Origin of the sequence: Leucobacter iarius (assembly GCF_039530105.1) — a bacterium.
Classification (GTDB): domain Bacteria; phylum Actinomycetota; class Actinomycetes; order Actinomycetales; family Microbacteriaceae; genus Leucobacter; species Leucobacter iarius.
The window spans coordinates 57,059-113,564 of record NZ_BAAAOB010000002.1 but is presented as its reverse complement, the minus strand read 5'-3'; the positions used below and the strand labels follow the sequence as shown (position 1 = coordinate 113,564).

The 56,506-nt window shown below is 70.8% G+C and carries 55 protein-coding genes (2 of these 55 cut by a window edge); 7 read left to right on the top strand and 48 right to left on the bottom strand.

Going from position 1 to position 56,506, the window contains the following annotated elements; all coding sequences use genetic code 11:
* From carB to efp, 8 genes are all read right to left on the bottom strand, one after another.
* Nucleotides 1-473, bottom strand: the beginning of a protein-coding gene (gene carB, locus ABD169_RS09745) for a carbamoyl-phosphate synthase large subunit (protein WP_344031842.1). The gene continues 2,824 nt to the left of window position 1, outside the view; 473 of the gene's 3,297 nt are visible here — the first part of the coding sequence; it begins with the start codon at nt 471-473; the stop codon falls past the left edge of the window.
* A 4-nt stretch (nt 474-477) separates the two neighbouring features.
* Nucleotides 478-1,674: a glutamine-hydrolyzing carbamoyl-phosphate synthase small subunit gene (gene carA, locus ABD169_RS09740; protein WP_344031841.1), complete on the bottom strand. Its 1,197-nt coding sequence runs from the start codon at nt 1,672-1,674 to the stop codon at nt 478-480.
* On the bottom strand, nt 1,671-2,213 hold the full coding sequence (locus tag ABD169_RS09735) for a PH-like domain-containing protein (protein ID WP_344031839.1): 543 nt from the start codon (nt 2,211-2,213) through the stop codon (nt 1,671-1,673). Before ABD169_RS09735 ends, carA begins: the two co-directional genes overlap by 4 nt.
* Entirely contained in the window at nt 2,210-3,589 is a 1,380-nt protein-coding gene (locus tag ABD169_RS09730; RefSeq protein WP_344031837.1) for a dihydroorotase, read from the bottom strand. The genes ABD169_RS09735 and ABD169_RS09730 overlap by 4 nt, the downstream gene beginning before the upstream one ends.
* Nucleotides 3,586-4,551, bottom strand: coding sequence for an aspartate carbamoyltransferase catalytic subunit (locus tag ABD169_RS09725; RefSeq protein ID WP_046456634.1), 966 nt, complete (start codon nt 4,549-4,551; stop codon nt 3,586-3,588). Before ABD169_RS09725 ends, ABD169_RS09730 begins: the two co-directional genes overlap by 4 nt.
* The gene (pyrR, locus tag ABD169_RS09720; protein ID WP_344031835.1) at nt 4,548-5,075 is read right to left on the bottom strand and encodes a bifunctional pyr operon transcriptional regulator/uracil phosphoribosyltransferase PyrR; all 528 of its coding nucleotides are present in this window, start codon (nt 5,073-5,075) and stop codon (nt 4,548-4,550) included. The genes ABD169_RS09725 and pyrR overlap by 4 nt, the downstream gene beginning before the upstream one ends.
* A gap of 179 nt (nt 5,076-5,254) precedes the next feature.
* Nucleotides 5,255-5,674, bottom strand: a complete 420-nt coding sequence (gene nusB, locus ABD169_RS09715) for a transcription antitermination factor NusB (RefSeq protein WP_046456632.1) — start codon at nt 5,672-5,674, stop codon at nt 5,255-5,257.
* A gap of 14 nt (nt 5,675-5,688) precedes the next feature.
* Entirely contained in the window at nt 5,689-6,252 is a 564-nt protein-coding gene (efp, locus tag ABD169_RS09710) for an elongation factor P (protein WP_046456631.1), read from the bottom strand.
* Nucleotides 6,253-6,362: 110 nt separating this feature from the next.
* On the opposite strand from efp, the gene ABD169_RS09705 reads away from it, so the two are divergent.
* Complete coding sequence (locus ABD169_RS09705; protein WP_344031833.1) at nt 6,363-6,923, top strand: thioesterase family protein; 561 nt, start codon at nt 6,363-6,365, stop codon at nt 6,921-6,923.
* Between the two features lie 39 nt (nt 6,924-6,962).
* On the opposite strand, the gene ABD169_RS09700 is transcribed toward ABD169_RS09705, so the two are convergent.
* Genes ABD169_RS09700 through ABD169_RS09690 form a run of 3 tightly spaced genes read right to left on the bottom strand, consistent with a single transcriptional unit; the run spans nt 6,963 to nt 10,539 of the window.
* Entirely contained in the window at nt 6,963-7,742 is a 780-nt protein-coding gene (locus tag ABD169_RS09700) for a glycerophosphodiester phosphodiesterase family protein (protein ID WP_344031831.1), read from the bottom strand.
* Between the two features lie 9 nt (nt 7,743-7,751).
* Nucleotides 7,752-8,588 carry a hypothetical protein gene (locus ABD169_RS09695; RefSeq protein WP_344031829.1) on the bottom strand — a complete coding sequence of 279 codons (837 nt, stop codon included), beginning with the start codon at nt 8,586-8,588 and terminating at the stop codon, nt 7,752-7,754.
* Between the two features lie 49 nt (nt 8,589-8,637).
* Nucleotides 8,638-10,539 (bottom strand): VWA domain-containing protein, encoded by a 1,902-nt coding sequence (locus tag ABD169_RS09690; protein ID WP_344031827.1) that lies wholly within the window; start codon nt 10,537-10,539, stop codon nt 8,638-8,640.
* A gap of 60 nt (nt 10,540-10,599) precedes the next feature.
* Here ABD169_RS09690 and ABD169_RS09685 point away from each other — a divergent pair, with 60 nt between their 5' ends.
* Both ABD169_RS09685 and ABD169_RS09680 read left to right on the top strand, forming a co-directional pair.
* The gene (locus tag ABD169_RS09685; protein ID WP_046456627.1) at nt 10,600-12,072 is read left to right on the top strand and encodes an AAA family ATPase; all 1,473 of its coding nucleotides are present in this window, start codon (nt 10,600-10,602) and stop codon (nt 12,070-12,072) included.
* A 25-nt stretch (nt 12,073-12,097) separates the two neighbouring features.
* Nucleotides 12,098-13,465 (top strand): MFS transporter, encoded by a 1,368-nt coding sequence (locus ABD169_RS09680; protein WP_344031825.1) that lies wholly within the window; start codon nt 12,098-12,100, stop codon nt 13,463-13,465.
* Here ABD169_RS09680 and ABD169_RS09675 read toward each other — a convergent pair.
* The 18 genes from ABD169_RS09675 to ABD169_RS09590 all read right to left on the bottom strand — a co-directional run bounded on the left by ABD169_RS09675 (nt 13,444) and on the right by ABD169_RS09590 (nt 32,155).
* Nucleotides 13,444-14,325 (bottom strand): DUF1684 domain-containing protein, encoded by an 882-nt coding sequence (locus ABD169_RS09675; RefSeq protein ID WP_046456625.1) that lies wholly within the window; start codon nt 14,323-14,325, stop codon nt 13,444-13,446. The two genes, ABD169_RS09680 and ABD169_RS09675, sit on opposite strands and share 22 nt — an antisense overlap.
* Before the next feature lie 20 nt (nt 14,326-14,345).
* Nucleotides 14,346-15,722, bottom strand: a complete 1,377-nt coding sequence (locus tag ABD169_RS09670) for an acyl-CoA thioester hydrolase/BAAT C-terminal domain-containing protein (RefSeq protein WP_046456624.1) — start codon at nt 15,720-15,722, stop codon at nt 14,346-14,348.
* Nucleotides 15,719-16,747, bottom strand: a complete 1,029-nt coding sequence (locus ABD169_RS09665) for an Ldh family oxidoreductase (RefSeq protein ID WP_344031822.1) — start codon at nt 16,745-16,747, stop codon at nt 15,719-15,721. Before ABD169_RS09665 ends, ABD169_RS09670 begins: the two co-directional genes overlap by 4 nt.
* Before the next feature lie 2 nt (nt 16,748-16,749).
* Complete coding sequence (locus ABD169_RS09660; protein WP_052961196.1) at nt 16,750-17,577, bottom strand: ABC transporter permease; 828 nt, start codon at nt 17,575-17,577, stop codon at nt 16,750-16,752.
* Entirely contained in the window at nt 17,574-18,341 is a 768-nt protein-coding gene (locus ABD169_RS09655; protein WP_046453766.1) for an ABC transporter ATP-binding protein, read from the bottom strand. The genes ABD169_RS09660 and ABD169_RS09655 overlap by 4 nt, the downstream gene beginning before the upstream one ends.
* Nucleotides 18,338-19,393, bottom strand: a complete 1,056-nt coding sequence (locus tag ABD169_RS09650; RefSeq protein ID WP_344031819.1) for an ABC transporter substrate-binding protein — start codon at nt 19,391-19,393, stop codon at nt 18,338-18,340. Before ABD169_RS09650 ends, ABD169_RS09655 begins: the two co-directional genes overlap by 4 nt.
* Before the next feature lie 118 nt (nt 19,394-19,511).
* Entirely contained in the window at nt 19,512-19,892 is a 381-nt protein-coding gene (locus tag ABD169_RS09645) for a hypothetical protein (protein WP_046453767.1), read from the bottom strand.
* Nucleotides 19,893-19,937: 45 nt separating this feature from the next.
* Nucleotides 19,938-21,035 (bottom strand): 3-dehydroquinate synthase, encoded by a 1,098-nt coding sequence (gene aroB / locus ABD169_RS09640; protein WP_046453768.1) that lies wholly within the window; start codon nt 21,033-21,035, stop codon nt 19,938-19,940.
* Nucleotides 21,032-21,814 carry a shikimate kinase gene (locus tag ABD169_RS09635; protein ID WP_344031816.1) on the bottom strand — a complete coding sequence of 261 codons (783 nt, stop codon included), beginning with the start codon at nt 21,812-21,814 and terminating at the stop codon, nt 21,032-21,034. Before ABD169_RS09635 ends, aroB begins: the two co-directional genes overlap by 4 nt.
* On the bottom strand, nt 21,811-23,007 hold the full coding sequence (gene aroC / locus ABD169_RS09630) for a chorismate synthase (RefSeq protein WP_046455936.1): 1,197 nt from the start codon (nt 23,005-23,007) through the stop codon (nt 21,811-21,813). The genes ABD169_RS09635 and aroC overlap by 4 nt, the downstream gene beginning before the upstream one ends.
* Nucleotides 23,008-23,011: 4 nt before the next feature.
* Complete coding sequence (locus ABD169_RS09625) at nt 23,012-23,953, bottom strand: shikimate dehydrogenase family protein (protein ID WP_344031813.1); 942 nt, start codon at nt 23,951-23,953, stop codon at nt 23,012-23,014.
* The gene (mltG, locus tag ABD169_RS09620; protein ID WP_046455937.1) at nt 23,946-25,070 is read right to left on the bottom strand and encodes an endolytic transglycosylase MltG; all 1,125 of its coding nucleotides are present in this window, start codon (nt 25,068-25,070) and stop codon (nt 23,946-23,948) included. The genes ABD169_RS09625 and mltG overlap by 8 nt, the downstream gene beginning before the upstream one ends.
* A complete protein-coding gene (gene ruvX / locus ABD169_RS09615) occupies nt 25,067-25,564 on the bottom strand; it encodes a Holliday junction resolvase RuvX (RefSeq protein ID WP_046455938.1) in 498 nt (165 codons plus the stop codon). The genes mltG and ruvX overlap by 4 nt, the downstream gene beginning before the upstream one ends.
* Before the next feature lies 1 nt (nt 25,565).
* A complete protein-coding gene (gene alaS, locus ABD169_RS09610; RefSeq protein ID WP_046455939.1) occupies nt 25,566-28,220 on the bottom strand; it encodes an alanine--tRNA ligase in 2,655 nt (884 codons plus the stop codon).
* 52 nt (nt 28,221-28,272) lie between these two features.
* Nucleotides 28,273-28,509, bottom strand: coding sequence for a YtxH domain-containing protein (locus tag ABD169_RS09605; protein ID WP_046455940.1), 237 nt, complete (start codon nt 28,507-28,509; stop codon nt 28,273-28,275).
* A gap of 162 nt (nt 28,510-28,671) precedes the next feature.
* Nucleotides 28,672-29,301, bottom strand: coding sequence for a 30S ribosomal protein S4 (rpsD, locus tag ABD169_RS09600; protein ID WP_046455941.1), 630 nt, complete (start codon nt 29,299-29,301; stop codon nt 28,672-28,674).
* Nucleotides 29,302-29,517: 216 nt separating this feature from the next.
* Nucleotides 29,518-30,681 (bottom strand): acyltransferase family protein, encoded by a 1,164-nt coding sequence (locus tag ABD169_RS09595; RefSeq protein ID WP_344031809.1) that lies wholly within the window; start codon nt 30,679-30,681, stop codon nt 29,518-29,520.
* Nucleotides 30,682-30,745: 64 nt separating this feature from the next.
* A complete protein-coding gene (locus ABD169_RS09590; protein WP_344032377.1) occupies nt 30,746-32,155 on the bottom strand; it encodes a replication-associated recombination protein A in 1,410 nt (469 codons plus the stop codon).
* A 181-nt stretch (nt 32,156-32,336) separates the two neighbouring features.
* On the opposite strand from ABD169_RS09590, the gene ABD169_RS09585 reads away from it, so the two are divergent.
* Entirely contained in the window at nt 32,337-33,572 is a 1,236-nt protein-coding gene (locus tag ABD169_RS09585) for a DUF349 domain-containing protein (RefSeq protein ID WP_344031807.1), read from the top strand.
* A gap of 82 nt (nt 33,573-33,654) precedes the next feature.
* A complete protein-coding gene (locus ABD169_RS09580; RefSeq protein WP_344031805.1) occupies nt 33,655-34,218 on the top strand; it encodes a hypothetical protein in 564 nt (187 codons plus the stop codon).
* Here the strand turns inward: ABD169_RS09580 and ABD169_RS09575 are convergent.
* The 7 genes from ABD169_RS09575 to leuA form a co-directional block, all read right to left on the bottom strand.
* The gene (locus tag ABD169_RS09575; protein ID WP_046455943.1) at nt 34,197-36,449 is read right to left on the bottom strand and encodes a RelA/SpoT family protein; all 2,253 of its coding nucleotides are present in this window, start codon (nt 36,447-36,449) and stop codon (nt 34,197-34,199) included. The two genes, ABD169_RS09580 and ABD169_RS09575, sit on opposite strands and share 22 nt — an antisense overlap.
* Before the next feature lie 32 nt (nt 36,450-36,481).
* Nucleotides 36,482-37,492: a protein translocase subunit SecF gene (gene secF, locus ABD169_RS09570; protein WP_344031803.1), complete on the bottom strand. Its 1,011-nt coding sequence runs from the start codon at nt 37,490-37,492 to the stop codon at nt 36,482-36,484.
* A 2-nt stretch (nt 37,493-37,494) separates the two neighbouring features.
* Nucleotides 37,495-39,267, bottom strand: a complete 1,773-nt coding sequence (gene secD / locus ABD169_RS09565; protein ID WP_344031801.1) for a protein translocase subunit SecD — start codon at nt 39,265-39,267, stop codon at nt 37,495-37,497.
* Between the two features lie 75 nt (nt 39,268-39,342).
* Nucleotides 39,343-39,774 carry a preprotein translocase subunit YajC gene (gene yajC, locus ABD169_RS09560; protein WP_344031799.1) on the bottom strand — a complete coding sequence of 144 codons (432 nt, stop codon included), beginning with the start codon at nt 39,772-39,774 and terminating at the stop codon, nt 39,343-39,345.
* Between the two features lie 78 nt (nt 39,775-39,852).
* A complete protein-coding gene (gene ruvB / locus ABD169_RS09555; protein ID WP_046455947.1) occupies nt 39,853-40,851 on the bottom strand; it encodes a Holliday junction branch migration DNA helicase RuvB in 999 nt (332 codons plus the stop codon).
* Nucleotides 40,848-41,477, bottom strand: a complete 630-nt coding sequence (gene ruvA, locus ABD169_RS09550; protein WP_344031797.1) for a Holliday junction branch migration protein RuvA — start codon at nt 41,475-41,477, stop codon at nt 40,848-40,850. The genes ruvB and ruvA overlap by 4 nt, the downstream gene beginning before the upstream one ends.
* A gap of 70 nt (nt 41,478-41,547) precedes the next feature.
* Nucleotides 41,548-43,311 (bottom strand): 2-isopropylmalate synthase, encoded by a 1,764-nt coding sequence (gene leuA, locus ABD169_RS09545; protein ID WP_344031795.1) that lies wholly within the window; start codon nt 43,309-43,311, stop codon nt 41,548-41,550.
* 172 nt (nt 43,312-43,483) lie between these two features.
* Here leuA and ABD169_RS09540 point away from each other — a divergent pair, with 172 nt between their 5' ends.
* Nucleotides 43,484-45,307, top strand: a complete 1,824-nt coding sequence (locus ABD169_RS09540; protein WP_344031793.1) for a DUF2207 domain-containing protein — start codon at nt 43,484-43,486, stop codon at nt 45,305-45,307.
* 69 nt (nt 45,308-45,376) lie between these two features.
* Here ABD169_RS09540 and ABD169_RS09535 read toward each other — a convergent pair whose 3' ends face one another.
* Genes ABD169_RS09535 through ABD169_RS09525 form a run of 3 tightly spaced genes read right to left on the bottom strand, consistent with a single transcriptional unit; the run spans nt 45,377 to nt 48,266 of the window.
* Entirely contained in the window at nt 45,377-46,504 is a 1,128-nt protein-coding gene (locus ABD169_RS09535; protein ID WP_344031791.1) for a class II histone deacetylase, read from the bottom strand.
* Complete coding sequence (locus tag ABD169_RS09530; RefSeq protein ID WP_344031789.1) at nt 46,501-48,015, bottom strand: sodium:solute symporter family protein; 1,515 nt, start codon at nt 48,013-48,015, stop codon at nt 46,501-46,503. Before ABD169_RS09530 ends, ABD169_RS09535 begins: the two co-directional genes overlap by 4 nt.
* Entirely contained in the window at nt 48,012-48,266 is a 255-nt protein-coding gene (locus tag ABD169_RS09525; RefSeq protein WP_344031787.1) for a hypothetical protein, read from the bottom strand. The genes ABD169_RS09530 and ABD169_RS09525 overlap by 4 nt, the downstream gene beginning before the upstream one ends.
* 152 nt (nt 48,267-48,418) lie before the next feature.
* Here ABD169_RS09525 and ABD169_RS09520 point away from each other — a divergent pair, with 152 nt between their 5' ends.
* Nucleotides 48,419-49,405, top strand: coding sequence for a LacI family DNA-binding transcriptional regulator (locus tag ABD169_RS09520; RefSeq protein ID WP_344031785.1), 987 nt, complete (start codon nt 48,419-48,421; stop codon nt 49,403-49,405).
* Nucleotides 49,406-49,450: 45 nt separating this feature from the next.
* Here the strand turns inward: ABD169_RS09520 and ABD169_RS09515 are convergent, their stop codons facing one another.
* The 9 genes from ABD169_RS09515 to hrcA form a co-directional block, all read right to left on the bottom strand.
* Nucleotides 49,451-49,825 carry a DUF5684 domain-containing protein gene (locus tag ABD169_RS09515; RefSeq protein WP_344031783.1) on the bottom strand — a complete coding sequence of 125 codons (375 nt, stop codon included), beginning with the start codon at nt 49,823-49,825 and terminating at the stop codon, nt 49,451-49,453.
* Between the two features lie 81 nt (nt 49,826-49,906).
* Nucleotides 49,907-50,833: a GTPase Era gene (gene era, locus ABD169_RS09510; RefSeq protein ID WP_344031782.1), complete on the bottom strand. Its 927-nt coding sequence runs from the start codon at nt 50,831-50,833 to the stop codon at nt 49,907-49,909.
* Nucleotides 50,830-52,140: a hemolysin family protein gene (locus ABD169_RS09505; protein ID WP_344031781.1), complete on the bottom strand. Its 1,311-nt coding sequence runs from the start codon at nt 52,138-52,140 to the stop codon at nt 50,830-50,832. The genes era and ABD169_RS09505 overlap by 4 nt, the downstream gene beginning before the upstream one ends.
* Nucleotides 52,137-52,598, bottom strand: coding sequence for an rRNA maturation RNase YbeY (gene ybeY, locus ABD169_RS09500; protein WP_046455956.1), 462 nt, complete (start codon nt 52,596-52,598; stop codon nt 52,137-52,139). The genes ABD169_RS09505 and ybeY overlap by 4 nt, the downstream gene beginning before the upstream one ends.
* On the bottom strand, nt 52,595-53,617 hold the full coding sequence (locus ABD169_RS09495) for a PhoH family protein (protein WP_425560966.1): 1,023 nt from the start codon (nt 53,615-53,617) through the stop codon (nt 52,595-52,597). Before ABD169_RS09495 ends, ybeY begins: the two co-directional genes overlap by 4 nt.
* The gene (locus tag ABD169_RS09490; protein ID WP_344031779.1) at nt 53,607-53,957 is read right to left on the bottom strand and encodes a histidine triad nucleotide-binding protein; all 351 of its coding nucleotides are present in this window, start codon (nt 53,955-53,957) and stop codon (nt 53,607-53,609) included. The genes ABD169_RS09495 and ABD169_RS09490 overlap by 11 nt, the downstream gene beginning before the upstream one ends.
* Before the next feature lie 22 nt (nt 53,958-53,979).
* Nucleotides 53,980-54,783, bottom strand: a complete 804-nt coding sequence (locus ABD169_RS09485) for a 16S rRNA (uracil(1498)-N(3))-methyltransferase (protein WP_344031777.1) — start codon at nt 54,781-54,783, stop codon at nt 53,980-53,982.
* 19 nt (nt 54,784-54,802) lie between these two features.
* Nucleotides 54,803-55,909, bottom strand: a complete 1,107-nt coding sequence (gene dnaJ / locus ABD169_RS09480) for a molecular chaperone DnaJ (protein ID WP_344031775.1) — start codon at nt 55,907-55,909, stop codon at nt 54,803-54,805.
* A gap of 84 nt (nt 55,910-55,993) precedes the next feature.
* Nucleotides 55,994-56,506 carry the 3' portion of a heat-inducible transcriptional repressor HrcA gene (gene hrcA / locus ABD169_RS09475; protein ID WP_344031773.1) on the bottom strand. 522 nt of this gene lie beyond the right edge of the window, so 513 of the gene's 1,035 nt are visible here — the last part of the coding sequence; its start codon lies beyond the right edge, outside the window; its stop codon occupies nt 55,994-55,996.

Genomic DNA, 56,506 nt, shown 5'->3' with positions numbered 1-56,506 from the left:
AACTCCTTCGCCTCCTCGATCGTGTGCGCGACGTGCGAGCGCGCGACGTCGGCACCCGACTCGATCACGAGGTCCTTGAAGATCTGGCGGTCCTCGCCGCGCTGGATCGCGTCGACCTTCGCACCGATGAGCTCGACGCCGTGCTTCTCGAGGATCCCGAGCTCGTGCAGCGACATGGCCGCGTTGAGCGCGGTCTGGCCGCCGAGGGTCGGCAGGATCGCGTCGGGGCGCTCCTTGATGATGATCGACTCGATGACCTCGGGGGTGATCGGCTCGACGTAGGTCGCGTCGGCGAAGTCCGGGTCGGTCATGATCGTGGCCGGGTTCGAGTTCACGAGGATGACGCGCACGCCCTCCTCGCGGAGCACGCGGCAGGCCTGGGTGCCCGAGTAGTCGAACTCGCAGGCCTGACCGATGACGATCGGGCCGGAGCCGATGACGAGGACGGAGTTGATGTCTGAACGCTTGGGCATGTGCTTAGGCCTCCGAGGCGGTGGTCTTGCGCTCCTTGACCAAAGCGCGGAATCGATCGAAGAGGTAGAAGGCGTCGTGCGGACCGGCCGCGGCCTCGGGGTGGTACTGCACCGAGAACGCCGGGAGGTCGAGGCATTCGAGCCCCTCGACGACCTGGTCGTTCAGGCTGTAGTGGCTGACCTGGACCCGGCCGAGGCCCTCGGGCGAATCGAGCTCGCCCTCGATGGGCGCGTCCACCGCGAAGCCGTGGTTCTGCGCGGTGATCTCGACCCGACCGGTGCGCTTGTCGAGAACGGGCTGGTTGATGCCGCGGTGGCCGAAGGGCAGCTTGTAGGTGCCGAAGCCGAGCGCGCGGCCGAGCAGCTGGTTGCCGAAGCAGATGCCGAAGTACGGCAGTCCGTCGCGCAGCAGCTCGCGCAGCACGAGCACCTGCGCGTCGGAGGCGGCGGGATCGCCGGGGCCGTTCGAGTAGAACAGCGCGTCGGGCGCGATCTCGCGGATCTGCTCGATGGTGGTGGAGGCGGGCAGCACGATCACGTCGAAGCCGTGCTCCGAGAGGTACTGCACGGTGGCGCGCTTGATGCCGAGGTCGAGCACCGCGATCGATCCGACGCGCTCGACGCCCTCGGCCGCGGGCACGTCGTAGCGCTCGGGCGTGGTGACGGCCTCCGAGAGGTTCTTGCCGGCCATCGACGCCTGCTCGCGCACGCGGGCGAGCTGCTCGTCGTCGGACAGTTCGAGGGCTGCGCCCGAGAACACGCCGGCGCGCATGGCGCCCGCCGAGCGGATGTGGCGGGTCACGGCGCGGGTGTCGATCCCCGAGATGCCGACGACGCCGTCGTTCACGAGGTCCTCGTCGAGCGAGCGCTCGGCGCGGAAGTTCGAGACGCGGCGTGCGGGATCGCGCACGATGAAACCGGCGACCCAGATCTTGCGCGACTCCATGTCGGTGTCGTTGGCGCCGGTGTTGCCGATGTGCGGGGCAGTCATCAGCACGATCTGACCGGCGTACGACGGGTCGGTCAGGGTCTCCTGGTACCCGGTCATGCCGGTCGAGAAGACGACCTCGCCGAGGGTCTCGCCCGTCGCGCCGTAGGCGCGGCCGGTGTATCGCGATCCGTCCTCGAGCACGAGCACTGCGGCTCCGCCGGGCACGGCGCTCGCCGGCGGTGCCGTCACTTCTGGGCTGTTGGTGGTCACGCGTCCTCCTGGGTGGTGCTGGTCTGTTCGTCGGCCGGAGCCGGTGAATCCTTCGGTGCCGCGGCGATCCGGTCGATCGCGGCGGTGAATCGGTGATGGTCGTCGGCCTCGACGAAGCGGAAGCCGGACTCGAGCTGGCGGCCCTCGGAGAGCCAGCGCAGCAGGGTGATGCCGTCGCGCTCCACGAACTTGCCGACGCGGGGGCCGGAGGCGCCCGAGCCGAGCACGCGGGCGGCCGGCAGATGGACGGGCTGCTCGCCCGCCACCGTGATCGTGACGCCGTCGGTGCGGACCTCGACGACGGCGGGCCCCCGGTAGCGCAGGCCGGGCGCGGCCACGCGATCCATGGGGGCGCCGGCCGGGGTGGTCGACACGTACGCGGCGTTCGGGAACTCGGCGACGAGTTCTCCGGTCGGCGCGACGCCGCCGATCACGTCGGCGTCGCGCCGGCTTCGTCGTCGCCAGCCGAGCCACATGGCCAGCAGCACGAGCACGGCGAACGCCGCGACGATGATCGTGAAGGTGGTGCGGTCCATCATGCGGCGGCCCCCGCGGCGGCGACCGTCTCGGTGTCGACCAGGCGGCCGTCGTCGAGCGTCAGGTAACCGCGCCGGATCGTGGTGTGCACGCGGCCGGGCAGCTCCATGCCGAGGAACGGCGAGTTCGTGCTGCGGCCCCGCAGATCGTCGACGCCGAAGGCGCTGCTGCCGGTGGGGTCGACCAGCACGAGGTCGGCGGGCTGCCCCACCGCGAGTTCCGCGGGATGCCCCTCGAGGCGGCCGATCTCGGCGGGCTTCTGCGAGAGCATCCGCTCGAGCTCCGCCCAGCTGGCGTGCCCCTCGCGGATCAGGGTGAGCAGCGCGATGGGCAGGGCCGACTCGAGGCCGACCATGCCGAACGCGGCGACGTCCCACTCGCTCTCCTTCGCCTCGGTCGGGTGCGGTGCGTGGTCGGTCGCGATGATGTCGATGACGCCGTCGGCGACCGCCTGGCGCAGGGCGCGCACGTCGTCCTCACGGCGCAGCGGCGGGTTGACCTTGTAGCGGGGGTCGTAGCTGCGGGCCAGCTCCTCGGTGAGGATCAGGTGGTGCGGCGTGACCTCGGCGGTGATCTGCACTCCGCTCGCCTTGGCCCAGCGCACGACCTCGACGGAGCCGGCGGTCGACAGGTGGCAGACGTGCAGGCGAGCACCGATGTGCCCGGCCAGCAGCGCGTCGCGGGCGATGATCGATTCCTCGGCGACGGCCGGCCAGCCGGCGAGCCCGAGCTCGCTCGAGAGCTGCCCCTCGTTCATCTGCGCACCCTCGGTCAGGCGAGGATCCTGCGCGTGCTGCGCGATGACGCCGTCGAAGGTCTTCACGTACTCGAGGGCGCGCCGCATGAGCAGCGGATCGTGCACGCACTTGCCGTCGTCGGAGAACACGCGCACCCCGGCGCGCGACTGCGCCATGGCGCCGATCTCGCTGAGGCGCTCCCCCGCGAGACCCGCGGTCACCGCGCCGATGGGGCGCACGGTCGCGTAGCCCGCGTCGTCGCCGAGGGCCTGCACCTGCTCGACCACGCCCGCGGTGTCCTGCACCGGGCTGGTGTTGGCCATGGCGAACACCGTGGTGAAGCCGCCGGCGGCCGCGGCGCGCGTGCCCGTGAGCACCGTCTCGGACTGCTCGAATCCGGGCTCGCGCAAGTGGGTGTGCAGGTCGACGAGGCCGGTCAGCGCGACCAGTCCGTCGGCCTCGACGACGCGCTCGCCGTCGCGCGGCTCGAGCCCGCCCGCGGACTGCGCCGCACGCTCGACGATGACGCCGTTGTCGATCCGCAGATCGACGGGCTCGGCGCTCAGGTGGTCGGCGCCGCGCTCGGTGAGCTGGGCCGCGAGGCGGGCGCCTCGGATCAGGATGCCGGGATTGCTGCTCATTCGGAGTCCTTCGGGGTCTGGCGCCGCTCACCGGAGAGCAGCAGGTAGAGGGCGGCCATGCGCACGGAGACGCCGTTGGCGACCTGCTCGAGCACCGTCGAGCGCGGGGAATCGGCCGCGGCCGACGAGATCTCGAGGCCGCGGTTCATGGGACCGGGGTGCATGACGATCGCGCGGTCGCTGAGGCGCGCCAGACGCAGGTCGTCGAGGCCCCAGTTGCGGGCGTACTCGCGCTCGTTCGGGAAGTAGGCCGCGTGCATGCGCTCGCTCTGGATGCGCAGCATCATGACCACGTCGGGCTTCGCGCGCAGTGCGGCGTCGAGGGAGTGCTCGACGGTGACCGGCCAGTCGCGGGCGCCGTAGGGCTGCAGGGTCTCGGGCGCCACGAAGGTGACGTTCGCGCCGAGCGCGTTCAGCAGCCACAGGTTGGAACGCGCGACGCGGGAGTGCGCCAGGTCGCCGACGATCACGACCGAGACGCCGTCGAGATCGCGGCCCCGGCTCGCCTCGCCGAACAGGCGCCGGCGCATGGTGAACGCGTCGAGCAGCGCCTGCGTCGGGTGCTCGTGCGTGCCGTCGCCCGCGTTCAGCACGCCGGCGTCGATCCAGCCGCTCGAGGCGAGCCGCGCGGGGGCGCCGGATGCCGGATGGCGGATCACGACGCCGTCCGCGCCGATCGCCTGGAGCGTCTGCGCCGTGTCCTTGAGCGATTCGCCCTTGGAGACCGATGAGCCCTTCGCGCTGAAGTTGATCACATCGGCGCTCAGGCGCTTCGCAGCGGCCTCGAACGAGATGCGGGTGCGCGTGCTGTCCTCGTAGAAGAGGTTGACGACGGTCTTGCCGCGCAGCGCGGGGAGCTTCTTGACCTCGCGCTGCTGGATCGCGGCCATGTCCTCCGCGGTGTCGAGGATCAGCAGGGCGTCCTCGCGGTTCAGCGTCCGCGTATCGAGCAGGTGCCTCATGCGATGCTCACCGAGTCCTCGCCGTCGTGCTCGACGAGCCGCACCTTGATGCGCTCCTCCTTCGAGCTGGGGAGGTTCTTGCCGATGTAGTCCGCGCGGATCGGGAGCTCGCGGTGGCCGCGGTCGATGAGCGCGGCGAGCCGGACCGCGCGCGGGCGGCCGTAGTCGTTGAGCGCGTCCAGCGCGGCGCGGACGGTGCGGCCCGAGTAGAGCACGTCGTCGACGAGGATGACGGTCGCGCCGTCGATGCCGGACTCGGGGATCTCGGTCGGCTGAGGTGCCCGGGTCGGGTGGTGCGCGAGATCGTCACGGTACATCGTGATGTCGATCTGGCCGACCGGGACGTCGATGCCCTCGATGCGAGAGATGAGCGCGGCGATGCGCTGCGCCAGCACGACACCGCGCGTCGGGATCCCGAGGAGAACCAGGCCCTCTGCGCCCTTGTTCGCTTCGATGATCTCGTGGGAGATTCGGGTCAGCGCCCGCGAGATTTCAGCACTTTCGAGTACCGTTCGCGTGGTCACGCTTCGCCTCCCTTCTCCGCCTCTCTGGACGGGGTTAAAGGACTGCTAACGGGGTCAGCCTAGCCGAAACCGGCGGGCCAAGGTGGTATTCCATGCGAGTGGACGGGCGGCCGGCGCGGGACGGGGAACGCGAACGGGCGAGCCCCGAAGGACCCGTCCGTTCATCGCTGCGCACTCGCCTAGACGTTGCGCGCGTGCTCCGCGATCTTGCCGAGCACGCCGTTCACGAACCGGCTCGAGTCCTCGGTCGAGTACTCCTTGGCCAGTTCGACGGCCTCGTCGATCGCGACGGGCGCGGGGACCTCGTCGTTGAAGAGGATCTCCCACGCTGCGACGCGCAGCAGGGCGCGGTCGACGTTCGGCATGCGGTCGAGCGACCAGCCCTGCGCGTAGCTCGAGATCAGCTCGTCGATCTGCTCGCGGTGATCCTCGACGCCGTCGACGATCTCGCGGGCGTACAGCCAGGACTCCATGCGATCCGGCTCGGCCGAGGCGCGACCGGACTCGGCCAGGACGACCGAGCGCAGCTCCTCACCGCGCACGTCCGCCTGGAACAGCATGTCGAGGGCCCGCTTGCGGGCCTTGCTCCGTGCACTCATGTAGCGGGCGCCGACTAGTCGTTGACGCGGCCGAGGTAGTCGCCCGTGCGGGTGTCGACCTTGACCTTGGTGCCGGTCTCGAGGAACAGCGGGACCTGGATCTCCGCGCCGGTCTCGACGGTGGCGGGCTTGGTGCCGCCGGTGGAGCGGTCGCCCTGCAGGCCGGGCTCGGTGTAGGTGACCTCGAGCACGACCGAAGCGGGGAGCTCGATGTAGAGGGGCTCGCCCTCGTGCAGCGCGATCTGAACCTGGAGGTTCTCGAGCATGAACTTGGCGGAATCGCCCACGACGGCGCCCGAGACGGTCAGCTGGTCGTAGTCGGCCTGATCCATGAAGACGAAGTCGGCGCCGTCCTGGTAGAGGTACTGGAAGTCGCGACGGTCGACGTTGGCGGTCTCGATCTTCGCGCCGGCGTTGTAGGTCTTGTCGATGATCTTGCCCGACACGACGTTCTTCTGCTTGGTGCGGACGAACGCGCCGCCCTTGCCCGGCTTCACGTGCTGGAACTCGACCACGCTCCAGAGCTGACCGTTCTCCTTGATGACGGTGCCGTTCTTGATGTCGTTCGAGGTTGCCATATGCTCGTGTGTCTCCGGTTCGTGAAAGTTCGAGCGCGAGATCGCGCCGATCCAGTATAGAGCCTCCAAGCTTCGCGCTCGGCTGCGGGTTCGCCCCTAGGCTGTCGGCCATGCATATGCTCCCCCGCACCCTCATGCACCTGCGCCGCGCGAAGCGTGCGTCGCGCCTCGGCCTCACCGATGTGGCGCGTGCCGAGTTCCGGGTCTCGCCGACCGACATCGACGTGCTGCGGCACATGAACAACGGCAAGTACCTGTCGATCATGGACGTCGCCCGCTTCGAACTCATGCAGCGCAACGGCGTGCTCGCGGCGTTCGACCGCGAGGGCTGGTACCCGGTCGTCGTGGCCCAGACCATCACCTACCGCAAGTCGCTCAACCCGTGGAAGCGCTTCGCCATCGAGTCGAAGGTGCTCGGCTTCGACGAGCAGGCCGTCTACATGGAGCAGCGGTTCCTGCGCCCCGACCGGTCCGGATCGGACGAGATCTACGCCCGCGCGTTCGTGCGCTCCCGGATCCTGCGCCGCTCGGGCGGCGTGGTGCCCGTCGACGAGATCGTCGAGCGGCTCGGCGCGGACCCGGCCGAGTTCCACGTCTCCGACGACCTGCTCGCCTGGGGCCGGCTGAGCCGGCTGCAGTCGACGCGGGAGCCCGCGCCGAACGTTTGGTGAGCGGCTTCGGCCCCCAAACCGAGGGACCGCTCCCCCGGCTCAGCGCCCCCGATCGAACGCCGCCGCCGCGAGGTCGCTGCGGTCGGTGACGATCCCGTCGACGCCCCGCGCGACGAGCGCGCGCATGCGCTCGGGGTCGTCGACGGTCCAGACGTGCACCTCGGTGCCGTGCGCGTGGGCGGCGTCGAGGAGTCGCCGGGTCAGCACCGGCACCGGGCCGCTGCGCTCGGGGATCTGCAGCGCGTCCACGTCGGAGAGGTGCCGGGCGGCCCTGCCGCGCGCGCCGGTCGCCAGCGCGAGGAGCAGCGCGGCGAGCACCGACCGCCCGGGCGAGGTCGCGGGAACGGATCCCCCGTGGGCGAGCGCGGACGCCAGCGCCGCACGGCGCGTGGGATCCGAGAAGCCGGTGATCAGGACGCGATGCGCCTGCCCGGCGACGATCCGGCCGACCCGCTCCGCCGCGGCGGGATCCTTCACGTCGACGTTGAACCGCCCCGCGGGGAATCGCTCGAGCGCCTCGGCGAGCGTCAGCAGGCCGCCCCGCTCGGCGAAGAGGTCCGCCAGCTCCGCGTGCCGCACCTCGGAGATCCGGCGCGGATCCGCAGCGAGCCGACGCAGGTCGGGGTCGTGGATCAGCACGACCTCGCCGTCCGCGGTCAGCCGGCAGTCGGTCTCGAAGCAGTCGGCGCCGACCCGCTCGGCGGCGGCGAAGGCCGCCGCGGTGTTCTCGGCGGCCGCACCGAACTCGGTTCCGTGCGCGAAGCCCCGGTGCGCGAGGATCCGCGGGCGACCCGCGTCGGCGAAGTAGGGATGCGTCACGTCAGCGCCTCAGCCGATCGGCGGACGCGCACCGAGGTGCGGTCCCTGGTTGCCGATCTCGCGGGCGGCGATCCGCACCACGTCATCGCTCCGGTCGAAGACGTGGCGCGCCGCCAGGCCGCCGTCGGCGAGCGTCCCCGCGAGCCAGGTGAAGGTTTGGGTGTCGACGGGATCCGCTCCCGCGACGAGGCGGCCGAGCTGCAGCGCGAGCATCTCGGGCAGCGACACGTGCGGCCCGTGCGCGTAGCCGAGGCCGAGTACGGAGGGCCGTTCGCCGGCCGGGATCGCGCGGAACGTCCACTCGATGCGGCCGCCGTCCGGCCCGGCCACGGCGACCCGCGGCGTCGACGGATCGGGAACCGCGTCGAGGCGCCCGAACTCGCGCACGACCTCGGTGGCGAGCACCAGGCCGCCCGCCGCGCCCGACGCGCCCGTCGAGCGGAACAGCTCGCGCCATACGAGATCACCGAGCCCGTACGGCGCGAGCACCGGTTCGAGCGTCGGATCCTCCGTGATCGCGTCGGCCAGCGCGGCCGGGTCGAGCCCGGCCTCGATCAGCGCCTCCGGCTCCGGAGCCTCGATCCCGACGTGCTCCGCGAGTGCTCGGGCCCGCCGGAACGCGGCTGAGAACTGCGCGCCCGCCTCCGCATCCAGCACGGCGAACGCCGCGGCCGAGAAACGCTCGCCGAGCCGATCGCTCTCGGCATCGAGCCAGGCATCGAAATCCCGTTCCGCACGGGCGGCATCGCTCGCACCGACGACCGTATCGAGCCGCTCGGCGAGTTCGGGCAGCAGCAGTCGTGCGAGCCTGAGCTCGTCGCCGCTCGTCCGGGCATCTGCGTCCATGCTGAGATCCTTCCATGCATCCGCGATGCCCGGCACCGCGATCTTCGAGTCAGGCATCGGGTATCGAAGCCTCGACGAGCGCGAGCACCCGCTCGGGGAGCTGCCTCGGGTCGTCCACCCGGCTGCCGTCGGGCGTATACCTGCGGACCAGCTCGTCGTCGCCGATCCCGATCCCGAGCACCTCGACGCCGCGCGCTCGCAGCCGCAGCAGCTCCGAACGGGCCTCCGCCGGATCGTTGCTGCCGCCGTCGCTGATCAGCAGGACGATGCGTCGCCGGGGTATGCCGTCGGCGCCGCGCTCCCGCGACACGGACCCGTCGAGCACGCCGAGCTCCTCGCCCGCCGCACGGAGCGCGGCGGCGTCGTTGGTCGCGCCGCCGGGCGTGCGGACCTCGGCCCGCAACCGTCTGCGCGAACGATCGTCCAGCGATCCAGCGAGCGGTTTGACGACCACGGCCTCGGCGTCGTACACGATCAGGGAGGTGCGGATCGCGAGGTCCAGCTCCGTGCCGCTCGCCCGTTCGGCGGCGGCGAGATCCCGTTCGACCCCGGCCAGGCCCTCGAGCAGCACGAGGGCGGCGTCGGCCGCGAACGACGCAGGGCGGCCGCGCATCGAGCCGGATCGGTCGATGAGCAGGACGTAGTCGGTGCTCCCGGTCTCGCGGTCCGGGCGCCGACGGGACTCGCGGGGCAGGAACGCCTCGGGCCTGCGGATTCCCGCGCGCACCGCGGTCACGGTCGCGACCAGCCGGTTCTCGTCGAGCAGTTCGCCGTCTGCCGAGGCCCGCCGCGCGAAGGCGCGGCGCTCGGCGAGGCGGTCCGCGATCACCCGGTGCCAGGTCTCGCGCATCCGCTCGATCGTTCCGCTCAGCCGCTCCGCGCGGTCCCGGTAGTCGGCGAGGTCGGCCGGCACGGCGGCCGACCGTCCCGCGGCGCCGGACGCGGCGGGATCGTCGTTCGCGGACGAGGTCGCTTCGAGCTCGCTCGGGAGCTCCAGCAGCTCGTCCACGATCGCTCCGGTTGCGGGGAGCGGCGTGGCGAGCACCTGAGTGAGGAACCCCGCCTGCTCCGCCGCGAACAGGTCCGCGCCCTCCGATTCGGCGCGCCGTTCGCCGGCCCGGGCGCGCCGGTCGTCCTCGGGCGGTGCCGCGACCGTGTCCCCGTCGGCGGCGTCCGCTCCCTCCGCGGTGCCGGACGCGTCCTCACCGCCCGCGCCGGAGTCGAAGCCGTCGACGCCCGGCCCGTCGTCGGCTCCCGGGTCCTCCCCCGCGCTCGCGAGCCCGCGTTGCGCGCGATCGGTCGCGAGCAGCCGCTCGTACGGCGGTTGCAGCAGTGCGAGCGCGCGCTCGAACCGGCGGAGCGCCGGGCGCGCGGGATCCGGTGCCGAGACCCGGCGGAGCGGGTGCGCGCCACCCGCTCCGAGCGTCTCGAGGTGCTCCAGCTCGACGGCGACCTCGGCCTCCGCGTGGATCGCGGCCCCGGGCGCCAGCGAGAGGCACAGTATTGCGGCGATCCACTGGAGATGCCTCGGCATACCGATCAGGTCCACCCCGCCCGCACCCGTCGGCAGGCTCCGGAGCGTCGCGGCGGCGAGCTGCTCGCGGAACGCCGGGAAGGACCCGAGCAGCTCTCCCGAGGCCTGGAGACGATCGACCGCGGCGAGCAGGGGTTCGAGCGCGCCGGAGGCGTTCGCGAGCGAGCGCCTCCGGCGCTGCCGGGCTGGAGCGAGGGTCGCCCAGCGCGCCGGGCCCCAGAGCTCGAGCATGGTCAGCGCGATCGCTTCGTCCTCGGGGTGCCCGCGCTCGGCGAAGAAGGACGGGCTCACCTGCAGCGCTCCGTACTCGAACCGCCAGTCGGTCCCCTCGCCGAGCAGGATCTCGACGCCGAGCACGCGCGCGACGGCCTGCAGCCTCGCGGCCAGCGACGGCGTCAGTGCGGGGACGGAGCTCATGCGCACAGACTATCGACCTTGTCGTAGCGAAGCCCAGAACTCGACTGATATCGTGGCTGAATGTTGCCTCTTGATGCTGATCCCGCACTTCTTGAGCTCGCTGCCGCGCACGACGATCTGGTGCGCACCCGACGTGCGCTGCGCGCGGATCTGCGCCGGCTCGGCGCCACGACGCCCGGTGCCGACCGGTCGACAGCCCTCCCCGACGAACTCCGTTCGGCCGCGGCCGCCTGCGATGCCCTGCGGGCTGCACGGGACGCCCTGCTCGCGGATCCGGCGATCCGCCCCCTCGCCGACGAGGCGCTCGACCGTCGTGCCGCGGTCCTGCGCACGGTGGTCCATGCCGGGCGCGCCGAGCGGCTCGATGCGCGACGCTCCGACGAGCGGGCTGCGATCATCGCGCGGGCCGTCTCGAGCGGGCGCGAGCTCGCACCGCACGAGCGCGAACGCGTCGCGGAGCTGGACGCCGCCGCCCCCGACCGATCATGGGAGCAGCGCCTCGGGAGCCCCGCGATGCGCGACGCCGTGCTCGCCGAACTCGGCCGGCTGCGGCTGCGCACCGCGCGGGCCCAGCTGCGCGGCGGTCTGCTCCGCACGGAGCAGATGCGCTCGATCATCGAAGAGGCCCTGCCCGCGCTCCGCCGCGGCGCACCGATGCTGCTGATCGGCGAGACCGGCGGCGCCAAGACCGCGCTCGCCGAGGCGATCGCCCGGGACGAGCTCGGACGCGAGCCCGAGCTCGTTTCCGGCTACGGCGACATCTCGAGCGCCCAGCTCATCGGCGCCCACGAGCTCCGTGCCGAGGGCGGAGCCACGGTCAGCGTGTTCGTGCCGGGTCCCCTGCTGCGCGCGATGACCGAGGGTCGGGTGCTGATCCTCGACGAGGTGAACGCCATGCCGCCCGAGTTCCTCAAGCGCCTCAACCGGATCCTCCAGCTGCGCCCCGGCGCCCGCTACGCCGTGCAGGAGCACGCGGGCGACACGATCGAGATCAGCCCGGGCTTCGCGATCATCGCCACGGCCAACGAGCAGAGCGGGCACCGGTACCGCGGGATCGACCGGCTCAGCGCCGAGCTCGTCAACCGCTTCGGCGCGAACGCGTACCGGGTGCACTACCCGGACTCCGCGGCCGCGGCCGGATCCGAGCACGCGACGACGCCGCGCGAGAACCTGCTGCTCGCCGCGGCCGCGGTGTGCGACGAGGACGGCCGCCTGCCCGATGCGCTGCCGCTCGCGCAGCTCGAAGCGGTCGCGCGCGCCGCGTTCATCAGCCAGCAGGTCTTCTCGGGCCGCACCGACGGCGGCTTCGAGCGCTACGTGAGCACGGAGCGGGAGGTCGACGGGCGCCCCGGGCTCGAGGAGTCGGTGCTCGCACCGCGCACGCTGGTCGCGATCCTCGAGAAGGTCGCGGGCAGCGCCGGCACCGTCACGCTCGAGCACGCGCTGCGGCGCTTCGTCGAGGGCGTCATGCACCGGGAGGACCGCGCAGTGCTCACCCTGATCATCGAGGGGCAGGGCTTCCGCCTCTCCTGACCGTTCCGGGGGTACGATCGGCCGTGTGCAGCGACTCACTCCGGCGCAACGGCTGATCGTCGCCGTCGCGGTCCTCGCCTCCTTCGTGGCGTTCCTCGACGGCACGGTCGTCACGGTCGCGCTGCCCGCGATCAGCCGCGAGCTCGGCGGCGGGCTGACCACGCAGCAGTGGGCCGTCGACGCCTACCTCGTGACGTTGAGCTCACTGATCCTGCTCGCGGGCTCGCTCTCGGACGCCTTCGGACGCGTCACGATCATGCGGGTCGGACTCATCGCCTTCGGCATCGCCTCCGTCGCGGTCGCCGCCGCGCCCGATCCGCTGTTCCTCGTCGTCGCGCGCGCACTCCAGGGAGCGGCGGGCGCGCTGCTCGTCCCGAGTTCGCTCGCCCTCATCACCGCGACGATGCGCGACGAGGTGCAGGCCCGCGCCATCGGCGTCTGGACCGCGTGCACCACCGCCGCCCAGCTCGTCGGGCCGCTGCTCGGCGGGCTCTTCGTCGACTTCCTCTCCTGGCGCCTCGTGTTCCTCATCAACGTGCTCCCCATCGCGGTCACGCTGCTGCTGCTCCGCCGGGTGCAGCTGCCCGAGCACCAGCGCGGCGCGAAGGTCGACTGGTGGGGCGGCGCGCTCTGCGCCATCGGCCTCGCCGCGCTCGTCTTCGCGCTCATCGAGCAGCCCCGGCTCGGCTGGACCGCTCCCGCCATCTGGCTGTCTGGACTCGCGGGCATCGCACTGCTGTTCGGATTCGTGGCGCGGCAGCGGCGCATCGCCGAACCGATGATGCCGCTCCAGCTGTTCCGGGTCCGCAACTTCGCCTGGGGCAACCTCTCGACGCTCTTCGTCTACGCCGCGCTCTCGCTCAACGGCATGGTCATCGGCGTCTACCTGCAGCAGGGCGCGGGCCTCGGCGCCACCCAGGCCGGACTCGCCAGCCTGCCCATCACGATCCTCATGGTCCTGCTGAGCTCCCGGGCAGGATCCTGGGCGGGAAAGCACGGCCCGCGGATCTTCATGACGCTCGGTCCCGCGCTCATGGCGGTCGGTGCGCTGCTGCTGCTCACCGTCGGTTCGGACTTCGACTACTGGTGGCAGGTGCTGCCGTCGATGCTCGTGCTCGGACTCGGACTCTCGCTGACCGTGGCCCCGCTCACCTCGGCGGTGCTGGGATCCATCGGCGCCGAGCGCAGCGGCATCGCCTCGGCCGTCAACAACGCGGTCTCCCGCGTCGCCGGCCTCTTCGTCATCGCCCTGCTCTCGACCATCGTCGGGGGCCGACTCGACCTCGCCGGGTTCCACAGCGCCGCGGTCGTGACCGCGGCGCTGTTCGCCATCGGTGCGCTGGTCTCATGGATCGGGATCCGCCGACCGGCTCAGTCCGCCGGCGGCTCGTAGGTCAGCACACGAGCGACGTCGTTCGCGGGCTTCTTCTCACCGGCCAGGACCTCGAAGTCGAGATGGTTCTGCGCGGGCGGCAGCGGGCAGGTGACGAAGTTCGTCACCGCGCAGGGCAGGGCCGTCGCGTAGTTGAAGTCGATCCAATCGATCCGCCCCGCGCCGTCCTCTGAGAACCGGAGCTCGATCACACGCCCCGCACCGTAGGTGACCGGCCCGCTGCTGCGATCGCGGATGTGCGCGACGGGCTGCACCCGGTCGCCGGCGTCCTTCCCGATCAGCGCCAGCTCGTACGGGCGGCCCTCGTGCTCGAAGCGCAGGGTACCGATCCGCGTCGTCGTCTCGCGCACGCCGCGCTCGACCGTCTCCTGCTCGACGTCGTCGCGCTCGGCGGGAGAGAACACCGCGGGAATCCTCCAGGCCGGATCGTAGTCGAACGCGGTGAGCCCGATGTCGGCGGCGCTCGCCGCCAGTCGCGGATCGCGCACGCGCACCCCGAAGATCCGGTCGCCGGCGTCGTTGGTGCGCGGGACCGTCTCCACCTCGCGCACGCCGAAGTAGACGGGCACGCTCGCGCCGTGGCCGTAGGTCTGGTTGCGTCCGGTGACGATCTCCACGGGGCGCGCGGGGTGCTCCCCGTTCACCGACAGGGTCGGCCCGTCAGCGGGCGGAGTGAAGATCACCCGTCCGTCCTGCACCCCCCAGGTGCCCGGAAGCAGGTCGAGTTCCACGCCCGAGCTGCCCTCGTGCAGCCAGTACTGCGCGACGAGCGCTGTCCAGCCGTACGGACGGGTCAGTTCCGCGACATGGCGGTGGCGCCACTCGCGCCACTGTCCTGCGAGATGCTCGGGTACCGGCATCGGATCTCCTTCGGTTCGATTCAGTCGTTCTGAGAGTCAGGGGCGGCACCGGAGGCCCGCTCCGCACGCGCGGCCGCGGTGCGATGCACGAACGCCCGGACGGCGCGGAACGAATCCTCGCTCGCCCGCGCATTGCCCAACGGCGTGCCGCCGTTCGAGTAGTGGACCCCGGACACCGGATGCACGCGCGCGATCTCGGTGCTCGGCAGGTGCGGCACCGAGATGCCGTGGCCCGCCTCCTCGTAGTCGAGGTGCAGCCGCTCGGCGCGATGGCCGTGCCGCTCGAGGGCTCCCAGTGCCAGTCGGGAGGCGAAGCTCGAGGGCCAGGCCCGATCGTCGAGACCGGATACGCAGAGCACGGGCCCCGCGAAGCGCTCGATGGGGATCCGGGACGCGGCGGCGAGGTCCCGGTCGCGCAGTCCGTCCACGTAGACGTCGGCGTGCCGGGTGGGCGGCGGCGCATCGTTCCAGGGCTGCCAGTCCACGCCCCGGTTCCCGTGCCACAGGTGCTCGACGGGCTCGCCGCGCCAGGTCCACGTGGGCCCGTCCCAGCCCTCGGCCGGGTCCGCCGCTCCCTGCGCCCCGAACGCGAATGCGCCGGGGACGAACGCGACCGCTCCCGCGACCCGCTCGGGGAATCGCGCCGCGAGCAGCAGCGTGAGCTCGCCGCCGCGCGACTGCCCGCTGACGAGCGGGAGCCCGCCCAGCGGATCCAGCTCCGAGGCCGCGTAGTCGAGCGCCCGCTCGAAGTACTCGAGCGGAGTCCGCGAGATGTAGTGGGACAGGCCGGGTGCTCGGAAGTAGCCGAGCGCGAACGCGCGGATGCCGTACGCGGCGTACAGGGCGGCGCGCGCCTCGTTGATGCCGCCGCCGGAGCCGTTCATGACGATGAGGGTCGGGAACGGTCCCGTGCCGGGCGGGGTGAAGAGCGTGCCCACCAGGCCGTCGTGCCGGATCTCCTCCCGACGCACCCCGTCGGCGAGCAGGTCCTGCCGGACCTCCGTCTCCACGCTGACCGCACGGGCGCCGTCGCCGGGAAGATCGAGGAAGCCCGTCCCCGCCTCCTGCGTCGCGATGATCCGGGTGACCACGGGAACACGGGGGTCGACGGGCTCGACTCCCCCGCCCCGAGCGGTCTCGCGATGCTGCGCCCAGAAGAGCCCCATCGCATCGGCGACGCGGTAGTCGCCCGAGACCGGTGCATCGTGATCGAGGTCGATCCCGCCGTCCGCGCCCGCGAGGAAGGTCGCCTGGGCGGCCCAGAGCTCGTCGCCGCGGAGCGTCTCGGCGCGCAGGGTGACGAGCGCGCCCGGAGCGGCTCCGAGCACCTCGATGCGGCGGCGCTCCGAGAGCAGTGCTCGCGCGGGCTCGACGCGGATCTCGAACGGAGCGCTCACGCGACGGCTCCGCCCGCGGAAGCGGACTCCAGTTCGCGCAGGCCCGCGGCGCTCACCCGGACCGCGCCGGTCTCGTCGGCGGGATCGAGCGGCAGCGCGTCGAAACGGGCGGGCAGGTGGCCGCCCGAGGCGATCCACTCCGCCGAGAGCTCGGCTCCGACATCGGAGGCGTGCAGCCCGCCGGCGGACGCCGGGTCCAGCGCGAGCAGCAGCGCTCCACGGCCGTCGACCGGGTGCGCACCGGTCCCCCGGCCGCCTGCGGCTGCTCCGGCGAGGACCTCGACCAGGAGCCCGGCGAGCGAGGCGATCCGCCCCTCCGCGAGCAGCGCGGATACGGCGCCGGGATCGGTCGTCGCCAGACCCGCCGCGTCGAGCGCGACGCTCGACGGGAGCGCGGCGCCGGAGGCGGCGTGGGCGCGCACCGCCGCGAGCGTCGCGCGCGAGGTCGCGAAATCGACGACGAGCGGCGCTGCATCGGAGCGCGGGGCGGCGAACGCGATGGGGTTCGTGCCGATCGCCGGGGCCGTCCCACCCCACGGCGCGACCGCGGCCGGTGCCTGAGCGACCGCAAGGGCGACGAGACCGCCGAGCGCGAGCTCGCGCACCGCCAGGCCGAGTACCCCGAGCGCTCCGACCTCCCGCAGCGCGACCGCTCCGATACCGTGAACGGCAGCTGCGGCAGCGGCCTCGCGCGCGGCGCGCGCCAGCGCCAGGGGTCCGGGGATCCCGGACGCGACGATGCTCGACAGCGCTCGGGCCCCGTCTCCGGCTCCCCCGGGGGCCGGGCCGGCCGGACGGACGAGCGCGGCGGACCGCAGATCCCGCGCCAGCATCGCGACGCCGAAACCGGGGAGGCCGAGCGCCTCGGCTCGGGCGATCCAGCGGGCGGCTCGGCGCGCGTCCTCGTCCGCGAAGCCCGTGCCGGGTCCCGCGAACGGAGCGATCGTACGCTCGATCCGCGCGACCAGCTCGGCGAAGGCCAGCTCGATCGTCCGGTCGGGCTTGTGTTCCTGTCGCTGCGGCACGATCAGTACTTCACCCAGGGCACCACGCGGCGCTCGATGACGCCCTCCAGCGCGGTGGCGGCGTAGCCGAGCGCCGAGATCGTGACGATCCCGACGTACATCTTGGACACCGCGAACGTCGACCAGGAACTCCAGATGAGGTACCCCAGCCCGCTCTGCGATCCCACGAACTCCGAGGCCGCGATGATCACGAACGCACCGCCGGTCGCGAGCTTCATGCCCGTGAAGATCGACGGAAGCGCGTATGGGAAGGACACCGTGAACCAGCGCTGCAGGCGGGAGGCGCCGTTCGCCCGCGCCACGTCCTCGTACAGCGGCGGCGTCTGCATGACCCCGCTCATGGTGTTGAAGAACAGGTAGAAGAAGACGCCGATCGCCACGATCACGTACTTGCTCGTCTCGCCGAGGCCGAAGATGAGCAGGAGCAGCGGGAAGATCGCGACCTTCGGGATCGGCAGCAGGCTCGAGAAGATCGGCTCGAGCAGCTGCCTCAGCGGCCGGACGGTTCCGAGCAGCACACCCAGGAGCACCCCGGGGACCGCACCCAGCACGAAGCCGATGAGGATGCGGGACAGGGTCATGGCGGTGTGCTCGAGCAGCACCCCGTCGAGCAGCATCTTCACGAAGGTGGAGACAATGGAGGAGGGAGGCGGGAAGAAGCGCGCATCGAGCACCCCGACCCGGCTCAGCAGCTCCCACACCAGGATGAGCAGCAGCGGCGTGTACGGGCCGATCCGGCGCACCCACGCGGATCCGCGCTCGGCGCGGACGGCGTCCACCAGCAGACGCCGGGTCTCGTCCGGTCCGGTCTGCTCCAGTTGCGCGGTCACGCGGCCTCCCCCTGTTCGGTGCCGTGCTCCAGCAGGTTCCAGAGCTGGTAGGTGATCTCGCCGTACCGGGGATCGCGGCGCAGCTCGATGATGTCGCGCGGGCGCCCGAACGGGATCTCGATCTCCGCGATGATGCGGCCGGGCCGATGCGACATCACGACCACGCGGTCCGCCAGGGTGAGCGCCTCGTCGACGCTGTGCGTGATGAACAGCACCGACTTCGAGGTCCGTTCCCAGATGCGCAGCAGCTCCTGCTGCAGCGCGACGCGGGTCTGCTCGTCGAGCGCGCCGAACGGCTCATCCATGAGCAGCACGTTCCCGTCGTCGGCCAGCGCACGGGCGACCGAGGTCCGCTGACGCATGCCGCCCGAGATCTGGGCCGGGTAGTAGCTCGCGAACTCGGTGAGACCGACGAGCTGCAGCAGTTCGCGCACGCGTTCCCGGCGTTCGGCTCGCGGGACGCCGCGCAGCTTGAGCGGGTACGCGACGTTCTCCGCGACGGTGAGCCATGGGAACACGCCGTGCTCCTGGAACACGACCGACGGCCGGCTCTCGGTGGTGACGGAGCCGAGGCTCGCCTGTTCGAGGCCTGCGGCCACGCGGAGCAGCGTGCTCTTGCCGCAGCCCGACGGGCCGAGCACGCAGACGAACTCGTTCTCGCGGACCTCCAGCGAGACGTCCTCCACGGCGACGAGGACCTCGTCCTTCGATTCCGCGCTCGGGAACGCCTTCCAGAGCCCCTGGATCGAGATGCCGGTGCTCACGAGCTCGCGCTCGGCTGCTTCTCGGAATCCGCGACGGCCTGCTGCAGGATGTCTTTGCGGAAGATCTTCTCGATACCGGAGTCGCCGTCGAACTCGAGCGCTCCGCGGTCGCGGAAGAACTGCTCCTGCCGGGCGACGTCCTTCCAATCGATCGAACCCTCGGGATCCTGGCGGGTCAGACCGATGGACTGGAGCGTCTCGACGGGCAGGTCCGTGTACTCGGCGATGATCTTCTGGTCGGCCGGATCCTTCCAGCCCCCGTTCTCGAGCTCCTTGACCGCGCGCAGGTACGCCGCGGTGAAGGCGGTGACGGCCTTCGGGTGCTTCTGCACGTAGTCGCTGTTGAACACGAGCGCGCCCAGCTCGACGCCCGACTGGTAGTCGACCCCGAGCAGTTCGTGACCGATCTTCTTCTGCGCGATGGCCGAGGAGATGGGCTCGATGGTCCAGCTCGCGTCGATGGAGCCGTTCGCCATCGCGGGCGGGATGTCCCCGGGGCTCAGGTTGACGAGCTTCACGTCGTCGAGGCCCAGCCCGACCGACTCCAGGGCGAGCGCCACCGAGTAGATGCCGAAACCGCCGTCGCCGGGGATGCCGATCTTCTTCCCCTTCAGATCCTTGGCATCGGTGATCCCGGACTTCTCCGAGGCCATCAGCGGCGCGGGGTTCTTGCCCTCGGACGGGATCTTGGAGACGCTCGCGATGACCGAGATCGAGGTGCCCGCCTTCGTCGCGTTGAACAGGCCGGCGCCCCAGGTCGCACCGCCGGCCGTGATGCTGCCGGTGCTGACCTGCTGGTAGGTCTCTCCCGAGCTGCCGCTCTTCGAGATGAGCTCGACGTCGAGACCGGCGTCCTCGAAGTAGCCCTTCTTCTCAGCGAGGAAGAACGGCGCGTAGTCGGCATAGGGCGAGTACAGGAACGTGATCTTCGGCGCATCCGCAGCCGACTCGCTGCTCCCCTGTGCATCGTTCCCACCGCTCGCGCAGCCCGTGAGCAGCGCCAGGGCGGTGAGGAGGGCAGCGCCTCCGGCGAGTCGTCGTCGAAGCGTCATCGGGGCTCCAGGAGGTTCGGGGGCGCCGGTCGGCGCCCGATCGGGTCTTCCCGAAAACCTATCGGCCCAGCGAACTCACAGAAGATCTTGCATGTCACATACGGTCACGCGGGAGAACTCACAGTTCGTCCGCGTCCTCATCGCCCTCATCTTCGCCGTCGAGGCGTGCCTCCAGCTGCGCGATCTCCGCGCGCACGGCGACGACGACCTCGGGATCGTCCTCCCAGAGCTCGAGGAACTCGGAGTCGGGTTCGATCATCGAGGTCAGCAGCTCGATACCGCGCTCGAGGTGCGCGTCCAATCGTTCGAGGTCCCCGGGCCACACTGTGCTGCGGCCGAGCACGGCGAGCAGGTAGCACGCCGCTCGCACGCGATCGTAGTCGTCGTCGTACTGGAACGCGTCCGCGATGTGCGCGTCCATGTCGAGACCCGCGAACACCGCGGCGAACCAGTCCGCCGCCCCGTCGGTGTCCCACGGTGAGACTCCCCACGCACCCATGCGTTCCGCCTTTCGTCGTGCCCGACCGCTGCGGGCGTCCGCTCGCTAGTTCGCGATCTCCTGGTACGCGAACTGCAGCACCGACTCGTCGACACCGGCGAGCACGCGCGGCTTCGCGATGTCGTCGAGCACGATGAATCGCAGCATGCCCGCGCGGGCCTTCTTGTCGCGCTGCATCGCCGAGAGCAGCCCGGGCCAGCGGCCGGCGGGGTACGAGAGCGGCAGCGTGAGCGAGGAGAGGATCCGGCGGTGCCGCTCCACCGCCTCGTCCGAGAGGGATCCCGCCATGCGACCGAGCTCGGCCGCGTACATCATGCCGATCGAGATCGCGACGCCGTGGCGCCACTGGTACCGCTCAGCATGCTCGATCGCGTGGCCGAGCGTGTGGCCGTAGTTGAGGATCTCGCGCAGGCCGCCCTCGCGGAAGTCCTCGGAGACCACGCGGGCCTTGACCCCGATGGCCAGCTCGACGAGACGTCGGAACTCGGGGGTCTGCGGATCGGTCGCGCGGTCGACGTCGGCCTCGAGCAGATCGAGGATCTCGGGCTCGGCGATGAAGCCGCACTTGGCGACCTCGGCGAAGCCCGCGAGGATCTCGTTGCGCGGCAGCGTGTCGAGCAGGGCGAGGTCGCAGATGACCGCGTGCGGCGCGTAGAACGCGCCCACGAGGTTCTTCCCCTCGGAGGTGTTGATCCCCGTCTTGCCGCCGACCGCGGCATCGACCATGCCGAGCACGGTCGTCGGGATCTGGACGAGGCGCACGCCGCGCAGCCAGGTGGCCGCGACGAAGCCGGCGAGATCGGTCACCGCGCCGCCGCCCAGACCGATGATCGCGTCGGAGCGCGTGAAGTCGGCCTGGCCGAGCACTCCCCAGCAGAAGGACGCGACCTCGATGCGCTTGGCCGACTCCGCGTCGGGCACCTCGGCCAGCAGGACCTGGCCGTAGCGCTCCTGCAGCGAGTTGCGGAGCTCGTCCGCGAAGCGACCGACGGTCGGCGTGTGGATGATGAGCACCTTCGCGACGCGGTCGCCGAGGGCCTCGGGCACCCGATCGAGGATCCCCCGTCCCACCGAGATCGAATAGTCGGCGTCCCCGGTCACCTCGATGGTGGTCACGGACGACTCGCTCGACGGTTCACTCACTCGGACTCTCCTTCGGATCTGCTGCGGTTCCTGGCCTGCTCGGCCGCTCGTTTGCGGCCCTGCGCGCGCACCCATTCCGCGGCGCGCACGGCCAGCTGCTCCTTGGTGGCGCGGTCGGTGCGGAAGGTCACGTCGGCGACCTCGTCGTAGAGGGGCTTGCGCTCCTTGAGGATGCGCCCCCACGCGCCCGGATCGTCGCGCAGCAGGGGCCGGCGCGACAGATTGGCGGTGCGCAGCACGGCGCGCTCCGTGGTCATGAGCAGCACCACGGGGTGCGCCGCGAGCCGCTGCCGGGTCTCGGGGTGCAGCACGGCCCCGCCGCCGAGGGCGACGATGCGGGCGCCGGGCTCGGCGAGCTGCGCCGCGATCACCTCGGCCTCGATGCGGCGGAACTCGGGCTCGCCGTGCGCCGCGAAGAACTCGGTGATGGCGCCGTGCTCGCGGACGAAGACCGCGTCGGTGTCGACGAACGGCACCCCGAGCTCGCGGGCCAGGCGACGGCCGAGGCTCGTCTTGCCCGCGGCCATCGGGCCGACCAGCACCACCGCGAGGTCGGGCACCCGTCCGCGCCGGCGTCGGCGCGCCGGGCGACGCCGCGCACCGCGGCGGGACGCCGCAGCCGTCGCCTCGGTCGCCTCCTCGGCGCTCGGACGCCGGCCGGGCTCCCGTTCATCGGGCGCGGCCGACTGCACCGGCACGGGGGCCGTGCGCGGCGGAGCCGGAACCGGACGCGCGGCGGGCGGGCCCGCGTCGCGCCCGGCGCGGCGGGACGCGGTCACGATTCGAGCGCGGTCGCGAGGTTCTCGGGGATCGCAGCGAGGTAGGCGTCGAGGTTCCGCTTCGTCTCGGCGACGCTGTCGCCGCCGAACTTCTCGGTGACGGCATCGGCCAGCACGAGCGCGACCATCGCCTCGGCGACCACGCCGGCTGCCGGAACGGCCGAGACGTCGGAGCGCTGGTGGTGCGCCTTCGATTCCTCGCCCGTGGAGACGTCGATGGTGGGCAGCGCGTGCGGGACCGTCGCGATGGGCTTCATGCCCGCGCGGACGCGGAGCAGCTGACCAGTGGTCATGCCGCCCTCGATACCGCCGGCCCGGCCCGTGTCGCGCACGATCCGGCCGTCGCGCAGGTGCAGCTCGTCGTGCGCCTCGGAACCGCGGCGCCGGGTCGTCTCGAAGCCGTCGCCGACCTCGACCGCCTTGATCGCCTGGATGCCCATGAGCGCGCCGGCGAGACGCGAATCGAGCCGTCGATCCCAGTGCACGTAGGAGCCGAGCCCCGGGGGCAGGCCGTAGGCGAGCACCTCGACGATACCGCCGATGGTGTCGCCCGACTTCTTGGTGTCGTCGACCTCCGCGACCATGCGCTCGCTAGTTGCCGCGTCGAAGCAGCGCAGCGGATCGGCATCGAGCGCGGCGACGTCCTCGGGACGGGGCAGCGGAGTGCCTGCGGGGGTTTCGACCGCACCGATCGAGACCGTGTGGCTGACGAGCCGGATCCCGAGCTCGGCCAGGAACGCACGTGCCACGGCGCCGAGGGCGACGCGGGCGGCGGTCTCGCGCGCGCTCGCGCGCTCGAGCACCGGCCGGGCCTCGTCGAAGCCGTACTTCTGCATGCCGGTCAGGTCGGCGTGGCCGGGGCGGGGACGGGTCAGCGGGGCACCTCGGCCGCGGGACTTCTCGGAGAGCTCGATCGGCTCGGGGCTCATCACCTCGGTCCACTTGGGCCACTCGGTGTTGCCCACGCGGATCGCGACCGGGCCGCCGATGGAACGGCCGTGCACGACACCGCCCGAGAGGTGGAGCTCGTCCTGCTCGAACTTCATGCGCGAGCCGCGGCCGTAGCCGAGCTTGCGCCGTTCGAGGTCGGCGCGGATCCCGTCGATCGAAACGGGCACACCGGCGGGCAGCCCCTCGAGCACGGCAATGAGTTCTGGGCCGTGGGATTCCCCGGCCGTGAGCCAACGCAGCATGGATCTATCTTTCCATACGCGGCAGGCCCGCTGCGCCGCGCATGACGTCGAGCAACGCGGCTTCGTCGGGCAGCGGGAGCGACGGCTCCCCCGCGACGAAGATCCGGGCCTGCACCAGCGCCTGCTCCACGAGCATGTCGAGGCCCGGGTGAGCGGTGCCGCCCGCGACCCGCCAGCGCTCCGCGAGCGGGGACGGCCAGGGGTCGTAGGCGACGTCGAAGAGCGGAGCCCGCTCCAACCCGGCGGGCAGCTCGATCCCGTGTCCGGCGGGCCCCGGCAGCGCCGAGATGACGAGCGTGGCGTCGGCCGCCTCGACGGCCGCGGTCCCGTCTTCGGTGCCGAGCACCGCTCCGGAGACGCGCACCGCTGCGCCCGAGCCCTCGCTCGTCCCGTCGAATCGCGCCGCGAGATCGGCGACCGCCACGGAGTTGCGCGCGAGGATCGTGATGCGCTCGGCGCCGAGGTGGCGGGCTGCGAGCAGAGCGGAGACCGCGGTGGCCCCCGATCCGAGCACGACCGTGCGCTGCGCCTCGAGGCCGGCACCGCGGATCGCCGCCGCGAGGCCCGGCACGTCGGTGTTGTACCCGGCCCAGCGCGGGGCCGCGTCGCCGGGTGCGACGATGCGGAACAGGGTGTTCACGACGCCGCTCTCGGTCGCGACGGGGTCGAGCACCGTCGCGATCCGATGCGCTTCCTCCTTCAGCGGCATGGTCACCGAGAAGCCGCGCCACTCGGGGCCCCGGCCCCGCAGGAACGCTTCGAGACCGTCCGCGCCGCAGCGCACGCGGGTGTAGCTCCAGTCCAGGCCGAGCGCGTCGTACGCGGCGCGGTGGATCCGCGGAGAACGGGAGTGCTCGATCGGGCTGCCGAGGACGGCCAGGCGCTGCGCAGTCGCCCGGAGCTCCGGCTCGTCGGCCGGGGCGTCGAGCGTCGTCGGATCAGTCACAGCGCTTGCCACCCGCGGCCCTGTGCGCCTCGCACCACTGCCCGAGCTTGGCCACCGCGGCCTCATGCTCCTCGTTGGTCTCCGAGAACACGGTCTCGCCGGTCTCGAGGTTGATCGGCACGAAGTAGAGCCACTTGCCCGGGGCCGGCTTCATCGCGGCCGCGATGGCGACGTCACCGGGGAGACCGATGGGCCCGATCGGCAGGCCGGGATTCGCGTAGGTGTTGTACTTGTTCGACGCATCGGCCCGCTCGGCCTCGGTGGTCCACACCGTGTGGGTGTTGCCGGTGCCGTACGCGACCGTCGCATCGGACTGCAGCTTCATGCCCTGATCGAGGCGGTTCTGGAACACGCGGGCGATCTTCGGGAAGTCCGCCTGGTTGGATCCCGCCTCGCGCTGCACGATGGAGGCGAGGGTGAGCACGCGCAGCTCATCGGCCTCGGGCACGCCGTGCTCGCGCAGCGCCTGCCCCATGCGCTCGACCATCTTCTTGATGATGGTCTCGGCGGTGTCGCCCGGCTCGAACGTGTAGGTGGCCGGGAACAGGAAGCCCTCGATCGAAGGAGCGGCCTTCGGGATCCCGTACTTGCTCGGGTCCTTGACCGCCGCGTCGAAATCGGCCTGCGGAATGCCGGTGACCTTCGAGATCCGAGCGAGCGCGTCCCTCGCGGCCATGCCCTCGGGGATCGTCACCGTCAGCTTGATCTGGTTCTTGGGGTCCTGCAGCGCGGCGAGAGCCGCCTTCGCGCTCATCTGCTTCTTCAGCTGGTAGGAACCGACCTGGAACTCGACGGCCGGATCCTGCTTGAGCAGCAGATCGTAGAACGCCTCCGACGTCTTCACGACGCCCTGCTTCGCCAGGGAGGCGGCGATGTCGCTGCCGATCTCGCCCTCGCGGATCGTGACCACCGCCGATCCGGTGCCGGAACCCTCGTAGTCGTTCTTCTCCCAGCCCATGGCCTTCGAGACCTGAGCACCGAAGCTCGACCAGAGCACCGCGACCCCTGCGCCGAGACCGCCGAGCAGGAGCACCGCGACGAGCAGGACGATGAGCACCCGCTTACCCGTGCTGCTCTCCTGCTTGGCGCGGCGTCCGCGCTTCTGGCGTGCGTTCATCGTTCGTCTCCTCGGTCTTCGGCGATCGGGTCGGCGTCCTGCGGGTCGAGCGCTTCGCCGGGGGGCGCGCTCTGCGCGCGCTCGGTGTCGAGCGCGTGCTGCAGGATGACGACGGCCGCGGCCTGGTCGATCACCCCGCGACTGTTCTTGGTGTTGCGTCCGGCCTGGTGCAGCTGGCTCTGGGCCGAGACGGTCGACAGGCGTTCGTCGACGAGGCGCACGGGCAGGCCGCGCTCGGCGAGCCGTCGGGCGAAGGCCTCGGCGTCGTCGGTCGACGGGGTGCGGTCGCCGCTCAGGCTCAGCGGCAGGCCGACCACGGCCTCGAACGCGCCGTGCTCGGCGAAGAGCACCGCGATCCGCTCCACGTCGTGCCCGCCCGAGGCGACACGCCGGACCGTCTCGACCGGCGTGGCGAGCATGCCGTGAGCATCGGAGCGGGCCACGCCGATCCTGGCGCGGCCCACGTCGATGCCGAGTCGTACGCCCGTGCGCACCCTACGCTCCGATGCTGCGCCGGATCTCGGCGAGCGCGTCGTCGATCTTGGAGACATCGGCGCCGCCGCCCTGCGCGAGGTCGGGCTTGCCGCCGCCCCCGCCGCCGAGCACCTGCGCACCGAGCTTCGCGAGGTCGCCCGCACGAACGCCCGCATCGCGAGCCCCCGCGGTCGTCGCCGCGATCACGACGGGCTTGCCGCCGGCATCGCCCGCGAGCACGACCACACCGGCCTCGTCGGCCAGACGGTCGCGCAGCTGCAGCACCAGGCCCCGCACGTCGTCGGCGGAGCCGACCGTGCCGAGCGAGCCGAGCACGGCCCGGACCGAGCCGAGCGTCTCGGCACCGGCGAGCAGCTCGGGGACGCGCTCCGCGAGCTTTGCAGCCTCCAGCTGGGCGATCTTCTTCTCGGCGGCCTTCAGCTGCGCGCCGAGATCCTGCACGCGCTGCACCAGCTCGCCGCGCGGCGTGCGCAGGCCCGCGGACAGCTCGTGCACGATCGCGCGCTCCGCGGCGAAGCTGCGGAAGGCTTCGAGGCCGACGAGCGACTCGATGCGGCGGTTCGTGGAACCGACCGAGCTCTCGGAGACGAGGTTGATCATGCCGACCTCGGCGGAGCTCGTCACGTGCGTGCCGGCGCAGAGCTCGCGCGACCAGGGACCGCCGATGTCGACGACGCGCACGCGGTCGCCGTACTTCTCGCCGAAGAGCGCCATGGCGCCCAGCGCCTTGGCCTCGTCGATCGGCATCTCGCGCGTGACCACCTCGTAGTCCGAGCGGATCGCCAGATTCGAGATCTCCTCGATCTCGCTCTTGGTCTCGGTGCTCAGCGCTTCGCCGTGGGTGAAGTCGAGGCGCAGGTAGCCGGCCTTGTTGTAGGAGCCCGCCTGGTGCGCGTTCGAGCCCAGCACCTGGCGCAGGGCCGCGTGCACGATGTGCGTGCCCGAGTGCGCCTGCGTCGCGCCGCGCCGGTAGTCGGCGTCGACGCGGGTCTCGGCCCGCGCGTCGACGGCGATGGTGCCGACCTCGACGCGGACGGTGTGCACGATCAGGCCGGGAACCGGCTTCTGCACGTCGAGCACCTCGGCCTCGAAGCCGTCGCCGACGATGAGGCCCTGATCCGCGTCCTGCCCGCCGGACTCGGCCCACAGGCTGGTCTCGGCGAGCACGACCTCGGCGACCTGGCCCTCGCTCGCGGCGGGAACCGGCTTGCCGTCGACCACGATGCCCAGCACGCGGCTCTCGTGCGTCAGCTCGTCGTAGCCGGTGAAGAGGGTCTCGCCCTGCCCGCGGAGCTCCTTGTAGATCGAGAGGTCGGCGCGCTGGCCCTTCTTGGCCTTCGCATCGGCCTTCGCGCGCTCGCGCTGCTCCTGCATGAGCGTCTTGAACACGCCCTCGTCGACGGTGACCCCGGCCTCCTCCGCGATCTCGAGCGTCAGCTCGATCGGGAAGCCCTTGGTGTCGTGCAGCAGGAACGCAGTGTCGCCGGTCACGGCCCGGGTGCCGCTCTTGGCGGCGTCGATCGCGCCATCGAGGATCTCGATGCCCGAGGCGAGGGTGCGGAGGAAGGTCTTCTCCTCGGTGTAGGCGGCGCGCGAGATGAAGTCGAAATCGCGCTCGACCGCCGGGTAGGAGCCCTTCATCGCGTCGCGGGACACCGGGAACAGCGCCTCGAACGTCGGACCGTCGACGCCCAGCAGGCGCATCGACAGGATCACGCGGCGGAGCAGGCGTCGCAGGATGTAGCCGCGGCCCTCGTTCGACGGCGTCACGCCGTCGGCGATGAGCATGAGGCCCGAGCGGACATGATCGGCGATGACGCGCAGACGCACGTCGTCGGTGTGGTCGGCGCCGTAGGTCTTGCCGGCGAGCTCGGCCGCGCGGTCGAGCACCGGCCGCACCTCGTCGATCTCGTACATGTTGTCGACGCCCTGCTTGAGGAACGCGACGCGCTCGAGACCGAGGCCGGTGTCGATGTTCTTCTTCGGCAGCTCGCCCAGGATCGTGAAATCGGTCTTCGACTTCACGTCGGCGACCTGGTACTGCATGAACACCAGGTTCCAGATCTCGACGTAGCGGTCGTCGTCGGTGGCGGGGCCGCCGTCGATGCCGTACTCGGGGCCGCGGTCGAAGAAGATCTCGGAACAGGGGCCGGCCGGCCCGGGCTGCCCCGTCGACCAGTAGTTGGTGTCCTTGCCGAGGCGCTGGATCCGCTCCTCGGGAAGGGTGGAGTGCTGCTTCCAGAGCGCGATCGCCTCGTCGTCGTCCTCGTAGACGGTCACCCAGAGATCGGCGGCATCGAAGCCGAGGCCGCCATCGGCCTCGCTCGTGGTGAGGAGCTCCCAGGCGAACTGGATCGCGCCCTCCTTGAAGTAGTCGCCGAACGAGAAGTTGCCGCACATCTGGAAGAAGGTGCCGTGGCGGGGCGTCTTGCCGACCTCTTCGATGTCGTTGGTGCGGATGCACTTCTGCACGCTGGTGGCGCGCGGGTACGGCGCGGGGACGAGGCCCGAGAGGTAGGGGACGAAGGGGACCATGCCGGCCACCGTGAACATGAGGCTCGGGTCGTCGCTCACGAGCGACGCCGAGGGCACCACCGTGTGGCCCTTCCGTTCGAAGAAGTCGAGCCAGCGGCGACGGATCTCAGCGGTCTGCATGGGGTTCTGGTTCCTTTTGGGGAGGTGCGTACGAGTGGGAGTCGGGGTGCGCTCAGTCGGCGGCGTGCTGCTTGGCCTCGAGGCGGCTCAGACGACGCTCGACCTCGTCGAGCGTCTCGTCGAGCTCGGCCTCGCCCTCGCGGTACCCGTTCGCGAGCGCATCGCTGAACTCGCGCGCGCCGCGGTTCACCCGCTCGAAGAAGCGGCGCCCCTCGGGCGTCTGGTTGACGAAGTGGGCGGCAACGAAACCGGCGGCGACTCCGACGATCAGCCAGGACAGTCTGCGCATGGGGATCCTCCAGATCTCTCGACCGTGCAAGTCTAGCGGGGGCGCCTTTGCGTGCCCTTCATATCCCGCGTCACGGCGCGTACGCGGTGCGACGGGCTCCGGAAACGCCGAACGGCCGCCGGATTGCTCCGACGGCCGTTCGTATCGCTGTGCGCGAAGCGCTTAGCGGGCTGCGTAGTACTCGACGACGAGCTGCACTTCACAGGTCACGGGGACCTCGGCGCGCTTCGGACGACGGACCAGGCGAGCCTGGAGCTTGTCGAGCTCGACCTCGAGGTAGCCCGGGACCGGGGGCAGGACCTCGGCGTGACCGCCGGCCGCTGCGACCTGGAAGGGCTCCATGCCCTCGGAGCGCTCCTTGACGTGGATGAGCTGACCCGGCTTCACGCGGAAGGAGGGACGGTCGACGATCTTGCCGTCGACGAGGATGTGGCGGTGCACGACCATCTGGCGAGCCTGCGAAGTGGTGCGGGCGAAGCCGGCGCGGAGCACGAGGGCGTCGAGACGCATCTCGAGGAGCTCGACCAGGTTCTCACCGGTCAGGCCGTCCTGGCGACGGGCTTCCTTGAAGGCGATGACGAGCTGCTTCTCGCGGATGCCGTACTGGGCCCGGAGACGCTGCTTCTCGCGCAGGCGGACGGCGAAGTCGCTGTCGCTCTTACGCTTGGTGCGACCGTGCTGGCCGGGGCCGTAGGGGCGCTTCTCGAGGTAGCGCGCAGCCTTCGGGGTCAGGGCGATCCCGAGCGAGCGGGACAGGCGGGTCTTGGAACGGGTACGCGACGTAGTCGACACGTGGATCCTTTCGAGTTTCTGCTGAGCCGTGCGCGGATGCGCGCGGCCGTGTTCTCTCGGCCATGCTGCGCCCGCATCAACTGGGTGATGCACGCGACGCAACGAACCGTTGTCGGTGAGGGAACGACCAGTGCAGAAACCCGGCTACAGGGCGCCTGCCACCAGGCTCTCGCACGCAGCCAGCTGCGAGAGCGGTGTTGGCCAGCGTTCAGCTTATCAGATCGAAGCGCCGCGTTGCCCCGGAGCCGGCTCCGGCGATTCCTCCCGCTGGTCCCGATGCCGGTCGAGCGCTTCGAAGGAGCGATCCAGTCCGCGGCGGAGGATCGGCCGCAGCGGACGTTCGACCCAGCGTTCGATCGCGGCAGCGAGCAGCAGGCAGGCGAGCACCGTCAGACCGAGCAGCGCGATCGGCGGGATCTCGGCGTGCAGTGTCTCGATGATCCAGCGCCCCCACTGCTCGTGGATCAGGTAGAGCGGATAGGTGAGCGCGCCGGCGTAGGTCATCCAGCGCCAGCCGCGATGTGCCAGCGGCGTCAGGGTGATGAGCGCGACGAGGGCGAAGATCCCGATGACGATGATCGCGGCCGTCAGCTCGTCGCCGGTGAACCCGGAGTACTTGGGCATGCGCTCGTAGATCTCCTGCGCGATGGTCTGCCGGACCGCGATCGCGATGTTGAAGCCCAGCAGCATCCATCGGAGCAGGCTGTGCCCGCGCGAGTGGATCAGGTAGAGCACCATGCCGCCGGCGAACAGCGGCGCGTAGCTCGGCGAAAGCAGCGTCGCGAGGAAGGCGTTCCCGCTCTCCTGCGCCACGAGCGCCAGGAACGGCCAGAGGAACGCCAACCCGATCATGCGCCGCTCCGTCAGGCCGAACGCGAGGACGATGCCGATCAGCACGTAGAACCGCAGTTCGACCCAGAGGGTCCAGTAGACCCCGTCGACGTGCGGCTCCCCCATCGTCTCCTGCAGCATCGTGAGGTTCGCGAAGAACTGGGGCAGGGAGACCGCGTCGTCGCCCCGCGGAGCGATCCACAGCAGCAGGATCGTGGTGAGGAGCACCGCCGCCCAGTACGCGGGCAGCAGACGGGCGGCTCGCGCCGAGACGAACTGCCCGATGGTGCGCCCCTCGGCCGAGAGCAGGATCACGAAGCCGCTGATCACGAAGAAGAGCTGCACCCCGAGCGCCCCGTACGCGCTGATCGGTGCCAGGTGCGGGAACTGCTCGGCGACCGGCACGCCCCACACCTCGGTCTTGCGGGAGGTGAAGTGGTAGACGAGCACGGCCATCGCCGCGCCGAACCGGGTGAGGTCGAGCAGCAGGAATCTCGGCCGCGAGGTCGCGAGCGAGCTGAACTGAGGGGCCGAAGCGGGACTGAACATGACCCGGACGAACGTACAGCGTCGGCCTCCGCGGAGCCTGGTTGCGAGGCGCGGGCGACTCCGGCTAGCCTCCGCGCGTGATGCGTCGGATCTTCTCGAGCCGCTCCGCGATCTCGCGCTCGCGCCCGTGCTGGGTCGGCTGGTAGTAGGTCGTCCCCTCGAGCTCGTCGGGCAGGTACTGCTGGCGGACGACGCCGCGCGGATCGCTGTGGGGGTAGAGATAGCCCTTGCCGTGGCCGAGTCGCTTGGCACCGGGGTAGTGCGCATCGCGCAGCGGTTTGGGCACGAGACCGAATCGACCGGCCTTGACGTCGGCGATGGCGGAATCGATCGCGCTGATGACCGCGTTGGACTTGGGGGCCGTGGCGATGTAAATGGTCGCTTCGGCGAGCGGGATCCGTGCTTCGGGAAGTCCGATCAACTGCGTCGCCTCAGCCGCGGCTACGGCGATCGGCAGCGCCTGGGGGTCCGCCATGCCGACGTCCTCGGCGGCGTGGACCATGAGCCGCCGTGCGATGAACCGCGGGTCCTCACCGGCCTCGATCATGCGGGCCAGGTAGTGGATCGCGGCGTCGGGATCCGAGCCGCGCAGCGACTTGATGAAGGCGCTGATCACGTCGTAGTGCTGGTCGCCGTTGCGGTCGTAGCGGAGCAGCGCCCGGTCGACGGAGACCGCCACGATCTCGCCCGTGATGAGCGCGGGCCCGGGCGGCTCCTCGGCGGCGCGCCGTTCGGGCGCCTCGTCCGACCCGCCGGCCGCGTCGTCCTCTTCTTCGTCTTCGTCTTCGTCGATCGCGTCGAACTCGAACTCGCCGTCGACGTCGTCGCCCACCGCGCTGCCCGCCGAGGTGGAGAGCGCCGAACCGGCGGCCGCCTCGAGCGCCGTGAGCGCGCGTCGGGCGTCGCCCGAGGAGAGCTGTACGAGCGCCTCGAGTGCTTCGTCCGTCAGTTCGACCGCGCCGTTCAGGCCGCGGGGATCCGCGACCGCGCGCTGGATGAGCACCGTGAGGTCCTGATCGGTGAGCGGTTCGAGGGTGAGCAGGAGCGAGCGCGACAGCAGGGGGCTGATGACCGAGAACGACGGGTTCTCGGTGGTGGCGGCGACGAGGGTGACCCACCCGTTCTCGACGCCCGGCAGCAGCGCGTCCTGCTGGGCCTTGGTGAAGCGGTGGATCTCGTCGAGGAAGAGCACGGTCGCGACGTCGTAGAGATCGCGGTCGTTGAGCGCGCGCTCCATCACCGTGCGCACGTCCTTGATGCCGGCGGTGACCGCGGAGAGCTCGACGAAGCGCCGTCCGCTGGACTGGGCGATGGCCTGCGCGAGCGTGGTCTTGCCCGTGCCGGGAGGACCCCAGAGGATCACCGACACCGGACCGGCGGCCCCGCCGCCCGCAGAGGCGAGCACGCGCAGCGGGGATCCCGGACGCAGCAGGTGCGCCTGGCCCACGACCTCGTCGAGGGACTGCGGGCGCATGCGCACGGCGAGCGGCGCGGTGGCGGCGGGAAGCGTAGGAACGGTCACGCGGCAATGGTATCCGTGACCACCGACAACGAATCGGGAACTCGGGTCCTCCCCCGCCAGAGCGCTATGGCATAGTGGGAGAGGTCATGGCCGCGACCTTCGCGGACCCCCGAAACGACAGGTGAGCAGCACGGTGAGCGATTCGACGAACGAGACGACCTGGGGACGAGTCGACGAGACCCTCACGGTGTACGTACGCGAGGCAGACGGCGAGCGTGCCGTCGGACAGTACCCCGACGGCACCGCCGAAGAGGCGCTCGCCTACTTCGAGCGCAAGTACGCCGATCTGGCCGGCCAGATCTCGCTGCTCGAGCAGCGCATCGCGCGCGGCACGGCGGCGGCCGATGTGGCCGACACCGTCGCACGCCTGCGCGAGCAGCTCGTCGAGCCCGCCGCGGTCGGCGATCTCGCCGCGCTGCGCGAGCGCATCGCCAAGCTCGACGGCAAGGCCCACGAGCTGACCGAGAAGCAGCAGGCCGAGCGCGAGGCCGCCAAGCAGGAGGCCGTCGCGAAGCGCGAGGCGATCGTGGTCGAGGCCGAGCGCCTCGCCGCGCAGCCCGAGTCTTCGGTCCGCTGGAAGGAGACCGGACAGGCCTTCGAGCAGCTCTTCACCGACTGGCAGGCGGCTCAGCGCGGCGGCCCGCAGGTGCCCAAGTCGCAGGCCGATGCGCTGTGGAAGCGCTTCCGCGCGGCACGGCAGCAGTTCGACACGGCCCGCCGTGCGCACTTCGCCCAGCTCGACGCGACCAACAAGGACGTCAAGCAGCGCAAGGAGCGCATCATCGCAGCGGCCGAGGCGCTCGCGCCCAAGGGCATCGACGGCATCTCCGCCTACCGGTCGCTCCTCGACGAGTGGAAGGCCGCCGGTCGCGCGAGCCGCAAGCTCGACGATCAGCTCTGGGCCCGTTTCAAGGCCGCCGGCGACGTGCTGTACGCGGCGAAGGCCGCGGAGGTCGCCCAGACCAACGAGGAGTACTCGGCGAACCTCGTCGCGAAGGAGGAGCTGCTCGGCGAGGCCGAGGCGCTGCTCCAGGTGACCGACCGCGTCGCCGCCCGCAAGCGTCTCACCGAGTTCCAGATCCGCTGGGACGAAATCGGCCGGGTCCCCCGCGAATCCGTCCGCGCCGTCGAGAGCCGCCTCCGTGCCATCGAGGATCACGTGAAGCAGCTCGAGGATGAGCACTGGCGCAAGAGCAATCCCGAGACCAAGGCCCGCAGCGAGGGCCTGCGAGGCCAGCTCGAGGCGTCGATCTCCGAGCTCGAGGCCGAGATCGCCGCCGCGGAGTCCGCGGGCGACGCCAAGGCGAAGTCCGCCGCAGAGGAGAAGCTGTCGACCCAGCGCTCCTGGCTCGCCGCGCTCGGCGACTGAGTCCCGGCCGGGTGACCGGCAGTTCTCCACAGCACCGATCCCGGGGGTTCCGCACCCCCGGGATCGCTTGCATCATGGGGGCATGTCCGCTTCCCCGCCCCGCATCGACCGCTGGCCCGTCGCCGTCCGTTCCGCCGCCCGACTCCGCGGGGTGCTGACCGGCTGCGGACTGGGCCTGCGCGGGATCGGATGGCCGGAGTCCCCCGCCGTGCGCCTGGTCGCGCTGGCCGCATGGATCGGCCCCGAGCTCGCGGCCTGCGGCACCACCGCAGCCTGGGTGTGGGGCGCACGGCGCGATCCGGGCCACCCGCTGCACGCGGCGGTGCTGGGCGGGCGACGCGCGCGCAGCACCGAGCCGAGCGCGCTCCGCGTGCACGAGTACCGCCTGGCTCCCACCGACCTCGTCGAGTTCGACGGCCTCAGGGTCACGTCCCGCGTCCGCACCGCCGAGGAACTCCTCTTCCACGAACGGGAGTTCGGGCCCGCGGAGCGCGCGAGCTGCCGGTTGCTCGTGCTCGGCACCGCGGGCGGAGCCGACGCGCTGCGCGCACGCGTCGAGGGATCCCGGCGCCCGCATCGGGCCCGAGCCCGCACCCGCCTGCGCGAGTGCGGGCTCTCGGAGGATCAGCCGCCGCTCACCCGATAGGCGTCGTAGACGCCCTCGATCCGACGCACGGCGTTGAGCACGTGCTCCAGGTGGGTGGTATTCGCCATCTCGAAGACGAAGCGGCTCAGCGCCAGCCGCGAGCTCGAGGTCTGCACCGAGGCCGACAGGATGTTGACGTGATGCTCGGAGAGCGCACGGGTCACGTCCGAGAGCAGGCCGGAACGGTCGAGCGCCTCCACCTGGATCTGCACCAGGAACACGCTCTTCGCGGTCGGCGCCCACTCGACGTCGACGAGGCGCTCCTCCTGGTGGGCGAGCGCGAGGAAGTTGCGGCAGTCGGTGCGGTGCACCGAGATGCCCTGACCCTTGGTGATGAACCCGCGGATCTCGTCGCCGGGCACCGGCGTGCAGCACTTCGCGAGCTTCACGAGCACGTCGGACGCGCCCTTGACCACGACTCCGCTGTTCGCATCGGGCTTCCCCGCGCGCCGCGCGCCGAGGCCCGGCCGCGCGGTCTCGACGGCTTCGACGGTGGCCTCGTCGGCCGTGACCAGTGCGGTGACCTTCTCGATCACCGACTGGGCCGAGACGTGCCCCTCGCCGACCGCCGCGAAGAGCCCCGTGACGTCGACGTACCGCAGCTGCAGGGCGACCTGCTGGATCGCCTCGGAGTTCATGATCTGGTGCAGGGGCAGGTTCTGCTTGCGCAGCGCCTTGGTGATGTCTTCCTTGCCCTGCTCGACCGCCTCGTCGCGGCGCTCCTTGGTGAACCACTGGCGGATCTTGTTCTGCGCCCGCTTGCTCTTGACGAAGTTCAGCCAGCTCTGGTTCGGTCCGGCGTCGGGATCCTTCGAGGTGAAGACCTCGACGACGTCGCCGTTGTGGAGTTCGGTCTCGAGCGGGACGAGGCGGCCGTTGACCCGGGCGCCCATGGTGCGGTGCCCCACCTCGGTGTGCACAGCGTAGGCGAAGTCGACGGTGGTGCCGCCGTCAGGAAGCCCGATGACGCGCCCCTTGGGCGTGAAGACGTAGACCTCCTTGGCGCCGATCTCGTAACGGAGGGCGTCGAGGAACTCGCTCGGATCCTCGGTCTCGGCCTGCCAGTCGGAGATGTGCGCCAGCCAGGCCATGTCGGCGGAGCTCTGACCCTGCGCCTGGCCGCCCTGCTGCTTGTACTTCCAGTGCGCGGCGACGCCGTACTCGGCGCGCTGGTGCATCTCGAAGGTACGGATCTGGATCTCGACGGCGCGGCCGTCCGGACCGATGACGGTGGTGTGCAGCGACTGGTAGAGATTGAACTTCGGCGTCGCGATGTAGTCCTTGAACCGGCCGGGGATCGGCGTCCAACGCGCGTGCACCGCGCCGAGCACCGCGTAGCAGTCGCGGATCGAGCTCACGAGCACGCGGATCCCGACGAGGTCGTAGATGTCGTCGAAGTCACGCCCGCGCACGATCATCTTCTGGTAGATCGAGTAGAGCTCCTTGGGCCGGCCGGTGACCTCGCCCCGGATCTTGGAGTCCCGCAGATCGGATTCGATCGAGCTGATGACGACCCCGACCAGCTCCTCCCGCTTGGGGTTGCGCTGGGTGACGAGGTTCTGGATCTCGGCGTAGAGCTTCGGCTTGAGCACCGCGAACGAGAGGTCCTCGAGCTCCGTCTTGATCGATTGGATGCCGAGGCGATGCGCGAGCGGCGCATAGATCTCGAGCGTCTCCTGCGCTTTGCGCTTCGCGGAGTCGCCAGGCACGAAGCCCCAGGTCCGGGCGTTGTGCAGGCGGTCGGCGAGCTTGATGACGAGCACGCGGATGTCCTTCGACATCGCGACGACCATCTTGCGGACGGTCTCGGCCTGAGCGGAGTCGCCGTACTTGACCTTGTCGAGCTTCGTCACGCCGTCGACGAGCATGGCGATCTCTTCGCCGAAGTCGTCGGTGAGCTGCTCGAGCGTGTAGTCGGTGTCCTCCACCGTGTCGTGCAGCAGCGCCGCCGCGATCACGACGGGCGCGACCCCCAGGTCGGCGAGGATCTGCGCGACCGCGATGGGGTGGGTGATGTAGGGCTCGCCGCTGCGCCGCTTCTGGCCGCGGTGCGCCCGCTCGGCGACGGTGTATGCGCGCTCGATGACCGACAGGTCGGCCTTGGGCGCGTTCCCCCGGACGGTGCGGACCAGCTGGTCGACCGCTCCGGGGGAACTCGCGCGCGAGAAGATGCGCGGCACGAGCCGCCGCAGGGAACTGGCAGAAACGGTTCCCGGATCACTAGCCGCCATGCGAACCCTCCCGTCGCTGAGATGGTTGAACGCTACACCACGCTGGGCTCGGGCTCCGAATCGGCCTGAAGCTGCTCCGCCTTCTGATCGTGCTTCTTGATCGCGGCCTCGCCCCGACGCAGCAGCGCGTACGTCGGCGCAGCGATGAAGATCGTCGAGTAGGCGCCCACGAGGATACCGATGAACAGCGCGAGCGCGATGTCGCGGAGGGTTCCGGCACCCAGCACGAACGCGCCGATGAACAGGATCGAGGCGACCGGCAGCAGCGCCACGACGGACGTGTTGATCGAGCGCACGAGCGTCTGGTTCACGGCGAGGTTGACCGCCTGGCCGAAGGTGCGACGCTCGGTGAGCTCGCCCGGAGCGGTGTTCTCACGGATCTTGTCGAACACCACGACGGTGTCGTAGAGCGAGTAGCCGAGGATCGTCAGGAAGCCGATCATGGCGGCCGGGGTGATCTCGAAACCGGTGAGGCCGTAGACGCCCGCGGTGATGATGAGGTCGTGGAACAGCGCGATGAGCGCCGCGAGCGACATCTTCCACGTGCGGAAGTAGATCGCCATGACCAGAGCCGCGAAGAGGATGAACACCCCGAGCGCGATGACCGCCTGGCGGGTGATGTCCTGCCCCCAGAGCGCACCGATATAGGACGAGGTCACCTCGGACTCGTCGACCTGGTAGACGTCGGCGAGCGCCTTGCGGATCTCCTGCGCCTCGGCGTCCTTGAGCTGCTCGGTCTGCACGCGGATGTCGGTCTGCCCGACGAGCGAGACGCGGGGCGCGGAGCCCGGCAGCACCTCGTCGACTGCCTTCGTCGCGAGCGCCTGATCGCGCTTCTGCCCCTCGGCGATGTGCACCTGGAACTGGCTGCCGCCGGTGAACTCGATGCCGAAGGTGAAGCCGCCGCGCAGCAGCGGTCCCGCGATCGAGATCAAGATCATGATCGCGGCGACCAGGAACCAGGTCTTCCACCGGCCGATGAAGTTGATCGACTTCTCACCGGTGTAGAGGGCGTTGCCGAATTCGGAGAATGAGCGAGCCATGGTCAGCTCTCCTTACCGGTGGTGTCGGCGACGCTCACGGCGTCGTGGGTGCCCGCGGATTCCGCGGCCTTGCGTTCGGCGATGGTCTGTCGGCGCTCGGCTTCCTTCCGGCTGCCGGCGTTCTTCTTCGCCTTGCCGTGGGTCGCGACGACGGGCTCGCGGAACTGCACTCGTCCGCGGTACACCGCGCCGAGGCGGCGCGGGTCGAGGCCGGAGAACGAGTGCCCCTCGTTGAAGAAGCGCATGCGGCTGACGAACGCCATCATCGGGTGCGTGAAGAGCGCGACGACGAGGATGTCGACGAGCGTCGTGAGGCCCAGCGTGAAGGCGAAGCCGCGCACGTTGCCGATCGCGAGGATGAACAGGATCGCAGCGGCGAGGAAGTTGATGCCGTCGGAGGCCAGGATCGTGCGGAGCGCCTGCTTCCAGCCGCGCTCGACCGACTGCTCGAGGCTGAGCCCGTCGCGCAGCGCGTCGCGGATGCGCTCGAAGTAGACGATGAACGAGTCGGCCGTGATACCGATGGCCACGATGATGCCCGCGACGCCGGCGAGCGACAATCGATACCCCTGGCGCCACGACAGCACCGCGAGCAGCAGGTAGGTCAGCAGCGCCGCGATGGCCAGCGAGGCGACCGTCAGCGTACTGAGCGCCCGGTACTGGAACAGCGAGTAGACGACGACCAGGATCAGGCCGATGAGGCCGGCGAGCAGGCCGGCCTGGAGCTGGTTGGTGCCGAGCGTCGCCGAGATGTCTTCCTGGCTCTGCACGGTGAAGCTGATGGGCAGCGCGCCGAACTTCAGCTGGTCGGCGAGCGCCTTCGCGGATTCCTGCGTGAACCCGCCGGTGATCGACGGCTTGCCGTTGAGGATCTGACCATTCATGGTCGGTGCCGACAGCACGCTGCCGTCGAGCACGAACGCGAACTGGTTGAACGGCGGCTGCGCGCCGTAGAGGCGGGTGCTGATGTCGCCGAAGGTCTTGGTGCCCTTCTTGTCGAAGGTCATCTGCACGGCCCAGCCGCCGGTGGTCGCGCCGGTCTGCGTGGTCTCGGGCTGCGCGACGGCGTCGGAGATGACCTCGCCGCCCATCTCGACGGGGCCGAGGATGTACTTCGCGGTGCCGGTGTTGTCGCAGGTGATCAGCGGGCGGTCGGCGGGTGCCGATGCGGCCGCGGTCGCGGAGTCCTTGGTGCACTCGAACGCCGCGAACTGCGCCTGCAGCCCGGCGGTCAGCCACTCCTTGTCGCCCGCGCCCTTGGGCAGGGTCTTGGGGTACAGCTCGCCCTTGGCCTCGGCGTCCTGCGCGGCCTGCTTCTGCGCGGCCAACGCCTTCTCGGCCTCGGCCTTCTGAGCCGGATCGGTGGGCATCTGGATCTTGCCGGCGGCCTCCGCGAGCACGGGGCGGAAGTCCAGCTTCGCAGACGCCTCGATGCGCTGCAGCGTGGCCTCGTCGGCCTTGCCCGGGATCGAGACCGAAATGTTCTGGTTGCCCTGCGTGGTGATCTCGGCCTCGGAGACGCCCGAGGCATCGACGCGCTGGCGGATGATGGAGACCGCCTGCTGCAGCTGCTCCCCCGTCACGGTCTGCCCGCTCGTCTGCTTCGGCGCGAGCAGCACCTGGGTGCCGCCCTGCAGATCGAGCGCGAGCTTCGGCATCCAGGTCGCTTCGCCCCTGGCCACCCCGAAGGCGAGGAGGCCGGCGAGCCCGACGATGATGACGACGAGGAACGTGAGGGAACGGCGGGCTTTGCGCACCGCGGGGGGAGAAGCCACGGAAGGACTACTTTCTTTGACGGGAAGACGGGCGGCTCCCCGGCAAGGCCGGGGAGCCGGAGCTGATTGCGGCGGTTACGCCTTGTCGCCCGACGGCTTGACGTCGCCGTCGGCGCCCGGGGCGGCCTCGTCAGCGGCGGCCTCCGCGGCCGGCGCCTCGGGGGCGTCGCTCTGGGCCGAGGCCTGCGCGGCCGCGTCCTCGGCGACGCGCTCGCCGAACTCGGGATCGTCGTCCGGGGCGATGTCGGCTGCGGGCTCGGCCACCGTCTCGGCCGGGCTGATGATCTGGCCGACCGCGTTGCGGTGCACGACGAGCGAGGAGGTGCCGCTGTGCACGGTCACGCGGTTCTCTTCTGCGTCGACCGACTCGATGGTGCCGTAGATGCCCGACTGGAGCATCACCTCGGCGCCCGGACGCAGACCGTCCTGCAGCTCCTGCATCGCCTTCTGCCGCTTCTTGCCGTTGCGGAACATGAAGATGACGAGCACTGCGATGAGTGCGAACATGACGATCGTAATCGGGTCCACAACTGGCCTTTCAGAGCGGGAACACAGGGGTGCGCCGAATGCGCACATATGGAACGACTATAGGGCATCCGGCATGGGAATACCTGTGGCTTCCCATGCACGCCGGGTCGCCATGCGCCCGCGCGGAGTACGGGTCAGCAGACCGGACCGCACGAGGAACGGTTCGACCACGGACTCGATGGTCTCGGCCTCTTCGCCGACCGACACCGCGAGCGTCGACAGGCCGACGGGCCCTCCGCCGAAGCGCTCGACCACCGCGTACAGCACTTCGCGGTCGAGCCGATCGAGACCCTGCTCGTCGACGTCGTAGAGGTGGAGCGCCGCGTGCACGCTCTCGGTGTCCCCCGGAGTGCCGTGGACGAGGCAGTAGTCGCGCACGCGCCGCAGCAGTCGGTTGGCAATTCGGGGGGTCCCGCGGGAGCGTCGCGAGATCTCGCCGATGCCGTCGGGGGCGATCTCGAAGTCGAGCAGCCGGGCGGCGCGACGCACGACATCCGCGAGCTCGTCGTCGGCGTAGAACTCGAGATGCGCGGTGAAACCGAAGCGATCGCGTAGCGGGTTCGGCAGGAGCCCGGCGCGGGTCGTCGCCCCGACCAGGGTGAACGGAGCGAGCTCGAGCGGGATCGACGTCGCACCGGCACCCTTGCCGACCATGATGTCGATGCGGAAGTCCTCCATCGCGAGGTAGAGCATCTCTTCGGCGCTGCGGGCCATGCGGTGGATCTCGTCGATGAAGAGCACCTCGCCGGGGGTGAGCGCCGAGAGCACCGCTGCGAGGTCGCCCGCGTGCTGGATGGCCGGCCCCGAGGTCTGGTGCAGCGGCTTCTCGAGCTCGGCCGCGACGATCATCGACAGCGTGGTCTTGCCGAGGCCCGGAGGGCCGGCGAGCAGGATGTGATCGGGCGAGCGCTGCTGGATCGTAGCCGCGTCGAGCAGCAGCCGGAGCTGCTTGCGCACCTTGGCCTGACCGACGAACTCGTCGAGCGAACCCGGCCGGAGCGCGCCCTCGAAGCTCAGCTCGGTCGGAGTCGCCTGCGCCGACAGCTCCCCCGTCATCGCGCCGCGCTCCCGGTCCGTGCGCGGGGCGCCTGCAGCAGCGCCAGTGCCGCCCGCAGCAGGCCGGCCTGGTCGGCGGGCGCGCCGGCGGCGCGAGCGTCGTCGACGGCCCTCTCGGCATCGGATTCGCCCCAGCCGAGTCCCATCAGGCCGGCGCGCACCGCGTCGGCCGCGAGCTGATCCGAGTCCACCGCGACCGGTGCCTCGGTCGGGGCGGCGAAGGCCTCGGGCCGCAGCTTGCCCGCGAGGGACACCGCGATGAGCTTCGCCGTCTTGGGGCCGATACCCGAGACCCGCTTGAACGGCTTCTCGTCCTCCGCGAACACGGCGGCGGCGATCTCGCTCGGAGTGAGCTCGGAGAGCACGCCGAGCGCGCTGCGCGGCCCGACGCCCGAGACGGCGAGCAGCTGCCCGAAGACCTCGAGCTCATCTGCCGTCGCGAAGCCGAACAGGGTCAGCGAGTCCTCGCGCACCACCAGTGAGGTGTGGAGCGAGAGCTGGTCACCGGGTACGTTCGCGCCCGCCCGACCGGAGGGCACCTCGACCCGCAGGCCGAGACCACCGACGCCGACAACCACCCAACCCGCACCCGCGGAGAGCACGGGGCCCTGAATCGAAGCAATCACGCAGTCACCCTACGGCGCGGCACCGACATCGCGTCGGGGCCACGCCGCAGCAGGCGAACATATCTTCGAATCAGGCGCCGACGGGCTCCGCGATGCGCTGGTCGGCGCGCACCGAACGGTTGACCGAGGAGATGATCGCCTTGAGCGTCGCGCGGCTGGTGTCGGGGTCGATGCCGACCCCCCACAGCCGCTGCCCGTCGACCTCGAGGTCGACGTAGGCGGCGGCGACCGCGTCGCCGCCGGAGCTCATCGCGTGCTCCACGTAGTCGAACAGCGTGATCTCGTGCCCGTGCTCGCCGAGCGCCCGGATGAACGCGTCGACCGGACCGTTGCCGCGCGCGGTCGTCTGCTGCTGCTCGTCGTCGACGCGCAGGTCGACGGTCAGCTCGGTCACCCCGTCGCCCGCGCTCGCGGTCGCCGTGCGGGTGATCTCGTACCGACCCCAGCGGTCCGCGGCGGGATCCTGCGCGGGCAGGTACTCGTCCTGGAAGATCTTCCAGATGGAGTCGCTCGACACCTCGCCGCCCTCGGTGTCGGTGAGGCCCTGCACGACCGCGCTGAACTCGATCTGCAGTCGACGCGGCAGGTCCAGCGAGTGGTCGGTCTTCAGCAGGTACGCGACGCCGCCCTTGCCCGACTGCGAGTTCACGCGGATCACCGCTTCATAGGAGCGGCCCAGGTCCTTCGGATCGACCGGCAGGTAGGGCACCGCCCACTCGATGTCGTCGACGGAGACTCCGGCGGCCTCGGCGTCGGCGGCCATGCGCTCGAAGCCCTTCTTGATGGCGTCCTGGTGGGATCCCGAGAACGCCGTGTAGACGAGGTCGCCCGCCCAGGGGCTGCGCTCGGGCACGCGCAGCTGGTTGCAGTACTCGGCGGTGCGGCGCACCTCGTCGAGGCGCGAGAAGTCGATCTGCGGGTCGATCCCCTGCGTGAACAGGTTGATACCCAGCGCCACCAGGTCGACGTTGCCGGTGCGCTCGCCGTTGCCGAACAGGCAGCCCTCGATGCGGTCGGCGCCGGCCATGTAGCCGAGCTCGGCGGCCGCGACCGCGGTGCCCCGGTCGTTGTGCGGGTGCAGCGACAGGATGACGTTCTCGCGGTGGTTCAGGTGGCGGCTCATCCACTCGATCGAGTCGGCGTAGACGTTCGGGGTCGCCATCTCGACGGTGGCCGGCAGGTTGATGATCACCTTGCGGTCGGGGGTCGGCTCGAACACCTCGAGCACGTCGTTGCAGACCTCGACCGCGTACTCGAGCTCCGTGCCGGTGTAGGACTCGGGCGAGTACTCGTAGTAGATGTCGGTGCCCTCGCAGATGTGCTCGCTCGCGCGGCACAGCTTCGCCCCGTCGACGGCGATCTGCTTGATGCCCGCGCGGTCGGAGCGGAACACGACGTCGCGCTGCAGGATGCTCGTGGAGTTGTAGAGGTGCACGATCGCCTGCTTCGCGCCGATCAGCGACTCGTAGGTCCGGGTGATCAGGTGCTCGCGCGCCTGGGTCAGCACCTGGATGGTGACGTCCTCGGGGATCGCGTCCTCTTCGATGAGCTGGCGCACGAAGTCGAAGTCGGTCTGGCTCGCCGAGGGGAATCCGACCTCGATCTCCTTGTAGCCCATCTTGACCAGCAGATCGAACATGATCCGCTTGCGCTCGGGGCTCATCGGGTCGATGAGCGCCTGGTTGCCGTCGCGCAGATCGACCGCGCACCAGCGGGGAGCCTCGGTGATCCGCTTGCTCGGCCACGTGCGATCGGGCAGATCGACCGCGATGATCTCGTGGAACGGACGGTACCGGTGGATCGGCATGGTCGTCGGCTGCTGCTGGTTCTTCATGATCTCGTCTTCATCTCTCGCTTGCGAAGTTTTTCAGCCAACACGAAACGCCGCGACGAGGGAGGCCTGAGAACTAGGACTCGTCGCGGCAGCTAAGAAGAAGCGAGCGGAACCGCATACCGTCACTATACACGGCTCGCCCACCCCTCCCGGCCAGCCGTAGGCTGGCCCCATGCCCCGGATCGCCCGCACGCTCATCCGCACCCTCGCGGCGGCCGCACTCTGCGGATTCGCCCTCGTCGCGGCTCCGTTCTCGGTCGCCGCGCCGGCGCAGGCCTCGGTCGACGACTTCTCGTACGAGAGCTGGGACGCCAAGTACGTGCTCGACCTCGATGCGGAGGGCCGCGCGGTCGCGCGCGTCACCGAGACCCTGACCCCGGTGTTCCCGGACTTCGACCAGAACCGCGGCCTCGTGCGCGCGCTGCCGCTCGACTACGAGGACTCCCCCGTGCCGCCGACCGATATCTCGGTGACCGACGGCGCCGGCCGGCCGGTGCCGTTCAGCACCGAGGACTCGGACCGGTTCCGCGGCATCCTGGTCGGCGACGACTCCTACGTACATGGGCGGCAGACCTACGTCATCTCGTATTCCCTCCGCGACGTGGTCCTCGCGGCGACGAAGACGAAGGCCGACGAGTTCTACTGGGACGTGCTGCCCATCGAGCGGAAGCAGCGCGTCGATGCGTTCTCCCTCGAGGTGGAGTTCGCTCCGGCCCTCGCGAAGCACCTCACGGGGAGCGCGGCCTGCTACACCGGGCCCTCCGGTTCGAAGGACCGCTGCGGCGTCGAGGCCGCGGGCCGGTCCGAGACCTCCGCGATCGCGTCCGCCCACCTCTCCGAGGTCCCATCGGGCTCGGGGGTGACCGTCGCCATCGGCATGGACCCGGGGACGGTCGTGCAGCCTCCGAACCGCGTCCCGAACTTCTGGTTGGACCGCCTCCCCGCGATCCTCGCGCTCGGCGCGCTCGGCTGCGGGATCGCGGGCGCGATCCTCGTCGGCGGGCTCGTGCGACGGCGTCGCTTCTTCCGGGGAACGATCGTGGCGCAGTACGACGTTCCTCCCCATCTCCCTCCCCTGCTCGCGGCGAACCTCATCGGCGGCGCGAAGTCGGTACTGCCCGCCGAGTTCGTGCACCTCGCGGTGCGCGGTGCCACCCGCATCGAGGACAGCCCGCAGGCCGAGAGCTTCTGGTCGGGCAAGCAGCCTCCGGTGCTCCGCCTGCTCGACCCCGCCGCGGCCACCGACCCGCTCGACCAGCGCACTCTGGCGGAACTCTTCGCGGGGCTCGCTCCGGGCCAGGCGTTCCAACTGCCGACGAAGGACTCCCGCTTCGCGCAGCGGATGCAGAAGCTCGTGAGCGGCGTCCCCGCCGAAGCGAGATCGCGCGGCTACACGACCACGGAGGCGAGCCGCGGCGCGCGGATCCTCGGGTTCATCGCACTGGGGCTCGTGCTGGCGACCGCGCCGCTCTTCGTCCTCGGGATCGGACGCCCCGAGAGTCTCACCTTCGGTGTCGGGCTCCTGCTCGCGGTGTCCTTCGTGCTGGCGATCGTCGCGCTCGCGAAGCACCGGGTGCTCACGCCCGCGGGTGCCGAGGCCCGGGAGTACCTGCTGGGCGTCAAACTGTTCACGAGCGTGGCCGAGGCCGACCGGATCCGCACGCTGCAGAGCTACACCGGTGCCGAGCGGCTCGAGGGCGCCGGGGTCGATGTCGTGCAGCTCTACGAGCGGCTGCTCCCCTACGCGATGCTGTTCGGCCTCGAGAAGGAGTGGGGCCGCGTGCTCGAGGTCCGCTACCAGGAGGCGGGTGTGGCCGTTCCGATCTGGTATCCGGGACTCGCGGCGCACGGTCTCGCCGGACTCGATCGCAGCCTGAGCGACATGTCGAGCAGTTTCAGCTCCTCGGCCAGCTACACCTCGAGCTCGTCGGGCGGATCGTCGGGCGGCGGGTTCTCGGGCGGAGGCGGCGGAGGCGGGTTCTCCGGCGGGCGCTGACCCGGTCCGGGTTGGACCGGTGCGCGGGGCGGGGCGGACCGCATCGCGTCCGCCCCGTCCCGCCCGCGGTCACTCCGCCCGGCCGAATCCGAGCCGCTCGGCGATCGCCTCCGCCTGCGCGACGATCTCGTCCTGCCACGGCTGTAGCGGGTGCGCCGGCGAGGCGTCGAAGGAGGCGCCGAACGGATCTTCGACCCCCGTCTCGCGTCCGCTCAGCGCTTCGAGCACCGCGAGTCCGCAGAACGGGACGTGCACCGGCGAGTACCCGCCCTCGTGGGAGAACACGACGCGTCCGCCGCACGCCTCCTCCGCGATCCCCAGGATCCGCTCGGCCATCGCCTTGAAACCCCCCGAGGTCACGGTCATGCAGCCCAGCGGATCGACGGCGCTCGGGTCGAAGCCGCTCGACACGATCACGAGGTCCGGCGCGAACGCGCGGATGGCCGGCACCGCCACGCGGTCGATGGCCGCGAGGTACGCTCCGTTGCCGGATCCCGCGGGGAGCGGGATGTTGATGTTGCGGCCCTCTGCGCCGGGACCGCCGATCTCGTCGAGCGAACCGGTGTCCTGCGGGAACAGGCGGTCCTGGTGGATGGAGATCGCGAGCACGTCGGGATCGTCCCAGTAGATCTGCTGCGCGCCGTTGCCGTGGTGCACGTCGTAGTCGACGATCGCCACCCGTCGCACCCCGAGCTCGGCGCGCGCGTACTCGATCGCCACGCACACGTTCGAGAAGAGGCAGTACCCCATGCCCATCTCCCGACGGGCGTGGTGACCGGGCGGGCGGACCAGCGCGTAGGCGTTGTCGACCTCGCCCCGCATCACCGCGGCGACCGCGGCCATGGTGCCGCCGGCCGCCAGCTTGGCGATCTCGAACGAGCCCCGACCAAACGGCGTGTACCCGTCGCCCGCGTCCCCGCCGCGGTCGGCGCTCAGCTCGCGGATCCGCTCGACGTGCTCCGGCGTGTGCACCCGCAGCAGGTCGGTGTCGGAGGCCTCGACCGCCGGGACGCGGACGAGCGCATCGATCAGGCCGGAGACCTCGACGAGGCCCGCCATTCGGGACTTGGACTCGGGGCTCTCGAACGCCTGGTGGGGCTGGTTGAAGCCGCCGGACGGGGCGACCCCGACGGCCGTCCCGGTGTCGTGCCAGGCATAGCGCTCGTGCCAGACGTATCCGGTGCGTCGCTGGGTCATCGGGTGGCTCCTTCGGTGAGGGATGCGCCGGAGTCCGCGGACTCCGGCTCGGAGAGGTGATCGAACAGCGCATCGACGCGCTCCCGCTCGGCGCGGGACACCGGCACGAGGTACGCGCAGGCCACGTAGACGACGGTGTTGACCGCGAGTGCCGCAACGCCGCTCGTCATGCCGCCGAGCACGGGGATCGCGATGGGGTACACGATCTGGAGCACCGCGGCGACGACGAAGCCCGAGACCATGCCGCCGATCGCACCGATCGCGTTGCCGCGCCGCCAGAAGATGCCGAGCAGGAGAGTCGGGGCGAGCTGCACGATCCCCTGGTACGAGACCATGGCGAGCGCGATGAGCCCGTTGAGGGTCGTCGCCGTCAGCACGGCGATCACGCCGGCGATGATGGTGAGGACGCCGACCGCGATCTTGCCGGTCCTCGGATCCTCGATCCGTTCCCCGCGCGCCACTCCGACGATGTCGTTGGCGGTCTGGGCGCCGAGCGCCTGGAGGTTGGCGCCCACGTTGCCCATGGTGGCGGCCACCACGCAGATGCCCGCGAGCGTGAGGATCACGGGTCCCCCGACGCTCGCGGTGATGAACCAGACCGCGTCGGTGGCTTCAGCGACACCGGGCAGGCTCGCCGCGAGCATCGCGAGGATCGAGAGCGCGGTGCCGAACACGAAGAGGATCGGCGCCGCCATGACCGCGGAGCGCTTGATGGTGCGGGTCCCGCTCGACGCGAAGAGGCGCACGAAGATATCGGGCCAGCACCAGCCGCCGAGCGCACCGGTGAGCACGAGCGAGAACAGGTAGAGGGGCCCCTCGGCGCTGCCCGGCCCGGGCAGCCGGAAGAATCCGTCGGGCAGCGCGGCGAAGCCGTGCCCGTTGGTCACGAGCCAGGTGATGAGTCCGAGGATCAGCAGCAGGCCGAGCCCGTAGGCGACGAGGCCCTGCACCATGTCGCTGAGCACGAGACCGCGCGCGCCCATCCGCACCGTCCAGACCTGGCGCAGCACGAGCACGCCGATGCCGATGAACGCGGCCGTGCCCGCGGCGACCTGTCCGAACGAGAGGTAGGTGAACACGAGCGTCAGCGACTGCATCCCGAGCACGATCCAGGGGAACGAGGCGAGGATCCCGATGATCGCAGCGACGACGCGCACCGCCTTCGATCCGTAGCGCAGCCCGAGCAGGTCCGCCTGGGTGCGCAGGTCGAAGCGTTTGCCCCAGGTGTGCACCGGCTTGGCGAGCATGAACATGAGCACCACGGCGAGCAGCGCGTAGGGCACCGAGTAGAAGCCGATTGCTCCGGCAGCCGCCGCGTACCCGGCGAAGGAGATGAAGATGGTGCCGGGCAGCCAGGTGTTCACGAAGGCCATGGTCGAGAAGAAGGGGCCGAACGACCGCCCGGCGGTCGCGTACTCGCTGAACGAGTCGGTCCGCTTGCGGCTGCGCTCGAGCACGAAGACGATGACGAGGAAGAAGAGGGCGACTCCGCCGTAGCCGAGGAAGATCACGGTCGGGCCTCCCCCGCGCTCGACGGTCGTGCAGCGGCCGACTCGGCCCGCTCCGCACGGGCGTCGAGGGCGTACATGGTCCAGATCGCCGCGAGTACGAGCAGTCCGGTCACGATGAAGTACCAGACTCCCCCGTCGCCGACCCACCACTGGAGCGGCGGGAAAAGCATGATGAAGAACGAGGCGGCGACCAGCGCGGCGATGCCGCGCCTGCGGCCCCGGCTCGGGCCTGACCTGGCGGGTGCGGTCATGAGGGCATCCTTTCGTCGGCGTCGTTGCCGATTTCTGCCGGAACGTTCCGGCATTGCAGTAATGATGCATCCCCGATGCCAGGACGTCAAGCGTCGATCCCCGGTCGCACGGCGTCCCGCGCCCGGCGACGACGCCCGCTAGCATGTGGGTCATGAGCGCCAGACGGGTCACGATCGTCGATCTCGCAGCCGAACTCGGCTTGTCGAAGACGACGGTCTCCGACGCCCTGCACGGGCGCGGTCGAGTCGCACCCGAGACCGTCGCCCAGGTGCGCGACACCGCCGCTGCGCTCGGCTACGTCGGCAACCGCGCCGCGCAGCAGCTCCGCGGCAATCGCGTCGGCGCGGTCGGCCTGTACATCCCGCCCGTCGTCCGCAGCTTCGCGTTCTACATGGAGTTCGTCTTCGGCGCCGTCGCCGCCGCGGGCGAGAACGGGATCGACCTCGTGCTGCTCACGCGCGACGAAGCCGCGCTGCGCAGCCGCCCGCCCGCGGTCGACGGGATCATCGCCATCGACCCGCTGCCCGGGGATCCGGTGCTCGCGGCGCTCTCCGCGCTCGCGGTCCCCCTGGTCACCGCCGGGCGGCCCCTCGACCCGGCCGAGATCGACGCGGACGGGACCATCGAGGTGCGCTATCAGCGGTACGTGCGCGAACTGCTCGATCGGGCTCGCGGTCGCGGACTGCAGCGCCCCGCGCTGCTGCTCCCCGACCAGCAGTTCCATTCGTCCTTCGCGGAGGACGTCGTCGACGGCTACCGGAGCTGGTGCGGCGAGCACGGCGTCGAGCCGTGGATCCGCGAGCTCCCCCTCCACCCGAGCGCCGAGACGCTCGCCTCGACGCTCGACGCGCTCATCGCCGAGTGCGATCCCGAGATCCTGCTCTGCGGCTACCAGGGCCTCGCCGGCCGACTCGTCGCGCCGCTCGAACGCATCGGCCGGGCGCCCGGTCCGGAACTCGACCTGGTCTCGCTCGTCGGCGACCCCGTCACCGAACTCGGCGACGAGCGGATCACGAGCCTCGACGTACGACCGACCGGCTTCGGACGCGCCTCGGTGCTGCTGCTCCGGGATCTGCTCGCAGGCACCGCGACGGCGCCGACGAGCCGAATCCACGAGGCCTCGATCCCGAGCGCCTGAGCCGGGTGCGCGCCGCGCTCCGCGGCGCGCACGGCCGGTGCGATCTCAGGCCTTGCGGTACTGCGCGCTGCCGAAACCGATCACAAAGTAGCCGATGAACGGGAGCAGCCAGAGCAGGAGGATCGAGAAGAACGGCCCCTTGCCGAAGTTGCCGCCCACCTTGATCGCCACGATCAGCGCGAGGATCACGTTGACGATCGGGATCAGGTAGAGCAGCACCATCCAGCCGGAGAACCCGGCGATCTTCACGAGGAAGATCAGGTTGACGACCGGGATGATCGCGAGGATCCCGGGATAGCCGGCCTTGGTGAAGGTCTTCCAGAGCGCGATCGCGACGAGCACGTACCAGATGATGCCGACGACGGTGGCCGGGCCGCTGAGCGCGGTGATCTGGGTCTGGTCGGTGATTCCGTAGTCCATGAGCGTTCCTCCCCTGCGCGCCGCGCCAGCGGCGTCCCTGTGCGTCCGAGCCTAGTCAGCGGGCCGGGCCCGCGACAGTGCTCAGAATCCGAGCCGGCCCAGGGCCTTCGGATCGCGCTGCCACTCCTTGAGCAGCTTGACCCGCAGCGACAGGTAGATGCGACGCCCGAGCAGCGCCTCGATCTCGTGGCGGGCCCGCTCGCCGATGTCGCGCAGCTGCGAACCGCCCTTGCCGATCACGATGCCCTTCTGGCTGTCGCGCTCGACGTAGATCGACGCGTAGAGCGCCAGCAGACCGTCCTCGCGCTCCTCGCGGTCGTCGACGGTCGCTGCGAGCGAGTGCGGCAGTTCGTCGCGCATGCCGTCGAGCGCGGCCTCGCGGATCAGCTCGGCGATGCGGTCGTCCTCGTTCTCATCGGTGATCTGCTCGGCCTCGTAGAGCGGCGGTGACACCGGCATGAGCTCAAGCAGCACATCGGAGAGCACGTCGAGCTGATCACGGGTGACCGAGGAGATCGGCACGACGGCGTCCCACTCGCGCAGTTCGCCGAGCCGCGTCAACTGGTCGATGATCTCGCCGTTCGAGGCTTCGTCGACCTTCGTGAGGATCGCGACCTTCTTGGCTCGGGGGAAGTCGTCGAGGCGCTCGTTGATGAAGCGGTCGCCCGGGCCGAGCTTCTCGTCCGCCGGCACGCAGAAGCCGATCACGTCGACGTCGCCGAGCGTCGCCTCCACGAGCGCGTTCAGCCGCTCGCCGAGCAGGGTCCGGGGCCGATGGATACCGGGGGTGTCGACGATGATGAGCTGACCGTCGGGCCGGTGCACGATGCCGCGGATCGCGCGGCGCGTGGTCTGCGGCTTCGGGCTCGTGATCGCGATCTTCTGACCGACGAGCGCGTTCGTCAGTGTGGACTTGCCGACGTTCGGTCGCCCCACGAACGAGACGAATCCCGCCCGGTGCTCGGCCTCGGGCTCGGTGCCGACGCCGTCGGCCTGTTCTGCGTTCACTGCTGTTCCTCTTCCCGGCGGACCTGATCCGCGTCGTTGTCTTCGGTGCCCACCCAGCGCACGCGCGCCGTTACGAGGCGCTGCCTGCGTCGTTCGGTCTCGAGCGCGGTCAGCTCGATCCCGTCGATCTCGACCCGGTCGCCGGGCTCTGCGAGCCGACCGAGGTGCTTGGCGAGCAGGCCGCCCACCGTGTCGACCTCGTCGTCCTCGAGTTCGCGCTCGAACAGTTCGCCGAGCCGGTCGATCGTGAGCCGGGCGCTCACAATGAAGCCGTCGCCGTCGAGCACGATCTCGGGCGTCTCGCGGTCGTGCTCGTCGCTGATGTCGCCGAGCAGTTCCTCGATGAGGTCCTCGAGCGTGACCAGGCCGGAGATCCCGCCGTACTCGTCGACCGCGAGCGCCAGGTGCACGGACTCGCGCTGCATCTGGCGCAGCAGCTCGTCGGCGGGCTGCAGCTCGGGCACGAAGAGCGCGGGCTTCATCACGCGCGTGATCGGCGCGGACTCGGCCTCCTCGGGCCGGCGCAGCACGAAGCCGCTCGCGTCGCGCAGGTGGGCGACGCCGACCACGTCGTCGACGTCGTCGGTCACCACCGGGACCCGCGAGTGCCGCGACGCCAGGATCGCTTCGAGCGCGTCCTTCATCGACAGCTCGGCGTCGACCGTCACCATGTCGATGCGGGGCACCATCAGCTCGCGCACCCGGGTATCGCCGAACTCGACGAGCGAGTGGATGTAGTCGCGGTCGTCCGCCTCGAGCAGTTCCTGCTCCGCGGCCTGATCCACCATCGACAGCAGCTGCTGCTCGTCTCGGATCAGCGCGCTGCTGCCGCCGCGTCCCGGGGTCACCCGGTCGCCGACGCGCATCAGGCTGCTCGCGACAGGCCCGAGCAGCACGCGGATCCCGTGCACGAGCGGAGCCGAGAACCGAATGATCCCCTCGGGGTGGTGCGAGCCGACCGTGCGGGGGCTCGTGCCGACGAGCACGAAGGTGACCGCGGTCATGATGAGGGCGGCCGCGAGCAGCGTCAGCCAGAGCGGCTCGATGAGCGCGGCGAGCACGAGCGTGATGAGCACCGCCGCGAGGGTCTCGGCGGCGACACGGGCGAAGCCGAGGGCGTTCTGGTGCGCGGCCTCGTCCTCCGCGATCGCCCGGATCGACGCGCCGCGACGGGCGTCCTCGGACAGCGCCAGGAGCTCGGCCTTCGAACGCACCGAGAGCGCCGCGTCGCTCGCCGCGAGCAGGCCGCCGATCGCGAGCAGCACGACGGCCGCCGCGAGGAAGAGCGCGATCAGACCGCCGGTCATCGGCCCCGCTCGCGCATCGCGAACCCGAGCAGCAGGTCCCGCTGGAGACCGAACATCTCGGCCTCCTCGTCGGGGGTGCCGTGGTCGAAGCCGAGCAGGTGGAGCATGCCGTGCGTCAGGAGCACGCGCACCTCCTGGACGAGGTCGTGCCCCGCGGCCTCGGCCTGGAGCTCGGCGACCTGCGGGCAGATGACGACATCGCCCAGCAGACCGGCGGGCGTCGGCGCGTCGACACGACCCGGGCGCAGCTCGTCCATCGGGAAGCTCAGCACGTCGGTGGGGCCGGGCTCGTCCATCCACTGCACGTGCAGCTGCTCGATCGCGGCCTCGTCGACGAACAGCACGCCGAGATCCGTCTCGGGGTGGACGTGCAGCGATTCGAACACGAACGCGGCGAGGCGCTGCAGGCTCTCCTCCGCGACCGCGATGCCGGACTCGTTGTTGATCTCGACGCTCATGCTGCGGGACCCTTTCGTTCGTCGCGGTTCGCCGCGCGTGCTTCTTCGTATGCCGAGTAGGCGTCGACGATGCGGCCGACCAGGCTGTGCCGCACGATGTCGTCGGAGGACAGTTCGGCGAAGTGGATGTCGTCGACGCCGCGCAGGATCCGGTTCATGAGCCGGAGTCCGCTCGTGCCGACGGGCAGATCGACCTGGGTCACGTCGCCCGTCACGACCATCTTCGAGCCGTAGCCGAGGCGGGTCAGGAACATCTTCATCTGCTCGGGGGTCGTGTTCTGCGCCTCGTCGAGGATCACGAACGACTCGTTGAGCGTGCGTCCGCGCATGTAGGCGAGCGGGGCGACCTCGATGGTGCCGTTCGCGAGCAGGCGCGGCACCAGGTCCTGGCCCATCATCGACCCGACCGCGTCGAACAGCGGCCGCAGGTACGGATCGATCTTGTCCTCCAGGCTGCCGGGCAGGTAGCCGAGCCGCTCGCCGGCCTCGACCGCCGGTCGGGTGAGGATGATCTTCGCGACCTCGCGGCGCTGCAGCGCCTGCACGGCCTTCGCCATCGCGAGGTAGGTCTTGCCCGTGCCCGCGGGACCGATGCCGAACACGATCGTGTTCTGATCGATCGCGTCGACGTAGGAGCGCTGCCCCGCGGTCTGGGGTCGGATCGCGTTGCCGCGCACGCTGAGGATCGGTTCCGACAGCACCTGCGCGGCGGTCGGACCGTCGCCGCGTTCGACCATGCGGGTCACCTCTCGGACATCGTGTCGGGAGACCGCGCCGCTGCGACGGGCGACCTCGAGCACCTCGCCGACGACCTGCTCGGCGGCGCGCACCTGCGCGGCCGGGCCCCGCAGGGTCAGCACGTGGTCGCGCGCGTGGAAGGAGACGGCGGGGTGCTGCTGCTCGAGATCGGCGATCAGCTGATCGCGATGCCCGAGGAAGCTCGCCAGGTCGACCCCGGTGAGCAGCACGGTGCGCTCGAGCTGCGGGCCCTCGTTCGGGGCCGGAGCGTCAGTTGCCAACGAGGCTGCGCTCCTCGAGTTCGCCCGCCAGCACGTGCGCGTGCACGTGGAAGACGGTCTGCCCGGCGCTCGCGCCGGTGTTGAACAGGAGTCGGTAGTCGCCGTTCGCGTGTTCGTCGGCGAGCTGCTGCGCCACGCCGATCATCTCGGCGAGCAGCGCGGGATCGCCCTCCGCGAGCTCGGTGACGTTCGCGTACTCGGTGGTCTTGGGGATCACCAGGATGTGCACCGGCGCCTGCGGGCTGATGTCGGGGAACGCGATCACGCGCTTGGTCTCGGCGAGGATCTCGACCGGGATCTCGCCTGCCACGATCTTGCCGAAGATGGTCTCTGCTGCCATGGGCATCAGTCTATCGACGGACTCACCAGCGGCCGAGCGCGACGTTCAGCACGGCGAGGCCGGCGGGGCCAGCAGAGGAGGTGCGGAGCACGGTGGTGCCGAGCACCAGGATCTCGGCGCCGGCGGATTCGAGGGCGTCGAGCTCAGCATCGCTGAACCCGCCCTCGGGCCCGACGACGAGCAGGATCTCTCTCGGGTGGGAGGCTTCGGCCGGTGCGCTCGCGCCGGAGGCTCGGACCGCCCCGGCCGCGAAGCGGGCCGCCCACTCCGACAGCGTGCGCCCACCCCGCGGATGCAGCGCGATGACCGCGCGATCGGGGTCCGCCGCGGCCGCGCGCAGCTCCTCCGAGGAGATCGGGGATCCCACCTCGGGGATCCGAGCGCGGAGCGACTGCTTCGATGCCTCCCGGGCGATGCGCGCCCACTTCGCGACGCCCTTCGCAGCCTTCTCGGCACCGCCGGCGCCGTCCCAGCGCGAGACGGAGCGGGCGGCCTGCCACGGCAGCACCCGGTCGACCCCGAACTCGGTGGCCTGCTCGACCGCGCGCTCGTCGCGATCGCCCTTGGCGAGCGCCTGCACCAGGGTCACCCGCGGGCTCGCCTCGGCGTCGGTCCGCACCTCGTCGAGCTCGACCGCGAAGCGGTCGCGGTCCGTGCGCACGACGACGCCCCCGCCGATCGCGCCCGCACCGTCGCCGAGCAGGATCCGCTCACCGACGCGGAGCCGGCTCACCCGCACGGCATGACGGCCCTCTTCGCCGCCGATCTCGACGGTCGCGCCGACGGCCAGCGCGGTCCCGCGCTCGACGTAGTACAGATTCGCCACGGTGCTGCCCGCCCCGCCGTCAGCCCTGGCGGAAGAAGCGGTCGCGGATCTTGCCGAAGAAGCCCTGCTGGAACTCCCCCAGCTTGGGTCCGTCGTCCTTGCCGAGCGCGGCCAGCTGGCGCACCAGGTCCTTCTCGCGGTTGGACAGCTTGGTCGGCGTGACCACCTGGGCCGCGATCTTCAGATCGCCGCGCGCGGTGGATCGGAGCCCCTGGATGCCGCGGCCCCGGACCGTGATGACGTCGCCCGACTGGGTGCCGGCGGGAACCTCGACCTGCACTTCGCCGTCGAGGCCGGTGACCGTGCTCTCGGTGCCGAGGATCGCGTCGGTCATGCCGACCTGCAGCGTGCAGAGCAGGTCGTTTCCGTCGCGGCTGAAGATGTCGTGGTGGGTGACCCGGAACTCGATGAACAGGTCGCCGTTGGGCCCGCCGCCCGGGCCGACCTCGCCGCCGCCGCGCATCTGGAGCCGGGTGCCGGTGTCGATGCCCGAGGGGATGTCGACGTTGAGGGTGCGGCGCTCGCGCACGCGCCCCTTGCCGCCGCACTCCACGCAGGGGTGCTCGATGATGGTGCCGTAGCCGTGACAGGAACCGCAGGGATGGTTGGTGACCACGTTGCCGAACAGCGAACGCACCTGCCGCTGCACCTGGCCGGAGCCGTGGCAGACGTCGCAGGTGACCGGCACGGTGCCCGGCTGGCAGCAGCTGCCCGAGCAGGTGCCGCAGAGCACGGCGGTGTTGATGCTGACCTCGCGCTGCACGCCGAAGATCACCTCGGCGAGCGAGACGTCGACGCGGATCATCGCGTCGTCCCCGCGCTCCGCACGCGATCGGGGACCGCGCTGGCCGCCGCCGAATCCGCCGCCGCCGAAGAACGTCTCGAAGATGTCGCCGAAGTCGCCCATCGACGCGCCGCCCTCGGAACCGCCCATGTCGTAGCGGCGGCGCTCGTTGGGATCGCTGAGCACGTCGTAGGCGTGCGTGACGCCCTTGAAGCGCTCGGACGCCTCCTCGCTCGGATTCACGTCGGGGTGCAGCTCCCGCGCCAGGCGCCGGTAGGCCTTCTTGATCTCTTCGGGCGATGCGTCGCGTGCGACGCCGAGCGTCTCGTAGTGGTCCGCCACGGTGTGCGGCTCCTCTCATCGATTCGATGGTGGATGAAGTTCGTCGGTCGCGGGCGCCGGGTGCTCCCGGGTCGCGACCCTGGGTTAGCCCTCGCCGAGGGTCCGGTTCAGGTATCTCGCGACCGCGCGCACGGCCGCCATGTTGCCGGCGTAGTCCATGCGCACCGGGCCGAGCACGCCGAGCTGGGAGGGCGTGCTCGAGTCGTCCTCGTAGCCGGAGGCGATGATCGACGCGCTCTCGAGCCCGTACGGCTCGTTCTCGCGACCGATTGACGCCGAGACCTCGCGGCCCTCCTGCGCCATCTCGCCGAACAGTCGGAGCAGGGTGACTTGCTCTTCTATCGCCTCGAGCACCGTGGAGAGGCTGCCCGAGAAGTCGGCGCCGCGCGAGAGGTTCGCGGCGCCCGCGATCGCGATGCGCTCGCTGCGGTTCGCCCGGAGCTGTCCGATGACGACCGCGAGCACGCTGCGCACCAGCTCGGCCTCGGCGAGTTCCGCCCAGTCCTCGACGGTACGGTCGAGCAGCTCGACCGCCTGCACCGCGCTCTCGAGATCGGAGCCGATCACCGCGCCGGCGATGCGCTCGCGCAGGCCGTG

What these genes read in the sequence shown, in the direction of transcription:
- ABD169_RS09590 (WP_344032377.1), bottom strand. Translation starts at nt 32,155, where the DNA reads ATGCGCCCGCAGTCCCTCGACGAGGTCGTGGGCCAGGCGCACCTGCTG.
- ABD169_RS09575 (WP_046455943.1), bottom strand. Translation starts at nt 36,449, where the DNA reads ATGGCGGCTAGTGATCCGGGAACCGTTTCTGCCAGTTCCCTGCGGCGG.
- ABD169_RS09595 (WP_344031809.1), bottom strand. Translation starts at nt 30,681, where the DNA reads ATGTTCAGTCCCGCTTCGGCCCCTCAGTTCAGCTCGCTCGCGACCTCG.
- ABD169_RS09725 (WP_046456634.1), bottom strand. Translation starts at nt 4,551, where the DNA reads ATGAGGCACCTGCTCGATACGCGGACGCTGAACCGCGAGGACGCCCTG.
- ABD169_RS09705 (WP_344031833.1), top strand. Translation starts at nt 6,363, where the DNA reads ATGCATATGCTCCCCCGCACCCTCATGCACCTGCGCCGCGCGAAGCGT.
- ABD169_RS09580 (WP_344031805.1), top strand. Translation starts at nt 33,655, where the DNA reads ATGTCCGCTTCCCCGCCCCGCATCGACCGCTGGCCCGTCGCCGTCCGT.
- aroC (WP_046455936.1), bottom strand. Translation starts at nt 23,007, where the DNA reads ATGCTGCGTTGGCTCACGGCCGGGGAATCCCACGGCCCAGAACTCATT.
- alaS (WP_046455939.1), bottom strand. Translation starts at nt 28,220, where the DNA reads ATGCAGACCGCTGAGATCCGTCGCCGCTGGCTCGACTTCTTCGAACGG.
- ABD169_RS09735 (WP_344031839.1), bottom strand. Translation starts at nt 2,213, where the DNA reads ATGATGGACCGCACCACCTTCACGATCATCGTCGCGGCGTTCGCCGTG.
- ABD169_RS09650 (WP_344031819.1), bottom strand. Translation starts at nt 19,393, where the DNA reads ATGACGCTTCGACGACGACTCGCCGGAGGCGCTGCCCTCCTCACCGCC.
- ABD169_RS09515 (WP_344031783.1), bottom strand. Translation starts at nt 49,825, where the DNA reads ATGGACTACGGAATCACCGACCAGACCCAGATCACCGCGCTCAGCGGC.
- mltG (WP_046455937.1), bottom strand. Translation starts at nt 25,070, where the DNA reads ATGAACGCACGCCAGAAGCGCGGACGCCGCGCCAAGCAGGAGAGCAGC.
- ABD169_RS09535 (WP_344031791.1), bottom strand. Translation starts at nt 46,504, where the DNA reads ATGACCCAGCGACGCACCGGATACGTCTGGCACGAGCGCTATGCCTGG.
- ABD169_RS09730 (WP_344031837.1), bottom strand. Translation starts at nt 3,589, where the DNA reads ATGAGCAGCAATCCCGGCATCCTGATCCGAGGCGCCCGCCTCGCGGCC.
- ABD169_RS09695 (WP_344031829.1), bottom strand. Translation starts at nt 8,588, where the DNA reads ATGGACGCAGATGCCCGGACGAGCGGCGACGAGCTCAGGCTCGCACGA.
- ybeY (WP_046455956.1), bottom strand. Translation starts at nt 52,598, where the DNA reads ATGAGCGTCGAGATCAACAACGAGTCCGGCATCGCGGTCGCGGAGGAG.
- ABD169_RS09525 (WP_344031787.1), bottom strand. Translation starts at nt 48,266, where the DNA reads ATGACCGCACCCGCCAGGTCAGGCCCGAGCCGGGGCCGCAGGCGCGGC.
- ABD169_RS09675 (WP_046456625.1), bottom strand. Translation starts at nt 14,325, where the DNA reads ATGCCGGTACCCGAGCATCTCGCAGGACAGTGGCGCGAGTGGCGCCAC.
- nusB (WP_046456632.1), bottom strand. Translation starts at nt 5,674, where the DNA reads ATGAGTGCACGGAGCAAGGCCCGCAAGCGGGCCCTCGACATGCTGTTC.
- secF (WP_344031803.1), bottom strand. Translation starts at nt 37,492, where the DNA reads ATGGCTCGCTCATTCTCCGAATTCGGCAACGCCCTCTACACCGGTGAG.
- ABD169_RS09520 (WP_344031785.1), top strand. Translation starts at nt 48,419, where the DNA reads ATGAGCGCCAGACGGGTCACGATCGTCGATCTCGCAGCCGAACTCGGC.
- ABD169_RS09505 (WP_344031781.1), bottom strand. Translation starts at nt 52,140, where the DNA reads ATGACCGGCGGTCTGATCGCGCTCTTCCTCGCGGCGGCCGTCGTGCTG.
- efp (WP_046456631.1), bottom strand. Translation starts at nt 6,252, where the DNA reads ATGGCAACCTCGAACGACATCAAGAACGGCACCGTCATCAAGGAGAAC.
- leuA (WP_344031795.1), bottom strand. Translation starts at nt 43,311, where the DNA reads ATGAAGAACCAGCAGCAGCCGACGACCATGCCGATCCACCGGTACCGT.
- ABD169_RS09645 (WP_046453767.1), bottom strand. Translation starts at nt 19,892, where the DNA reads ATGGGTGCGTGGGGAGTCTCACCGTGGGACACCGACGGGGCGGCGGAC.
- yajC (WP_344031799.1), bottom strand. Translation starts at nt 39,774, where the DNA reads ATGTTCGCACTCATCGCAGTGCTCGTCATCTTCATGTTCCGCAACGGC.
- ABD169_RS09685 (WP_046456627.1), top strand. Translation starts at nt 10,600, where the DNA reads ATGTTGCCTCTTGATGCTGATCCCGCACTTCTTGAGCTCGCTGCCGCG.
- ABD169_RS09540 (WP_344031793.1), top strand. Translation starts at nt 43,484, where the DNA reads ATGCCCCGGATCGCCCGCACGCTCATCCGCACCCTCGCGGCGGCCGCA.
- ABD169_RS09605 (WP_046455940.1), bottom strand. Translation starts at nt 28,509, where the DNA reads ATGCGCAGACTGTCCTGGCTGATCGTCGGAGTCGCCGCCGGTTTCGTT.
- ABD169_RS09490 (WP_344031779.1), bottom strand. Translation starts at nt 53,957, where the DNA reads ATGGCAGCAGAGACCATCTTCGGCAAGATCGTGGCAGGCGAGATCCCG.
- ruvB (WP_046455947.1), bottom strand. Translation starts at nt 40,851, where the DNA reads ATGACGGGGGAGCTGTCGGCGCAGGCGACTCCGACCGAGCTGAGCTTC.
- ABD169_RS09690 (WP_344031827.1), bottom strand. Translation starts at nt 10,539, where the DNA reads ATGAGCTCCGTCCCCGCACTGACGCCGTCGCTGGCCGCGAGGCTGCAG.